Origin of the sequence: Aeromicrobium sp. Root236 (assembly GCF_001428805.1) — a bacterium.
GTDB lineage: Bacteria > Actinomycetota > Actinomycetes > Propionibacteriales > Nocardioidaceae > Aeromicrobium.
In genome coordinates this window covers 2,788,881-2,846,551 of sequence record NZ_LMIS01000001.1, presented here as the reverse complement: position 1 = coordinate 2,846,551, position 57,671 = coordinate 2,788,881, and the positions used below count along the sequence as shown (strand labels likewise).

The 57,671-nt window shown below is 64.3% G+C and carries 51 protein-coding genes, 1 tRNA gene and 2 pseudogenes (2 of these 54 cut by a window edge); 18 read left to right on the top strand and 36 right to left on the bottom strand.

The features are described from left to right. The 3 genes from ASE12_RS14305 to ASE12_RS14295 form a co-directional block, all read right to left on the bottom strand. On the bottom strand, positions 1 to 281 hold the 5' portion of the coding sequence (locus ASE12_RS14305) for an ABC transporter ATP-binding protein (RefSeq protein ID WP_157412940.1). The gene continues 784 nt to the left of window position 1, outside the view; the window shows 281 of its 1,065 coding nt (coding positions 1-281); it begins with the start codon at positions 279 to 281; the stop codon falls past the left edge of the window. A gap of 5 nt (positions 282 to 286) precedes the next feature. Continuing rightward, positions 287 to 1,021 carry a GntR family transcriptional regulator gene (locus ASE12_RS14300; RefSeq protein ID WP_082582289.1) on the bottom strand — a complete coding sequence of 245 codons (735 nt, stop codon included), beginning with the start codon at positions 1,019 to 1,021 and terminating at the stop codon, positions 287 to 289. 104 nt (positions 1,022 to 1,125) lie between these two features. Further along, positions 1,126 to 3,963: a glycosyl hydrolase gene (locus ASE12_RS14295; protein ID WP_162255501.1), complete on the bottom strand. Its 2,838-nt coding sequence runs from the start codon at positions 3,961 to 3,963 to the stop codon at positions 1,126 to 1,128. A 276-nt stretch (positions 3,964 to 4,239) separates the two neighbouring features. Between ASE12_RS14295 and ASE12_RS14290 the strand changes: the two genes are divergently transcribed. Further along, entirely contained in the window at positions 4,240 to 4,818 is a 579-nt protein-coding gene (locus tag ASE12_RS14290; RefSeq protein WP_056401936.1) for a TetR family transcriptional regulator, read from the top strand. Positions 4,819 to 4,879: 61 nt separating this feature from the next. On the opposite strand, the gene ASE12_RS14285 is transcribed toward ASE12_RS14290, so the two are convergent. From ASE12_RS14285 to ASE12_RS14230, 11 genes are all read right to left on the bottom strand, one after another. Further along, complete coding sequence (locus tag ASE12_RS14285) at positions 4,880 to 5,911, bottom strand: LacI family DNA-binding transcriptional regulator (protein ID WP_056401933.1); 1,032 nt, start codon at positions 5,909 to 5,911, stop codon at positions 4,880 to 4,882. 18 nt (positions 5,912 to 5,929) lie between these two features. After that, positions 5,930 to 7,120 carry a cytochrome P450 gene (locus ASE12_RS14280; protein ID WP_056401931.1) on the bottom strand — a complete coding sequence of 397 codons (1,191 nt, stop codon included), beginning with the start codon at positions 7,118 to 7,120 and terminating at the stop codon, positions 5,930 to 5,932. Between the two features lie 15 nt (positions 7,121 to 7,135). Continuing rightward, positions 7,136 to 7,600, bottom strand: coding sequence for a flavodoxin family protein (locus ASE12_RS14275; RefSeq protein ID WP_056404862.1), 465 nt, complete (start codon positions 7,598 to 7,600; stop codon positions 7,136 to 7,138). A 14-nt stretch (positions 7,601 to 7,614) separates the two neighbouring features. Then, a complete protein-coding gene (locus ASE12_RS14270) occupies positions 7,615 to 8,844 on the bottom strand; it encodes an FAD-dependent oxidoreductase (RefSeq protein ID WP_162255500.1) in 1,230 nt (409 codons plus the stop codon). Between the two features lie 182 nt (positions 8,845 to 9,026). Beyond that, positions 9,027 to 9,998 (bottom strand): sugar ABC transporter substrate-binding protein, encoded by a 972-nt coding sequence (locus ASE12_RS14265; RefSeq protein ID WP_056401927.1) that lies wholly within the window; start codon positions 9,996 to 9,998, stop codon positions 9,027 to 9,029. A 61-nt stretch (positions 9,999 to 10,059) separates the two neighbouring features. Beyond that, positions 10,060 to 11,055: an ABC transporter permease gene (locus tag ASE12_RS14260; RefSeq protein WP_082582286.1), complete on the bottom strand. Its 996-nt coding sequence runs from the start codon at positions 11,053 to 11,055 to the stop codon at positions 10,060 to 10,062. Beyond that, complete coding sequence (locus tag ASE12_RS14255; protein WP_056401924.1) at positions 11,052 to 11,912, bottom strand: ATP-binding cassette domain-containing protein; 861 nt, start codon at positions 11,910 to 11,912, stop codon at positions 11,052 to 11,054. Before ASE12_RS14255 ends, ASE12_RS14260 begins: the two co-directional genes overlap by 4 nt. Positions 11,913 to 12,202: 290 nt before the next feature. Next, complete coding sequence (locus tag ASE12_RS19830) at positions 12,203 to 13,087, bottom strand: hypothetical protein (RefSeq protein WP_162255499.1); 885 nt, start codon at positions 13,085 to 13,087, stop codon at positions 12,203 to 12,205. A 166-nt stretch (positions 13,088 to 13,253) separates the two neighbouring features. Continuing rightward, complete coding sequence (locus ASE12_RS14240) at positions 13,254 to 14,141, bottom strand: helix-turn-helix domain-containing protein (protein WP_056401915.1); 888 nt, start codon at positions 14,139 to 14,141, stop codon at positions 13,254 to 13,256. Next, a complete protein-coding gene (gene iolC / locus ASE12_RS14235; RefSeq protein ID WP_056401912.1) occupies positions 14,141 to 15,085 on the bottom strand; it encodes a 5-dehydro-2-deoxygluconokinase in 945 nt (314 codons plus the stop codon). Before iolC ends, ASE12_RS14240 begins: the two co-directional genes overlap by 1 nt. A 1-nt stretch (position 15,086) precedes the next feature. Then, on the bottom strand, positions 15,087 to 16,058 hold the full coding sequence (locus ASE12_RS14230) for a cyclase family protein (protein WP_056401909.1): 972 nt from the start codon (positions 16,056 to 16,058) through the stop codon (positions 15,087 to 15,089). Between the two features lie 135 nt (positions 16,059 to 16,193). Between ASE12_RS14230 and ASE12_RS14225 the strand changes: the two genes are divergently transcribed. Beyond that, positions 16,194 to 16,994 carry a GntR family transcriptional regulator gene (locus ASE12_RS14225; RefSeq protein WP_056401907.1) on the top strand — a complete coding sequence of 267 codons (801 nt, stop codon included), beginning with the start codon at positions 16,194 to 16,196 and terminating at the stop codon, positions 16,992 to 16,994. Positions 16,995 to 17,061: 67 nt separating this feature from the next. On the opposite strand, the gene ASE12_RS14220 is transcribed toward ASE12_RS14225, so the two are convergent. Beyond that, a complete protein-coding gene (locus ASE12_RS14220) occupies positions 17,062 to 17,943 on the bottom strand; it encodes a Gfo/Idh/MocA family protein (protein WP_056401904.1) in 882 nt (293 codons plus the stop codon). A gap of 272 nt (positions 17,944 to 18,215) precedes the next feature. On the opposite strand from ASE12_RS14220, the gene ASE12_RS14215 reads away from it, so the two are divergent. Genes ASE12_RS14215 through ASE12_RS14205 form a run of 3 tightly spaced genes read left to right on the top strand, consistent with a single transcriptional unit; the run spans position 18,216 to position 20,736 of the window. Beyond that, positions 18,216 to 19,358 carry a Gfo/Idh/MocA family protein gene (locus ASE12_RS14215; protein WP_056401900.1) on the top strand — a complete coding sequence of 381 codons (1,143 nt, stop codon included), beginning with the start codon at positions 18,216 to 18,218 and terminating at the stop codon, positions 19,356 to 19,358. Next, positions 19,355 to 20,359 carry a sugar phosphate isomerase/epimerase gene (locus ASE12_RS14210; protein ID WP_056401897.1) on the top strand — a complete coding sequence of 335 codons (1,005 nt, stop codon included), beginning with the start codon at positions 19,355 to 19,357 and terminating at the stop codon, positions 20,357 to 20,359. The genes ASE12_RS14215 and ASE12_RS14210 overlap by 4 nt, the downstream gene beginning before the upstream one ends. 59 nt (positions 20,360 to 20,418) lie before the next feature. Next, a complete protein-coding gene (locus tag ASE12_RS14205; protein WP_056401894.1) occupies positions 20,419 to 20,736 on the top strand; it encodes a putative quinol monooxygenase in 318 nt (105 codons plus the stop codon). Here ASE12_RS14205 and ASE12_RS14200 read toward each other — a convergent pair. The 5 genes from ASE12_RS14200 to ASE12_RS14180 form a co-directional block, all read right to left on the bottom strand. Next, positions 20,733 to 21,383 carry a TetR/AcrR family transcriptional regulator gene (locus ASE12_RS14200; RefSeq protein ID WP_056401891.1) on the bottom strand — a complete coding sequence of 217 codons (651 nt, stop codon included), beginning with the start codon at positions 21,381 to 21,383 and terminating at the stop codon, positions 20,733 to 20,735. The two genes, ASE12_RS14205 and ASE12_RS14200, sit on opposite strands and share 4 nt — an antisense overlap. 252 nt (positions 21,384 to 21,635) lie before the next feature. After that, the gene (locus ASE12_RS14195; protein WP_056401888.1) at positions 21,636 to 22,523 is read right to left on the bottom strand and encodes a fumarylacetoacetate hydrolase family protein; all 888 of its coding nucleotides are present in this window, start codon (positions 22,521 to 22,523) and stop codon (positions 21,636 to 21,638) included. A gap of 33 nt (positions 22,524 to 22,556) precedes the next feature. Further along, entirely contained in the window at positions 22,557 to 23,924 is a 1,368-nt protein-coding gene (locus tag ASE12_RS14190) for an NAD-dependent succinate-semialdehyde dehydrogenase (protein ID WP_056401885.1), read from the bottom strand. A gap of 31 nt (positions 23,925 to 23,955) precedes the next feature. Then, a complete protein-coding gene (locus ASE12_RS14185; protein WP_056401882.1) occupies positions 23,956 to 25,578 on the bottom strand; it encodes an NAD(P)/FAD-dependent oxidoreductase in 1,623 nt (540 codons plus the stop codon). A 103-nt stretch (positions 25,579 to 25,681) separates the two neighbouring features. Further along, positions 25,682 to 26,632, bottom strand: a complete 951-nt coding sequence (locus tag ASE12_RS14180; RefSeq protein ID WP_056401879.1) for a LysR substrate-binding domain-containing protein — start codon at positions 26,630 to 26,632, stop codon at positions 25,682 to 25,684. A 334-nt stretch (positions 26,633 to 26,966) separates the two neighbouring features. Here ASE12_RS14180 and ASE12_RS14175 point away from each other — a divergent pair, with 334 nt between their 5' ends. The 4 genes from ASE12_RS14175 (at position 26,967) to ASE12_RS14160 (ending at position 31,244) form a co-directional block, all read left to right on the top strand. Next, positions 26,967 to 27,947: a C-terminal binding protein gene (locus tag ASE12_RS14175; protein ID WP_056401877.1), complete on the top strand. Its 981-nt coding sequence runs from the start codon at positions 26,967 to 26,969 to the stop codon at positions 27,945 to 27,947. Positions 27,948 to 28,379: 432 nt separating this feature from the next. Then, on the top strand, positions 28,380 to 29,237 hold the full coding sequence (locus ASE12_RS14170; protein ID WP_082582283.1) for an ATP-binding cassette domain-containing protein: 858 nt from the start codon (positions 28,380 to 28,382) through the stop codon (positions 29,235 to 29,237). Continuing rightward, positions 29,230 to 30,216, top strand: coding sequence for an ABC transporter permease (locus tag ASE12_RS14165; RefSeq protein WP_056401874.1), 987 nt, complete (start codon positions 29,230 to 29,232; stop codon positions 30,214 to 30,216). Before ASE12_RS14170 ends, ASE12_RS14165 begins: the two co-directional genes overlap by 8 nt. Positions 30,217 to 30,290: 74 nt before the next feature. Next, positions 30,291 to 31,244, top strand: a complete 954-nt coding sequence (locus ASE12_RS14160; RefSeq protein ID WP_056401872.1) for a sugar ABC transporter substrate-binding protein — start codon at positions 30,291 to 30,293, stop codon at positions 31,242 to 31,244. 432 nt (positions 31,245 to 31,676) lie between these two features. Here ASE12_RS14160 and ASE12_RS14155 read toward each other — a convergent pair whose 3' ends face one another. The 10 genes from ASE12_RS14155 to ASE12_RS14110 all read right to left on the bottom strand — a co-directional run bounded on the left by ASE12_RS14155 (position 31,677) and on the right by ASE12_RS14110 (position 44,023). Beyond that, positions 31,677 to 33,155, bottom strand: coding sequence for an APC family permease (locus tag ASE12_RS14155; RefSeq protein WP_056401869.1), 1,479 nt, complete (start codon positions 33,153 to 33,155; stop codon positions 31,677 to 31,679). Between the two features lie 316 nt (positions 33,156 to 33,471). Beyond that, positions 33,472 to 33,831, bottom strand: a complete 360-nt coding sequence (locus tag ASE12_RS14150; protein ID WP_056401867.1) for a cupin domain-containing protein — start codon at positions 33,829 to 33,831, stop codon at positions 33,472 to 33,474. Then, the gene (locus ASE12_RS14145; protein ID WP_056401864.1) at positions 33,828 to 35,243 is read right to left on the bottom strand and encodes an FAD-binding oxidoreductase; all 1,416 of its coding nucleotides are present in this window, start codon (positions 35,241 to 35,243) and stop codon (positions 33,828 to 33,830) included. Before ASE12_RS14145 ends, ASE12_RS14150 begins: the two co-directional genes overlap by 4 nt. Before the next feature lie 36 nt (positions 35,244 to 35,279). Beyond that, complete coding sequence (locus ASE12_RS14140) at positions 35,280 to 36,797, bottom strand: long-chain fatty acid--CoA ligase (protein WP_056401861.1); 1,518 nt, start codon at positions 36,795 to 36,797, stop codon at positions 35,280 to 35,282. 34 nt (positions 36,798 to 36,831) lie between these two features. After that, on the bottom strand, positions 36,832 to 37,659 hold the full coding sequence (locus tag ASE12_RS14135) for an ABC transporter ATP-binding protein (protein WP_200955030.1): 828 nt from the start codon (positions 37,657 to 37,659) through the stop codon (positions 36,832 to 36,834). A 17-nt stretch (positions 37,660 to 37,676) separates the two neighbouring features. After that, positions 37,677 to 38,693 carry an ABC transporter ATP-binding protein gene (locus tag ASE12_RS14130; RefSeq protein WP_235508979.1) on the bottom strand — a complete coding sequence of 339 codons (1,017 nt, stop codon included), beginning with the start codon at positions 38,691 to 38,693 and terminating at the stop codon, positions 37,677 to 37,679. Then, positions 38,693 to 39,556: an ABC transporter permease gene (locus tag ASE12_RS14125; protein ID WP_200955028.1), complete on the bottom strand. Its 864-nt coding sequence runs from the start codon at positions 39,554 to 39,556 to the stop codon at positions 38,693 to 38,695. Before ASE12_RS14125 ends, ASE12_RS14130 begins: the two co-directional genes overlap by 1 nt. Continuing rightward, positions 39,553 to 40,500 (bottom strand): ABC transporter permease, encoded by a 948-nt coding sequence (locus ASE12_RS14120; RefSeq protein WP_056401856.1) that lies wholly within the window; start codon positions 40,498 to 40,500, stop codon positions 39,553 to 39,555. The genes ASE12_RS14125 and ASE12_RS14120 overlap by 4 nt, the downstream gene beginning before the upstream one ends. An 80-nt stretch (positions 40,501 to 40,580) precedes the next feature. Next, positions 40,581 to 42,209 (bottom strand): ABC transporter substrate-binding protein, encoded by a 1,629-nt coding sequence (locus ASE12_RS14115; protein WP_162255498.1) that lies wholly within the window; start codon positions 42,207 to 42,209, stop codon positions 40,581 to 40,583. A gap of 155 nt (positions 42,210 to 42,364) precedes the next feature. After that, positions 42,365 to 44,023 (bottom strand): CocE/NonD family hydrolase, encoded by a 1,659-nt coding sequence (locus tag ASE12_RS14110; protein WP_056401850.1) that lies wholly within the window; start codon positions 44,021 to 44,023, stop codon positions 42,365 to 42,367. 133 nt (positions 44,024 to 44,156) lie between these two features. On the opposite strand from ASE12_RS14110, the gene ASE12_RS14105 reads away from it, so the two are divergent. After that, positions 44,157 to 44,744, top strand: a complete 588-nt coding sequence (locus tag ASE12_RS14105) for a TetR/AcrR family transcriptional regulator (protein WP_162255497.1) — start codon at positions 44,157 to 44,159, stop codon at positions 44,742 to 44,744. A gap of 33 nt (positions 44,745 to 44,777) precedes the next feature. Here the strand turns inward: ASE12_RS14105 and ASE12_RS14100 are convergent, their stop codons facing one another. After that, positions 44,778 to 46,169 carry an FAD-dependent oxidoreductase gene (locus ASE12_RS14100; protein ID WP_056401844.1) on the bottom strand — a complete coding sequence of 464 codons (1,392 nt, stop codon included), beginning with the start codon at positions 46,167 to 46,169 and terminating at the stop codon, positions 44,778 to 44,780. Between the two features lie 117 nt (positions 46,170 to 46,286). Between ASE12_RS14100 and ASE12_RS14095 the strand changes: the two genes are divergently transcribed. The 4 genes and pseudogenes from ASE12_RS14095 to ASE12_RS14080 all read left to right on the top strand — a co-directional run bounded on the left by ASE12_RS14095 (position 46,287) and on the right by ASE12_RS14080 (position 50,608). Beyond that, complete coding sequence (locus ASE12_RS14095) at positions 46,287 to 47,666, top strand: FAD-binding oxidoreductase (protein ID WP_056401841.1); 1,380 nt, start codon at positions 46,287 to 46,289, stop codon at positions 47,664 to 47,666. 132 nt (positions 47,667 to 47,798) lie between these two features. Then, positions 47,799 to 48,461, top strand: a complete 663-nt coding sequence (locus ASE12_RS14090; RefSeq protein WP_056401839.1) for a TetR/AcrR family transcriptional regulator — start codon at positions 47,799 to 47,801, stop codon at positions 48,459 to 48,461. A 443-nt stretch (positions 48,462 to 48,904) separates the two neighbouring features. Beyond that, a pseudogene (locus tag ASE12_RS20790) lies at positions 48,905 to 49,477 on the top strand (transposase); the annotation flags it as partial. Positions 49,478 to 49,520: 43 nt separating this feature from the next. Next, a pseudogene (locus ASE12_RS14080) lies at positions 49,521 to 50,608 on the top strand (IS110 family transposase). Positions 50,609 to 51,240: 632 nt separating this feature from the next. Here ASE12_RS14080 and ASE12_RS14070 read toward each other — a convergent pair. Next, on the bottom strand, positions 51,241 to 51,843 hold the full coding sequence (locus ASE12_RS14070) for a mobile mystery protein B (protein WP_056404855.1): 603 nt from the start codon (positions 51,841 to 51,843) through the stop codon (positions 51,241 to 51,243). Positions 51,844 to 51,951: 108 nt separating this feature from the next. Further along, positions 51,952 to 52,476, bottom strand: a complete 525-nt coding sequence (locus tag ASE12_RS20785) for a mobile mystery protein A (RefSeq protein ID WP_200955027.1) — start codon at positions 52,474 to 52,476, stop codon at positions 51,952 to 51,954. Positions 52,477 to 53,014: 538 nt separating this feature from the next. On the opposite strand from ASE12_RS20785, the gene ASE12_RS20780 reads away from it, so the two are divergent. Next, on the top strand, positions 53,015 to 53,194 hold the full coding sequence (locus tag ASE12_RS20780) for an AlpA family transcriptional regulator (protein WP_056210020.1): 180 nt from the start codon (positions 53,015 to 53,017) through the stop codon (positions 53,192 to 53,194). Beyond that, entirely contained in the window at positions 53,194 to 54,270 is a 1,077-nt protein-coding gene (locus ASE12_RS14060) for a tyrosine-type recombinase/integrase (protein WP_056401825.1), read from the top strand. The genes ASE12_RS20780 and ASE12_RS14060 overlap by 1 nt, the downstream gene beginning before the upstream one ends. 7 nt (positions 54,271 to 54,277) lie before the next feature. Here the strand turns inward: ASE12_RS14060 and ASE12_RS14055 are convergent. Beyond that, positions 54,278 to 54,350 (bottom strand) — tRNA-Thr (locus ASE12_RS14055). Between the two features lie 96 nt (positions 54,351 to 54,446). On the opposite strand from ASE12_RS14055, the gene ASE12_RS14050 reads away from it, so the two are divergent. Together ASE12_RS14050 and ASE12_RS14045 are read left to right on the top strand one after the other, a co-directional pair. Further along, positions 54,447 to 54,737, top strand: a complete 291-nt coding sequence (locus ASE12_RS14050) for a chorismate mutase (RefSeq protein WP_082582276.1) — start codon at positions 54,447 to 54,449, stop codon at positions 54,735 to 54,737. Positions 54,738 to 54,770: 33 nt separating this feature from the next. Further along, the gene (locus ASE12_RS14045) at positions 54,771 to 55,289 is read left to right on the top strand and encodes a DUF937 domain-containing protein (RefSeq protein WP_056401821.1); all 519 of its coding nucleotides are present in this window, start codon (positions 54,771 to 54,773) and stop codon (positions 55,287 to 55,289) included. Here ASE12_RS14045 and ASE12_RS14040 read toward each other — a convergent pair. Both ASE12_RS14040 and ASE12_RS14035 read right to left on the bottom strand, forming a co-directional pair. Beyond that, a complete protein-coding gene (locus tag ASE12_RS14040; protein WP_162255494.1) occupies positions 55,286 to 56,839 on the bottom strand; it encodes an alpha/beta hydrolase in 1,554 nt (517 codons plus the stop codon). The genes ASE12_RS14045 and ASE12_RS14040 overlap by 4 nt on opposite strands. Then, positions 56,836 to 57,671, bottom strand: partial view of a DNA polymerase III subunit delta' gene (locus ASE12_RS14035; protein ID WP_056404852.1) — the 3' portion only. The gene runs 307 nt beyond the window's last position; the window shows 836 of its 1,143 coding nt (coding positions 308-1,143); the start codon falls outside the window, past its right edge; it ends in the stop codon at positions 56,836 to 56,838. The genes ASE12_RS14040 and ASE12_RS14035 overlap by 4 nt, the downstream gene beginning before the upstream one ends.

Here is a 57,671-nt window from a genome sequence, read left to right as displayed (position 1 = left end):
TGCCCACCGGTCACGCGCGCCGGCGGGGTGTCGAGGATGCCCATGATCGCTTGAGCCGTCACGCTCTTGCCCGACCCGGACTCGCCGAGGATGGCCAGGGTCTGGCCGCGGGCCACACCCCAGCTCACGCCGTTGAGCGCTTTGGCGACGCCCGAACGGGTGGAGAACTCGACATGCAGGTCGCGCACCTCCAGCAGGGTGGCGGTGTCGACCTTCTCGCCGAGCTCGGACGCCGACGATGCGGCTCTTGACCGGCGAACGTTTCGGGAGGACTCGGACATCGTGATCATGCTTTGTTGTGACGCAGCAGTCTGAAGGAAGCGATGTCGCTTCGGTGGTACGACTCGGACGTCACCAGCTGCTCCTCGTCCGGCCCGATGTTCATGAGCGTCTGGTGCAGCACCGGCGCGCCTTCAGCCAGTCCGAGTCGCTCAGCCACCAGCTCGGACGCCGCGACGGCGTCGATCACGCCTTCAGAGCTCGCGATGTAGGTTCCGGCCTCGCGCCGCAGGAACGTCATCATGTCGAGGTTGACGTCCTTCAACGGCGTCGGGTCGATCTCGACTCCGTTGATCACAGGTGCCAGGTGGTCGACGATCAACACGGCAGGTGCGCCGTCGATGGCGAACACACGCTCGACCCGCCAGACCTGCGTCGCGGAGTCGAGTCCCAGTGACTCCCTGACGGCCTCGTCCGCCCCGCCCAACGTGATGTCGGCGTAGCTCAAGGTCGGCTCGTGCCCGGCGGACCGGATCACCTCGCGGGTGGTGGAGACGTGTGACAGGTCGAACGTCACCGGCTCGCCGCGTTCGCGCACGAACGTCCCCGCACCCCACCGGCGGTCGACGAGCCCTTCGGCGTAGAGCTGCTTCAGGGCCTCACGCATGCTGGCTCGGCTGACGTTGAGCTCCTCAGCGAGAACCGTCTCCGGCGGGAGTTTTTCGCCGGGCTCGTAGGAGTCAGCGATCCTGGCTCGGAGCAGCGCCGCCACACGATCTGACAACCGGCTGTGCAGTTCCATAGGTCACCCTTTCGTCTGAGGTCCGAAGGTCTGACCAATATAAGTGACGCCCATCACTCTGTCAATGGTTTGTCATGACATGAGGTGAGGGACTGCCGGCCACATCAGCGAAGGGCGGCCTGGCCATACGGCGTCACCGTGACGGGCCCGATCAGCCCGTAGTCCTGGCGTGCTTCTGACGCCTGCCCGGGGAACCCGGGCGTCACGCGCAGCCGATTGCGCAGCGTCGTCGCAACCCGCACCTCGATCGTGTTGCTTCCGCCCTTGAGGTAACGCGAGATGTCGACCGACCCCGTGACCTGGTCAACCGCGGGTATCGGCTCGCCGTTGACCTTGACCCGGAACGTGTCGAACACGTCGCCCAGCGAGAGTCGAGCGTGTCGTCCGCCCGTCCAGCCTTGAGGCGCGTGCATCGTCGTGGTGTAGGTGCCCACACCCGAGACGTCCTGGAGCTCTGGGATCTGCGACCACGGCTCGAGCCTGCTGACTTCCAGTTCGTGATCGGTCTTCTCCAGCGCCCCGTCGGCGCCGCGGTGCCAGTCGCTGACAGCAAGGTGCCACCGATCCAGTGTCCGCGCCGCCGGGACCTTGGGTAGCACGGTCTTCACCGTTCTCCCCGTGCTGAGAACCGTACGGAACGTACCGCTGGCATTCGAACGAATTACCAATCGACCACCGTCGACGGCGACCTCCGCCTCCGAGCTCAGGGCGTGGTTGACCGGAGCGTGGGCGAAGTTCCCTACTCCGATGACACGGGTCTGATGTGGAGCAACGGCGATGGACACGATCGTGCGTCCCGCGCGCCTGTTCCATTCACCGATGGCGGCGATGTCGCCGGTCCAGGGGTTCAGCTCTGCAGGACTGCCATCGCCTTCGAGTGCCACGTCGGTGGAGACCTCGTCGTCACTGGGGTTGTAGATGACGTAAACGTCGCCATCCCTCGTGCTTCGCCGCGTCGAGAGCAGGCCGGTGGGCTCCGCAGACTCCAGCGCGGGACGTGCGCCAAGCTTGGCCAGCATCGCCGGCACCTTCGACTCGTCGCCCACCGTACGCACCGAACGTTGCGTGAGCACCGAGTCCATGAGCCGGGTGACTTCGCGATCGGAGACCCCCCTTTCGAGCGCGCCGGACGTACGGGACGGGGCGTCGCCGACCACGACCACCGGCAGGCCGGCCTTGGCGAACGACAACACCCGTCGAGCGGCGTTCACCGAGATCGCACGCTGGTTGTCGAGCACCAGCGCTCGGTAGCCAGGCCCGGACGGGTCCAGCCGACGATCCTTCACCACGCTCGTGGGCAGGTCGATCAGCGAGGATGAGACATAGTCGGAGCTGTAGCCGGCACGGGACAGATTCGGGTCCTTGAAGATCGCGTCGGACAAGCTGCGATCCATGCTCTGGCGATAGATCGCGACATCGACACGTGGACGTCCTTGGCGCAGCACATACTGCATGCGGCTCAGCCAATCTGTGATCTGCGGGGTGTCCGCCCAGGTTGCCTGGCGTGGGCCGAATGCCTCGGAGAACCCGTTTCCGCCGCCGAGCGTGAACGGCGAGAAGCCGGGCCAAGCACCCATCCCGAGACCGTTCTCGTAGGCGAAGCCGTGGAGCACCACCTGGTTGACACCGCCCACGAAGCTGGCAGAGAAGCGACCCAGCAGGTCCTCCCAGGTCTGTCCGTAGGCTCCGCCCAGGACGGCGCAGCACTCGGTGGAGTAGATCGGCTTGTGGCCGAGGTGGGCGGCTCCCGCTTGGATCCGGTACTGCTGCAGCCGTTCGGTGGAGGCGGCACTGAGTGAGGTGACGAGGCCTTCCGTCTCCGGCACGTCGATCGCCAGACCGACCTGGCCGATCTCGGTCGTCTCGGCGTACGGCTGTGCGCGGTACTGCAAGCCCAGCTGGTGGGCGAATCGCTTCAGTGGCTCGACGTGATTCGCCACGTAGAGGTCGGTGAGGGTCTGGTAGTAGTCCTCTCGCACTCGTCGATCTGTGTTGGCACTGAAGACGTAGTCCGCGAGGTCCTCGACAGACACCGGGCTGTACTGGCGGTGCAGGCGATCGATCGTGAGCACCGGCAGGAATGGGCGAAGATCATACCCGCGGCGGTGCTTGAACTCAGCGAGGAAGTCGGGCGTCCAGTGCAGGGCCGAGTCGAGCTCGAGGGAGTCCTCGAACAGGTCTCCACCGGCTTTCCGCAACGACGCCTTCATTTGCGATGTCAGCACCGACTTCTGCCAGAAGTCGATCGCCGCGTCGGCTCCTGACTTCGCGAAGTGGTCGACCACGTACGCCGGCTTCCCAGATGCCCCGTCGGCGCCGACGACCGTGGCCTGTCCGGTGCCGCGGCGCCAGAAACCGAAGACCTGCCACTCGCCACCCTCCGGGGCAGTCCAGCTGATCGACCCGTCGGCGGCGTCGGCGGTCAGGTCGACCGATGAATCCTTGAGGGCGATCGAGCCGGATCCTGCTTTGCAAGTGCTCGCGCACTTCACCGCCTGCGCAGCCACCAGCGTCTGCTTGGTGACGCCAGATGCCGCTTCGGGAGCCGCCGGAGCCGCTCCCGTGTACGCCTTGCCGCCGGCAACCGTTGCGGTCCCGACCGCGAGCTCCTGCGCTGCATCGGGACTGTCCGGCGTGACACCAGGCACTGCGAGTGGCCAGGCCGGTCCGACCGTGAAATCGACATCGAGACCGAGCCTCTTGCCGGTGTCCAGCGCGACCTGCATGCGATCTTGCATCGCCGCCGATCCCCAGCCTTGCGTCGCGGGATCCGCCGCGAACATGCAGAGGATCTCCACGCCCCCGAACCCGGCAGCGGCGATCGAGGCCATCTCCTTCTTGATCTCGCCAGCGGTGATCTCTCCGCACGTCCACCACCAACGCGTCTTGGGTCGATAGCTGTCGTCTGGATGACTGAACCCCTTGGCCGTCTGGGTCGTCATCGTCAGACCCGTGGACACCGCCGTACCCGCGAAATTCTGGCCGCCCGCATAGACCGGCACGGCTGAGCCGACTACGCCAACCACCACCGCTGCGACGGCGCCCAGCACAGCAACACGGCGAATCTGGCGGCGGGGCCGAGCAGACATACGAACTCCTTGAATCGTTTTAATCCAGTGTCGAGTCGATCCTGCCCCGTCCAGTGTGACCGGCGCAACAATTTGGCTAAATAATTTTGACCGGCGGTCAGATTTCTCGCGTTGACCTATATTTTCGGCATGCCGACATACCGCGTAGGGCGCGAGACCCGTCAGCTGGTGCTGGACGCCGCCGCGTCTTTGTTCACCGCTCGGGGCTACGACGCCGTGGCGTTGAGCGACATTGCCTCAGCCGCCGGTTGCTCGAAGGGCACAGTGCTCTACCACTTCAAGACCAAGGTCGACATCCTCGGGGAGCTGATGTCCCCAGTCGTGGACGATTACAACGCCATCCGCAGCCGCATCGCAGATCTGGAACCATCCGAAGCGCAGTCAGTGGTCGTTGCCGAGTACGTCGATCTGCTCGTGCGTCGACGACGCTTGGCAGGCATCCTTCGGCTCGACCTGCCCAGACTCATGGAAGAGGAGGCGATGGCACCCCTCGTCCGAGCCGGCGCCTTCCTGCCTGCGGCGCTGACCGCCGGTCGTGTCGATCCCGCTGCACAGATCACCGCCATGCTGGCGATCTTCGGCGCCCTGGGCGCCGTGCTGCAAGACTTCTCCGACGTTCCTGACGAAGACCTGCGCGAGCATGTGGTCCTTGGGCTCAGCACCCTGCTGCGGCCCTATGCCGAGGAGCATCCTGCGATCACTAGTTGAACTTTCGGCCCTCGGGGATGGGCGCGAGCCTCCACGACTGCTGGACAGCCGATGCACGCGGTCACGAGGTATCTCGCACGACAAGTTCTACGGGCAGAACGATCTGAATCGGTGGAATGCCCGGCTCGTCGATGAGGCGGATGATCGAGCTGGCCATGCACCACCCCATGTCTCGAGCGGGCTGGCGAATGGTCGTCAGCCGAGGAACGGCTGTGGCTGCCTCACGTGAGTCGTCGAAGCCCACAACAGCAATGTCGCCCCCAACTGTGCGCTCACTCTCGCGAATCGCCCTGATCGCGCCAAGGGCCATCATGTCGCTCGCTGCGAACACCGCGACGGTGTCAGGCCGGCGGTCCAGCAGGGCGAGCATACCTCGATAGCCCGAGCCTTCGGTGAAGTCACCCTCCACGATCAAGGACTGGTCCGGCCGGATCGAAGACGCCTCCAGCACCTCAACGAATCCGGCCAAACGCTCCCGGCCGGACCGCATGTCGCGCGGTCCTGTGATTGAAGCGATGACTCCGCGCCCGCGGTCGATCAGGTGGCTCGCTGCCAAACGACCGCCCGCGCGGTTGTCGACATCGACCCATGACCCGTCGAGTGAGGCTGACGACCGACCGCCTCCCACGACCGGGACTCCACGTTCTGCCACGGCCGTCGGGAGGTCGTCACCTTCTCGCAGCGACATGGTCAGCACGCCATCCACCTGGTTGCTGCCGAGGAAGTCGAGGATGTTCGCCGTTCGAGTTCTGGCCGGCGCCAAGTGCAGCACAAGGTGTCGAGACGCCTGGCTGAGACCCTCGGAGATTCCTTTCACCACAGCGCCGAAGAACGGCTCGTTGAAGATGCGCTCCTCAGACTCCGAAATGACGAGGGCCACCGCCCCCGTTCGTCCCGCGACCAGGGACCGAGCAGCCTGATTGGGCATGTAGCTCAGAGACTTGACGGCAGCCAGCACGGCTTCTTTCGTGGACTCCGAAACCTGTGGTGATCCGTTCAGCACTCGAGAGGCTGTGCCGCGCCCGACGTTGGCAAGCGCAGCGACGTCGTCAAGCGTCGGACGCCTTCCCCGCTCGCCTTGTTTCCTTGCCATTCGGGCACCTCCGCGTGCTTACGACAGGGACACAGGAAGGGACTCATATGCGGCCAGCCGATCCGTGCGGACCTGCTTCGGAGTGCCGGCAAGCGACACCGACGAGTACCGCTCGGCCACGATCGACAGGATCATCTCGGTCTCGGACCGGGAGATCAGTTGCCCAGCGCACGCGTGCGTCCCAAGGCCGAACGTCAGATTTCGACTGGCGTCAATCGGCCGGTCATAGTCAAACTCGTCGGGGTTGGAGAACACGGCGGGATCCCGGTTGGCCGCGCCGATCGGGAATTGCACGCGCGACCCGGCCGGGATGTGGACGCCGCTGATCTCCACGTCCTCGGTGGGGAAACGGGTGATGATGAGCTCGACCGGGTTGAGACGAGCGACCTCGTTGATGATCCGGTCCCGATATTCTGGCTTGTCACGGAAGTCCGTCATGACGTACGGGTGCTCGGCGAAGACCTCGAAGGCCGACCCGATCAGGTAGGCGGGATTGGGGGCTCCGGACATGTAGAAGAGCACGACATTCTCCAGCACGTCCCGCCAGGAGATCTCGCCCTTCTGATGAAGAGCAATGAGCTCGTCGGCCAGACCGTTGCCCGGGTTCGCCAACTTCTCGTCGAGCAGGGCAGCCGTCGTGTTGAACATGTAGTCGAGTCCTGCGATCGACTTCTCGCGCGTGCCCGGCACAGGGTCACTGGCCTGGATCAGCATCGCGTCCCAAAGCGCCCAGAACAGTGGCTCCACATCTCCGAACGGCAGGTCCAGGACGTGTGACATCGTGAAATGGGTCGGGACCACACCCAGGTCGAAATGCGCGTCGATGGTGTCACCCGGCGAGTAGGCGTCGAGCACGCTCAGAGTCGACTCACGGGTCAGCTCGACCCATTGCTTCATCAGCTTTGGAGTGAACCAACGCGAGAACAGCCGCCGCTTGGCGGTGTGTATCGGCGGGTCCTGCGAGAGGACGGTGTTCTCGAACGCCGCCCATGGGCCCGGGCTGACCCAGTCGGCCTCACGGATGCTCATGATGGGCAGCTTGGCAAAGTGCATCGCGTCCGAGTATCCCGTGACCACAAAGCTGTGTTCGTCGGTCTGGTGAACCGGCGCCAAATCCCTCGCTCGCGCATACCAAGGATAAGGGTTGGTGCGGAACTCCTCGCTGTTCCAAGGGAACAGCTCTTTGCTCGTGTAAGCCGTGGACGACATGGTGCTCCTTCTGGGTCAGACGTTGATTGACGGCTGGAGGTCGGCGACAAGCTCGTTCGCCCAATCGACCGCGACGTCAACTGGAGACGTCCCGCTCGTGGCGTCATGGCGCCCGGTCATCCCGATCTGTTCCGCGCCCAGCTCGACCAACAGCGCACTCAACGTGTCGATGGCGCGGTTGTAGTTCTCATACGAGCTGTCTCCCAGACCGAATGCTGCGAAGCGGAGCCCGTCCAGCGCGGGGCGATCGTCGGCGAGTGCTTCATAGAATGGCTCGGCCGATGCGGACAGGCCGCCTTCGCCGTACGTCGAGGAGATCAGAACCACTACGTCTCCAGAACCGAGATCCGGAATGTCAACATCCGTCAGCTCGGTCACCACAGCGCCTAGCCCAGCGGTGGTCATCACCTCGGCGATCTCGTCGGCGACCATCTCGGCATTTCCCGACTCCGTCCCGAAAAGGACGTTCACCTCTGTCATATCCATCTCCTCTCTCACAAGCTCAGTTGCTGCCTGGTCGCATCCGAACCGGCGCGGGAATGTGCCGCTCGGCGGTGCGCGTCCACGACGACATGCATCTCCGGAAGCGACGAAATCTTCTGCCGACACCGGCCCGGGCCGGCCCGGCGAACTTCCTCGGCATCGACGGCGAGCCAGTCGTCGTATGACAAGACGGCCGCGTCCATCAGAGGACGGATTCCATCGGCACCTGCACGCCGCGTCTTCTGGTCGACAAGGGTCACCACTTCGGCCGCTGCAGCTTTCGCCAGCGCGCGATTCTCGGCCAAATTCCCGAGGACACCGGACGAGCATCCGCCGATGCGGACGACAGGGAGCGAACCGTCGAAGGACGTATGGGGCCCCTGCGGATCGGCTGCCACGAACCCCGTGGCGGTGACGATGCTGTCGACGACATAGACGTGCTCGGCTCCGGATCCCGCCGAGTCGGCAGCCACGAGCACACTCCGCTCGTCCACATGATCAACCCGCAAGGGCGTTCGAGTGAACTCGATCTCGATCGTGGTCGGGGTCTCTTGATCGCTCGCAGTTACCCGCTCTCCGTCGATCCACACCTCCGTGGAAGGCAGCGCGCACAACTCGGTGAGCATCACGGCGTCCCAGCGCGCCTTCTCACGGGGGCCTCTTCCCAGGATTCGGATCGATTCAATGCGCGGGATCTCGAGGGACGCTCGCGCCGTGTCGTCGATGTCGGAACCGATCAACTCCTCGTCGGTCTTGGCGAGGAGCCGAGCGACGTCCAGGGCGACGTTGCCCGCACCGATGATGAGGACATCCTGGCCCAGTCGGCGCGAGGGATCGTCGGACCAGGCACGCAGGCGCTCGTCAGGGTCTGAGTTGAGGTATCGCATGACTTCTCCGGCACCGAAGAGCGCCGCGTAGGGGTCGACCGGGATGCCCAGAGGTCGGTCCTGCGCGAGCCCCGTTGCCATCACGACGACGTGGTAGTTGTCGGTGAGCTCCTCCAGAGAGAGGTCTGCGCCCACCGTCACGCCTCCGAAGAACTCCGTGCCACCGGACGCGAAGAGGCGTTCGAACTGCCGCGCCACGTTCTTCATCCCCTGGTGGTCTGGGGCGACGCCATATCGGATCAGTCCGAAGGGCGCAGGGCGCGAGTCGAAGACACTGATCTGGACGCCGGGAAGCACCTTGCGCAGAGCCGCCGCGGTGTAGCAACCCGACGGTCCCCCTCCGACGACGGCCACGTGCACTGGTCCATCGGACTCAATCGTCCGTTCCGCTCTCATCGGATCACCTCCCGCGAACCCTAACTAACGTTTGTAAGGTACAACCATATATGACTTTGACTCGCATACGAATCAGAGACGCGATCCCCGAAGGCACGCCATGTGGGGCGGGCCGAAGGCGACCCACCCCACGTGACGAGCTACTTGAGGTACTCAGCCACGTTGTCCTTCGTGACCAACGTGAAGGGCAAGTTGTAGGCCGCGTCAACCTTCTTGCCGTCCAAGAATGACTTGACCACGTCAACGGCCTTGATCCCCTGCTCGGCAGAGTTCTGTTTGACGGTAGCGGTCATCAGGCCGTCCGAGATGGCTTTCATACCGGTTGGTGTGCCATCGACACCGACGATGACCTTGAACTCGTCCATTCGCCCGGCTTCCTTGATGGCCGAAGCGGCACCGAGGGCCATCTCGTCATTGTGCGTGACGAGTCCGGAGATCTCGCCCTTCTTCGAGTACCGACGGAGCAGGTCCTCCATGACCCGCTTCGCCTCGTCACGAGAACCGTTCGCCTGGATCTCCGTGGCAACCTTCAGATTGGCATCCTTCTTCTCCTCGAAGCCGGCTTTGCGCCTATCCGTCCACGAAGCGCCGTATGTGCCGACGATGTAGATCAGCTTGCCGCCGTCCGGCAGCATTTTGTTGACGTACTCAGCCTGGATCCGTCCGGCCTCGGTGTCGTCGACACCGATGTAGCTCGCCTCCTTGACGCTGCTGCCCTTCTCGAACGCGGTGCTCAGGATGAACAACGGGATGTCAGCGCTGTTGGCGAGCTTGGCGGCACTCTGACTCGTCTTGCCGTCGATCGGCATCATGATGATGGCGTCGACCTTGCGAGTTGTCAGGTCCTCGACCTGGTTCAGCTCTGTGGCCACATCTCCCTTGGCGTCCACAGTGACCAAGTTGATGCCGGACGATTTTGCCTGCTTCTTCATGGCCGCGCTCATCGCCGCAAGATCGGGATCACGCAGATTGAGCATGGACACACCGACCGTGAAGGAGTCGCCGTCCGATCCGCCGCTGCCCGACCCACTGGCACAAGCGGTTGTCGTGAGGGCCACGGCCGTGACGGCCGCCGCGATGCCGAAGACTCGGCGTCTAACAAAGTGCTGCATGGAAGTTACTCCTTCGAGGTGGGGGTGTGGTGCTGCTGGCCGAGGGGCAAGCCGTCGGCGATCATGGGGTCTTCCAGCGGTTGAGAAGCACAGCAAGGACCAAGATCAGTCCCTGCACTCCCTGCTGGTAGTACGACGAGACGTTGAGCAGATTGAGACCGTTCAGGACGACGCCCAACAGCAGCACACCCATCACGGTCCCGCGGATCGTGCCGATGCCGCCGAACAAACTGGTTCCCCCGATGACCACTGCAGCGATCGCCTGCAGCTCATATCCCGTGCCGTTGAGCGGCGCAGCCCCGTCCAGGCGAGCCGTCAAAACCATGCCCGCAATGGCAGCGAACAGTGCCGAGATCATGTAGACGGCGATCAGAACGCGTCGTGAGGAGATGCCGACCTTGCGAGCAGACTCCTCGCTGCCACCCACCGCGTACACGTGGTAACCGAACTTGGTACGCGAGAGCACGAAGTCGGAAATGAGAGCGAATCCGAAGAAGAGCAACACCGGCACCGGGATCGGCCCGATGTAGCCGCTGCCCAACCATTGGATCGGGTCGCTCACGTCCGACACCACCTCGCCGTCGGTCAGGACCAGTGCGGCGCTGCGCGCGACTGCCATCATTGCCAGCGTGGCGAGGAACGGCATGATCGCGCCCCAGGTGACCATCGCCGCGCTGATGTAGCCGACCGCCGCCCCCACAGCGAGACCTATGAGGATCGGAACGATGAACGCCGAACCACTCCCGGGCGCTGCCATCGCCATGCCGATACCGGACAACCCGAGGACCGATCCCACAGACAGATCGATGCCGGCCGTGATCATGACGAAGGTCATGCCGAGCGCGACGAGTCCAACCACCGAGGACTGCCGAACCACGTTGACCAAGTTGTCGACCGTGAGAAAGTTCGGAGCTGTGACGCTCAGATAGACGACGACCACGGTGAAGATCAATCCGATGCCGTAGTCACCAGTGAAGTATCTGAGCTTGGTGGTGATCGAGAGCGAATCCTCGGTGCCGAGCCTGCTCGGGGCCGCCGCCTGCAATGTGCTGCTCATGATTCGAGAACCTCCTGTGCTGCAAACGTGACTGGCTGCGCCGCTGCTTTTGCCGCGGGCGATGACGTGCTGCCGATGAGCCGGCGTTCCTTCGACGGATGACTGGGCTCGCAGAGCTCACCGGTTGAGATCAGGTGGGCGACCTGCGACTCCGAGACCTCGCCGTTGGCGAACCGCCCGACGACCTCGCCCTGACGCATCACGGCGAACCGGTCGGCCACGGCGAACGCCTCATCCAGTCGGTGAGTGATGATGATGACCGCGATCCCGAGGTCCTTCAGGCGCTGGGTGACCTCGATCAGCTTGTCGACCTTCGCGACGGACAGGTTCGCGGTCGGCTCATCCATGATGACCAGTCGTGCGTCGAAGGCGAGCGCGCGTCCGATGGCCACGGCCTGGCGCTGTCCGCCGGACAGTCGGCGAACCTTGAGCCGCGGGTTGATCGGAATGTCCAGCGTGTCGAGCACTCTTTGCGTCTCGCGCTCCATCGTCTTGGTGTCGACGATCCGGACCAGCGGCCCCAAGAGATTCTTGCGAGGTTCACGGCCCAAGAAGATGTTCGAGCGGACGTCGAGGTTGTCTGCCAGCGCGAAGTCCTGGTAGATCATCTCGATCCCCTTGCTCCGGGAGACCGACGGACTGGGGAACGCGATCGGCTTCCCGTCGAATTCGATGGTGCCGGCGTCCGGCTGGTAGACACCCGTGAGCACTTTCATCAACGTCGACTTGCCCGCTGCATTGTCCCCCAGGAGCGCGAACGTCTCGCCAGGCATGACGTCGATGCTCACTCCCTTGAGTGACACGACAGCGCCAAAGGACTTCCGGATGCCGTTGAGCGAAACCAGCGGGGTGGTCACGAGGCCGCACCATCATTGAGTCGGTCGCCGAAACCCGGTGTCGGCGTCACCCGAGGCGGGTTGCTCCCGTCGTTCGTGAAGAGTCGGTTCGTCATGGGGTGCTGCCTTTCAGTCGGGGTGACTTGCGCCACACCTTAACCTAACGTGCGTTCGTAAGGAAGAGGTTGCGTAAATGTTGCCAATGCAGAAACTTGTGCGGTTGCAGAAAGAAACAGTCGGCTTCGGTGAATCCTGTTGTGTTTGCTACCCGCCGAGAATCGCTCGGTGGTGCTGGGGAATTTCGGACTCGGTCAGGTGCGTGGCGCCGCCTCTGCGGGAACACGAGCGGCCAATGTCGCCAGTCGACTGCTCGACGTGGTGCGCAGGAATGCCGCTGCATCCGCGGCTCCACAAGCGTCCGCCCAGAGTGCGCGTCCGGCCAGGAAGCCCTGAGCACCTCCGGCGACAGCGGCCGACAGCGCATCGCCGAAGTACTCGCCCGGCACTCCGGACGACAAAATGACCCAAGGAACGGACAGCGCCTCCGTGATTCCCTTCGAAGCCTCCGTCGCGAGCTCGTGATGCTCAGGGGAGGTATAGACGACCTCGGCCTTGTACAGGTCAGGGGCCGTGGCGGCGAGGTCCTGGGCAGCCGCAATCAACGCCTCGTTGCGCCGTGGAATCGACCAGCTCGCGAAGTCGGGGGGTCGGACCACACCTTCCACGATTCCGGGCAAGCCCATCCCCCTCGCGACGCCCATGAACTCGTGGGCCAGATCGACGGCTTCCGATCGAATGTCGTAGCTCCACGGCACGAGCATCTTCAGTGCCTGCGCGTTGAACTCGTAGGCGATCTCCGGAGTCAGGCCTTGATCGATCGTCGCTTGGTCCACCGGGCCACCCGGGACGGAAGCGGTCAAGACGTCAGCAGCAAGGATGACTGGACAAAGAGAAGCGGCGGCGGCGCGGAACCCGAAATCGCGATCAAGCAGCAGACCACTGGCACCAGGCGCCAGCTCTGTAGCGACATCAACCTTGAACTGGACGAGGTCCTCATCGCTGACGTCCTGTCCACCTGCCTGCTCCGCGAGCATGGCTCTCAGTGATCCCCGTTGGTCCACTGCGACCATGGAGAAGAACCCGTTTTCGTCACGCAGGTGGTCGACCGGTGCGGCGGAGTTCGTCGTGGAAGCCAAGGGATGCCCTTCAAGTCGTACGCGCTCGTGCAGCGATTTGATGGATGATCTGAACCTGGCCCGGAAAGCTCGGCCAACTCGACGGTAGGACGAACACCGATACGGATGCTTGTCCGTCAAGGCCCACAATTTGCACCTGCACGCCGCACCACAACCTGTGCTGATGTCAGGCGGAAGCAGCGTTGGCGATGTCCTGGCGTGCGCTCTGCGCACGGTAGGCCCGAGGGGATGCCGCGTACTGGGTCTTGAACAGCTTGCTGAAGTGCGCCGCATCCCAGAATCCCCATCGCGCACCTATGACGCTAACGGAATCGTGGTCGAATCCCCGATCGGCCAGCTCCGAGCGGCAGTGCTCCAGGCGACGCCACCTGATCCATCCGGCGACCGACAAGGACTCGCGCTCGAAAGCTCGATGGAGCGTACGGATCGAGACGTTGAGACATCGTGCGACCTGGTTCGGCCCCAGCTCGAAGTCCCTGAGGTTGAGCTCGATGTATTCCTTGGCTCGGCCGATGTTCGGATCCCGTGAACGCCCGTCGACGTGTCCGTCCTCGCACGCCAGAGCGACGAAGCCGACCAGGTGACGAGCAAGCTGGCCGGGGTGCATCGGCGCGATGACGTCAAGGTCGGCGGCAAGACCGTCGAGCATCCGCGCCACGAGGTGGGGGGTTCCCTCCCGCGTATCGAACACGCGGCCGACCGCTGACTCCAGTGCGTGGCCGTACGGCCCGACCGCTCCGATCGGCACGTTCACGAGGAGCAGCGCGGCATTCTCGGCGCACTCGATGCGCAGTTCCTCCGTGTTCGAGAGGAGGACGATCTCCCCGGCGCGCAGATCGGTCGGCGTCGAGGTCTGCTCCACTCGGACCGGACCAACCATGACGTAGAGAACCAGGAAGGGCCACCGTTGCGCGTGCACCCGGGTTGGCTCAGCGATCACCCGGGTCGATGCCCCGAGCCAGCGCGAGATCAGCAGCTCGTCGAAGCGTCGGCGCACCTGCGGAGTCGGTACTGGGGCGGGATGGCGCGCGACATCGATCATGGCGGCAGACATCAGCTCGCCACTCCAGATGTACGAAGAAATTCCTCGACAGCAGCCGACGTCGGCATCGCCGTCGAGCACTCGAACTGAGTCGCGACAAGAGCGCCGGCGCCGTTGGCGAACTGGAGCGTTCGATCGAGACTCCAATTTTCGAGCAAGCCGTGGCAGAACGCTCCTCCGAACGCGTCCCCAGCTCCGAGTCCGTTGACGACGTCAATCGAGAGCGGCGCGACCTCGACTCGTTCCTCGCGTGTCCAGGCCAACACCCCCCGCGGCCCCATCTTCACCACAGCGATCTCCACCCCGCGGTCAAGCAGCGCCTCCGCCGCGCGGTCGGGCTCGGTCTCCCCAACGGCGACTCGGCACTCCTCAAGGTTGCCGATCGCGACCGTCACATGCGCCAACGCCTCGCTCACGGCGACCGAGGCCTCCTCCTCGCTGGCCCAGAAGCCCGGCCGGTAGTCGAGGTCGAGGATCGTGTTGGCCCGCCGGCCTCGGCTCGCCCAGGCCGCATGATGCGCCGACCGCGAAGGCTCCCGTGACAGCCCCGTAGCGGTCGCGAAGTAGACAGGCACGTCGGCCACCAGATCGAGTGGGATGTCATCAGTCGTCAGGAACATGTCCGGCGCGGTGGGATTGCGGAAGATGTGGAGAGGGAAATCATCCGGTGGGAACATCTCGCAGAACGTCAGCACCGAGTTCATCCCGTTCACAGGTGTGACCCAGGTCGTGTCGACTCCGAGCCCGCGGAGCTCTCGCTCTGCGTAGGCGCCGAAGGCATCCGCGCCGGTGCGCGTCAGGAGCGCGACATCGCGGCCGTGCCTGGCGACGGCTACAGCGACGTTCGCCGCGCTACCACCGATCGACTTGCTGAACGAGGTCACGTCCGCCAGGGAAACCCCAACCTGTTGCGGGTAGAGGTCGATGCAGACTCGGCCGGCGACCATGACATCCATGTCAGCGGATCACGACAGGGTTGACCGGCGCGCCGCTCGCCCCAGCCACCTTGAGCGGCGCGGCGGTATAGAGGAACGTCCAGCGGTTGTCCTCCGCGCACGCGTCAGCCAGGTCCTCGAGCAGGCACAGCTCTGTCATCGCGATACCCAGGTTTCGCATCAACGCCGAGTGAAGGGGAATCTCGATCTCGGTCCCCGGGTCGCGACTACGTTCGTTCGCCATCGTGTCGGTGACGAGGTTGGGGATCTCAAGGTTCTTGAACCACGACACAAGCTCCCGGCTGTAGACGAGCCCCGGCTCGGTCCAGTCTTGGTAGAAGTCCTCCCGAGTGCGCGAGTAGTAGGAGCCGATCCACCCCGTACGAATCATCAAGATGTCGTGCTTCTCGACGACGACGCCTTGAGCCGCCGCGGCCTCCAGCAGATCCTCGTGATCGAATGCCTCGCCACGATCAAGAACTGCCTTGCCGCGATGCCGCGCCATGTCGATCAGCACTCCACGGCCTGCAACGCCCCTCTGCCCGATCGGGAGGACCGACGCCTTTGACAGGCCTCCGATCGTGGTGTCTGCGGAGTACCCGTTCCAGATCTGATCGTCGTACCAGACATGCCCCAGCGCGTCGTACTGCGTCGAGCCTTGAAGGAACATTTCGATCTTGTCGTCGGCCCAGTGGTGCCCGCTGGACGGAGTCTCCTTGTCTCCGCGCACGAAGGACGACTCGTCGACAACCTGGGTACGAACGGCCCGGCTCCGGTCAGGCCAGACGGGCTCGCCCGCCTCGGCAGGGATGCCTACCGGAGTCTGGAGAGTGAAGACCTCACCGCTCACCACGCTCGCCACGCCACGGAGCACCTCGGACGGCGTGAGGTAGTTGAGGCTCCCGACTTCATCGTCAGGACCCCACTTGCCCCAATTGCTCAGGGGCGCCGAACCCAGCAAGTCAGCGATCGTGCGGGGACCCTGATCATTCACGAGTGGCTCCTCAGTACGTGGTGTCCAATGCTGCGGCGAACTCCATCGCTCCAGCCGTATGACCCAGGACACTAGGCAGACCTTTACAAGATGTCAAGATGTACGCACATGCTTCCCAGATGTTATTGTGTCCCGGTGAGTGCCCTGAACGCGCAAGCCGAGCTCCTGGCCCGGCTGGCTGACGTCCCCTTGACTCGATCGGGAGCGACGGCACTTCATTGGCAGTGCGGAGAAACCTTGCGACAGCTCATACAGGAGCTGCACTACCCGCCCGGCGTCCCCTTGCCGCCCGAGAACGACATGGCCAAGGCACTCGGCGTCAGCCGCCCCACCCTGCGTCAAGCCATGAAGCGCCTGTCCGCAGAGGGCGTCGTGCATTCGCAGCGCGGGGTCGGCGCCTTCGCGCTGCGCACCGGGATCACCCGCGGCGTTGGACTCAGCAGCTTGCATCGTGACCTTTTGAGCAGTGGGCGAAGCCCCTCGACCAAGGTGCTCCTCATCGAGACGCTCGCCGCCCAGTCGCCCATCACCGAGGAGCTCAATCTCGAGCCGGGCCGCAAGCTCTTTCATGTCAAACGGGTTCGCTACGCCGATGGCCAACCGCTCGTGATGATCTACACGTACCTGGCGCTGCCCGACGATGCCCATCTCACCCGCGAGCAGCTCGAGAAGGACGGCCTCTACAACCTTCTCCACCAAGTTTGCGGTGTCGAGCTTGTCGGCGGCCAGCAACGCGTGAGCGTTCGTCAAGCGACCGCCAGCGAGGCCACCCACCTGGGAATCGAGGCCGCAGCACCGGTCATGGTCGCTCACCGCGTCGCCTTCGACACTCAAGGACGAGGCGTGGAGTATGCCCACATCGTCTACCCGGAGGGCGTCGAGCTGCAATCAGATCTTCGCGGCACCTCGTTGCGAGCCGGAACGCTCCTCGCCTGAGTAGAGGGCGGCCCCGGACTCGGAGGCGACTGGTCCGTCGGCAAGACCTGCCGACGGACCAGTCAGCTCAGTTGGTCAACGAGCGGGCTGCCTGGTCAATGAGCCGCTGAAGGTAGAGCGCCCGGTTGACATCCAGCTCGTGCGGCGTGCCGGACGCAACGGCGGCCGCGAATTCCGAGCGAATCGTCCCGGGCGTGTTGGGCCCGGTGTCAGCCGCGACGAACGAGGTGCTGAGCTCGCCCTGCTCGGTGAAGAGTCGCACGTCGGTCACGTCCGATTGCACCGTGCTGTTCAGCGACAGGCCTGCCTGACTGACCGCACCGTTCTCGTGCTCGGCGGTGACCGCCACCCAGCGCCGCGGATCGCCCGCGGCCCTGATCTCGGCGATGGGACCAACCGCGGCATCGAGGAGATCGAAGACGTGAGGGCCGAGGTCGAGGATTGCACCGAGCTCGATTCGCCAAGGGGTTGCGAATGTGCCGCCCGGAAGACACGCTCCGTTGATGAAGTTGGCCATGGCACCGATCGGTGTCCTCGACGACGCTTCCGCCAAGAATGCACGAACGTGATCGGTGTAACGGTTCGTGAACATGATCTGGTTGACCACGCCGGAGGCGTTCACGGCGTCAGCAACCTCTTCAGCCCGCTTGAGGCTCAGACCCAGGGGCTTCTCCAGCAGTAGTGCCTTACCTGCCTCCGCTGCCTTGATCGCGTAGTCCGCCTGTGCATCTGGCGGCACCGCGAAGACCACGGCGTCAACCTGATCGAGCAGCTCGTCGTACGAGTCGACGGCTTTGGATCCGAGGTCCGAGGCGAGCTCTTGCGCCGCGTCGGCTCTCCTGGCCCACACCGCAACCAGCTCTGTCTCGGGGCCTCCAGTGACCATCGGGCCGTGAAACAACTTGGCCCACGGTCCAGCACCCACCAGTCCCACACGCAGCGCCACCATCAGAGCCAACCTCCGGTCATTCGCATCAGGATCAGATTCATGCCTCGAAGCGTAATATCGTTGCCTAACGTCCGCTAGTTCGTTCCTGCCCTCAACTTGCACCTGAGTGCCGAAGTGTCGAGGCACCGGCGATGGCGTGGACATTCAACTAACCGGGCTGAGAAGCACAAGAACCATCCGCGGCCCTTCACTACCGTCATGAAGGATCAGTGGCCACACAACCGTGGACACGTCGCATCGCGAGATCGACTCATCGTTGACACAGGAGAAAAATGACGAAAGAGCTGCGAGTCGCCATTGTCGGCGGCGCCGGATTCATGGGTTATGCCCACAGCCTCGGATGGGCATTGGCACCGATCGCCAACGACATCGGCGGCACCGTGCGCAAGAGCGTGCTGGTCGACGCGGATGAGGATCGCGCTGCCAGCTCGGCGGCCCGATTCGGTTGGGATAAGTGGAGCACGGACTGGCGCGAGGTCGTCACCCGAGATGACATCGACATCGTCGACATCACCACCCCACCCGACTCACACGCTGAGATCGCTCTCGCCGCCATCGCTGCCGGCAAGCATGTGATCGTTGAGAAGCCCATCACCAACGACACCGACGACGCCTTCGCGATGGTCCAGGCTGCCGAGAAGGCCGGAGTCGTTGCCCACGTGGGGTTCAACTACCGGCACACCCCAGCCGTGACCTTCATCAAGCGCCTCCTGGACGACGGCACTCTGGGCCTGCCTCTACAGTTCCGGGGCCACTACCTTCAGGACCAGCGCCTCGGTCGGGTTGAGCTCTCGGGTTGGCGGTCGAAGAAGAGCGCTGGCGGCTCCGGCGTCGTCGGCGATACCGGTTCGCACATCATCGACCTCGCGGAATACCTCGTCGGTGACGTGGTCCGAACGAATGCGCTGGCTCGAAGCAAGGCTCCCGGCACGGATGTGGGATGGGCGCCCGAGGCTGACCGTGTCGAGCAGGATCTGCTTGAAGATGCTGCTCTCTGGCTCGCGGAGTTCGACAACGGAGCCATCGGCTCGTTCGCAGCCAGCATGTATTCGGCCGGCCGAAAGAACCGCCTGTTCTTCGTTCTCGAGACGACCCTCGGAACAGTCGAGTTCGACTGGAACCATCGGGAGGAGGTCAAGATCAGCCTCAAGTCGGACCCCGCAGATCAAGAAGGCCTGAGAACGATCGTCCTGAGCGACCAGCACGAGGACATCTGGTGGCCGGTCGGCGGCATGGGCACCGGATACGTCGATGGCACCGCCATTCTCTTTCAGCGCTTCGTTCGGTCGATCCGCGGCGAGGACGTGCCCGCGGCTGACTTCGCTGACGCAACTCACGTGCAGCAGGTGATCGGCGCCGTCATGGAGTCGGCCCAGACCGGCAACTGGGTCGATGTCGAGCGGAGGACACGATGAGCAACATCCGCTGGGGAACCGACCTCGTCACTTTCTACGATCCAGCGTACTGGGGATTGCCCGCCGACATCGCCTACGTCGACTGGGAGGCCGAGTTCGCCCACGACCCGCGGCGCTTCTTCAACCGGATGCTCGATGAGGTCGCAGAGGTCGGGCTCGAAGCCATCGAGCTCGGCCCGTCGCCGGGTGGGTGGGTGAACGTTCTGCGCGCTTACGGCGATGCGGAAGGTGTCGCCGCTGCGCTCGCGTCACGCGGACTCTCCTTGTCGTCGAGCATCGCCCTCGGCGGTTGGCTCACCGACATCCTCGAGGCACCCGACGCCGACGCCGCAGCGGCCGCCCAGCGCACCGCAGACGAAGACATGGCGAGGCACGCCGCGTTGGTGAAGTCACTCGGGTGCGACACCATCGTGACCGGCACTCCCCCGCGCGGGGGGTTCCCTGACACCATCGGCGTCGAGGCCTCCCGGGCCGCGTTCGACGGCCCGATCGACGAGCAGCTGATGAAGCGGTCGGCAGAGCACTTCAACCGGATGGGCGAACTCGTCGGCCGAGAGGGCGTACGTCTCGCGATCCACACCGATGCATACTCTCTGTGCTCACGCACGGATGACGTCGATCAGTTCATGTCCTTGACGGACCCCGAGACCGTGCTCCTGTGCGTCGACGCCGGACACGTCGCACTCGACGGCGGCGACCCTGTGGAGATCCTTCGACGGCACGCTGACCGTGCTCCGGTCCTGCACTGGAAGGACTGCACCGGCACTCTTGCGCCGCACTCGCTGACCGGTCCGTACATGATCCGCCACGACACGATGCTCACCTACTTCAAGATCCTTGGTGGTGGAGTTGTCGACTGGACGGCATGGACGAACGCCCTGCGCGATACCGACTGGCACGGCTGGGGAATCGCGGAGATCGACATGTCGCCTGACCCTCGAGGTGAGATCCGCGCGTCGCTGGAGTACTTCCGCAAAGAACTCGCGCACATACACCGCTAGTCGAATGGGTGACCCGGCTTCCTCTGTCGGGTCACCCATCAACAAACCCCTGGAGCCCGATGTCTGTCGTCGTTGTCGCCACGATCGTCCCCAAGCCCGATCATCTCGCTGAAGTACGAGCGGCCCTGGTCTATTCGATCCCGGCGGTTCACGATGAAGTGAGGTGTGAGCTGTACGCCCTGTACCAGGCAGGTGCCGCCTTGTTCTTCGTCGAGCAGTGGGCCTCCCAAGATGCGCTGGACAACCACGCCAAGGGAAGCACAATACGTCGTGTGCAGGACGCCATCATGGGTAGCTTGATGGAGCCTCCGACACTGGTGATCGGCACCGCAATTGCCGCAGGCGCAGCTCAGCGGGGGCAGCTCGTCACGGGTTAGCCGGACTGGTCGCGCAGGATCGAGCGGGACAGCGCAATCGACCACTCCGCCTGCTTGGTCAGGTTCGCTTCGGTGCCGTCCCAGTCCGCCCATCGGGTGGCGCTCTCCAGCAGAGCAATCACCACCTTGACGGCATTGCCCGAGTCAGAGAATCCAAGATCACGGGCGGTCGTGCCATACATGTCTTCATAGAGGTCGATCCAGACGTAGACCTCGGCCCTGACGGGTGCTGGAAGGATCCCCACCATACGGTCGGTCGCGACGAGCAGGTCCCACAAATTGCTCTCGGGCAACGTGACCTGACGGGTGAAGTGGACACGAACCATCGCATCCCAGAACTGATCCGCATCCTCGGCCTCGTCCACCGCTTCGAACAGCGCGCACCCGAACTGGTAGAAGTACCAGCGCAGCGCCTCCCTGACGATCTCATCCTTCCCGTCCTCGTAGTGGCTGTAGATGCTGGGCGGCTTGATGTTGACCATCTTCGCGATCATCCGCATCGAGACAGCATCGAAACCGTGGGCAGTCGTCAGCTTGAGGAAGGCCTCGAGGATCCGAACCTTGGTGGGCGACTGGGAAGACCAGTCGAACGTGCTCAAATGTTCTTCGAGCGCGTCGCGCGCAGCGAACCTCTCATCAGATGGCATGTTGTCCGTCAGCGGTCGGCGGGTGGTCCATGAATTCCCGCAAGGGTCGGTAGGTGGAATCAACCCTACATCCGCTCCGTGCTTACGTTCGTGAGGCGCGGTGCCGACGGAGACGTGCGGAGCGAGCTCGCCGGCGCCGGCGAAACACCTCCACCAGAGTCGGCGACTCGGAGGTCTCGTCGACTTCGGCTTGATCGCGCGTCGACGCCAGCGCGAGTCCGATGCTGATCTCGCGCTCCCAGGCCACCGCGATCAGCCAACCCTGTTCGTGAGAACTCCGACGCGCTCGAGCTCGACCGTCACGACGTCCCCAACCTGCAGCCACTGGGGAGGCTGCCGCTTCGCGCCGATGCCCTCAGGTGTCCCAGTGGCGATGATGTCCCCCGGGCGCAGCGTCAGGAACTGGCTGACGTACGCAACGACGTTGGCGACCGAGAAGATCATGTTCTTGGTGTTGGAGCTCTGCACCTCCACGCCATTGACGGTGGTGCGGATGTCGAGCGTCTGCGGATCTCCGACCTCATCGAGGGTCACCAGGAAAGGACCGCACGGTGTGGCGTCGTCCAAGGCCTTCCCCGCGAGCCACTGGGTGCCCCGGTGTTGCAGATCTCTAGCGGTGATGTCGTTGAGGACAGTCAGGCCGGCCACGTAGCCCAGTGCTTCGGACTCATCCACGCGACTGCATACCCGCCCGATGACGATCGCCAGCTCCCCCTCGAAGTCGAGGTTCTCTGTGATGTCGGTCCCGGCGATCACGTCTGTCGGTCCGATCAGACTGGTGTCGAACTTGGAGAACACATCTGGATGGGACGGAAGCTGCCGCCCCGTCTCTCCCACGTGGTCGGCATAGTTCAGACCGATGCACAGGACTTTGCTGGGGTCAGGGACCGGCGGACCCAGGCGAACCGACGAGACCGACCCGACCACCGGAAGCGTGGAGTGGATTGCGGCCCGATCGATGGCGGTTGCCACGTCCTCGAGCCGACCACCTGCCGCCTCCAGGAACTCCCGGACCGACCCGAACGACTGACCGTGGAAATCGCCGGTGGCAGACAGTGCCTCATTCAAGTCGATGACGTCGTCCTCGAGGACGATGCCGGCTGACCACGATGCCTTGCTGCCGTAGCTGACGAGACGCAATGAACTCTCCTTCGGTGGGGGAAACGGATCGGCTCAGGCGATCCGGAGGAGCTTCTTGTTGGCGAACTCGTTGAGTCCGAGTGACCCGAGCTCGCGACCGATGCCCGACGCCTTCACGCCACCGAACGGCAGATTGGCCTGGCTGCGGACCAACATGTTCAGGCCCACCATCCCGACCTCAAGGCGGTCAGCCACGTCTGCTGCGACGTCAGCGTCTTGCGTGAAGACCGCCGATGACAGCCCGAAACGTGAGTCGTTGGCGAGCTTGAGCGCCTCTTCGACAGACTCCACGCGGTACAGGACCGCGACCGGCCCGAAGAGCTCCTCTGCATAGGCGCGCATGTCGGGTGTGACGCCCGAGATGACCGTCGCCGGATAGTAGGCGCCCGGCCGATCCGGAACGGCACCGCCCAGGTGCAGTGTCGCGCCCTTCGACAGGGCGTCGTCCACCTGCTCGACGATCTCCTGTCGACCGGACACCGACGCCATCGGGCCCAGCTTCGTGGCTTCGTCGAGAGGGTCCCCAACGGTCCAGGCCTTGGCTCTCGCGACAAAGGAGTCGAGGAACTCGTCCCAGATGTCAGCGTGAATGATCATTCGTTTGGAGGAGGTGCAGGACTGGCCAGCGTTGCCGAACCTGCCGTTCTCGGCAAAGGTCAGGGCCTCCTCCAGATCCGCATCTGGCAAGACGATGAATGGGTCTGAGCCGCCGAGCTCGAGGACGCACTTCTTGAGGTGCTGGCCGGCCTGTGCCGCGACCGTGCGCCCCGCTTCCTCCGATCCGGTCAAAGACACGCCGTGCAGGCGCGGATCCGCGATCAGCGCACCCGTCTGGCCGCCCGAGATGATGAGGTTCTCGTAGACGCCATCCGGGACATCGGCGTCGCGGAGGATCGACTCGATGAGGATGGAGGTGCGCGTGCAGGCGCGGGCGTGCTTGAGAAGGATCGTGTTGCCCAGGATGAGGTTGGGGGCGACGAAGCGAGCCACTTGGTAGAGCGGGAAGTTCCACGGCATGATGCCGAGCACCGGGCCCGTGGGACTCGTGCGCACGATCGCCCGCCCACCGGGCACCTCTAGCTCTTCATCAGCCAGAAGGCTCGCCCCCTCCTTGGCGTAGTAGTCGAAGATCGACGCGGATAGCTCGATCTCGCCGGCCGCTTGTGCCACCGGCTTGCCCATCTCGGCCGCCATGGTCCTGGCCAGTTCATCCCGACGCTCGCGGTGCAGCTCGGCCACCCGGGTCAGGTAGGCAGCGCGCTCCTCGATCGGCCTGCGGCTCCATGCGCGGTAGCCATCGGCGACTCGGGCCAACGCCGCCTCGGCCTCGGCATCGCTCATCAAGGTGAACTCCTCGATGGCATCGCCGGTTCGAGGGTTGGTCGTCGTGAATGTCGGCATAGTGGTGCTCCTGCGAGTCGAGGGATGGTCTTCAGACAGCAGACGTGACGCGAACGACGTAGCTGGGGAAACCGCCGTCCGCCTCAGCTCCAGAGATCTGGAGGTACTTGTCCAGGCCGCCGACGTAGAAGTTGGCGGTCCGAGGCTTCCGCTTGCCGGGGATGTTGGAGCCGAAGATCCAGGATCCGGTCTCAAGGAACAACGACCCGTCGAGCTCGTAGAGACACTCATCGAGCCACGCTTCCTCTGCCTCTGGGCGCAGCTCGATCGAACCATCGGGCGTCTCCACGACAGCCGCGATCGCCTTGGTGATCCACTTTGCCTGCACGCCGATGGCCGTTGGATTGTTCACGAAGGGACCGTTCGGGCCGAGGATCATGAACATGTTCGGAAACCCGCTGACCGCGATCCCGAGATGACTCCTGGGCGCGTCACCCCAGTGCTCCTTGAGAGTCTCGCCGCCGCGGCCGTGTATGTCGAAGGCACGGTAGCTGCCCTCGACGGCATCGAAACCGGTCGCCATCACGAGTACGTCGATCTTGTGGAGGGCGCCATCGTCAGTGACGATGCCCTCGGCAACGAACTCCTTGATTGGGTTCTCGCGTGTGCTCACCAGCTCGACGTTCGACCGATTGAACATCTCGTAATAACCGGAATCGCAGATGGGCCGGCGAGCATAGATCTCCGACGGAATGAGCTTGCGGGCCGTCTCCGGGTCATTGACGATCTGCCTGATCTTGCCGCGGATGAAGTCCGCCGCATGCTGGTTCGACTCATGGTTTGCGGTCACGTCGGCGAAGGTCTCGGTGGCGAACGTGTAGTTGCCACCCTTCTGCCAGGCCCACTCGAAGATGGCTTCACGCTCCTCAGCCGTCACGTCCGACATGAGCCGCGTGGTCTCGTCGACGCCGAACCCGATCTTCGAGGTCTTGAACTCCTCCCATCGGTCTTCGATCGTGTCCTTGAAGTGCTGCAGCTCGGCGTCGGTCCACTCACGGTTGCCTGCGGGGACCGTGTACTGCGGCGTGCGCTGGAAGGACGTCAGGTGCTCGACGGTCTTCGCGGCCTCGGTCATGAACTGCACACCGGTCGAGCCGTTGCCGATCACACCGAGGCGCATGCCCGCGATGTCCAGGTCATCCGGCCATGCGCCGGTGTGGACGATCCTGCCTCCGAATTGATCGATGCCCGGAAATTTCGGAACATTGATCTGTGAGAGCAGTCCAACGGAGGTGATGAGGAAGCGGACGCGGAAGTGCCCCTGATCGGTCTCGACGTCCCACCGTGCGGCTGCTTCGTCGAAATCGGCGCGGAGCAGCGCCGTCTCGAGCTGGATTCGCCCTCGAAGCGCCCAGAAGTCGACGGCCTGCTCCAGATATTTCCGGATCTCGGGACCCTGGACGTACCTGGTCTTCCAGTCGACCTGCTGGTACAACTCCTTGTCGAACGGAAGCTGGTACATGAAGCTCTGCGTGTCGGACAGGGCGCCGGGATAGCGGTTCCAGAACCAGGTGCCCCCGATGCCAGGTGCCTTGTCGATGAGAATCGCGTCGAGGCCCAGCTCGTTGGTGAGCTCGCGCAGGGCCATGATCCCGCCCATGCCGGCACCGACGACGAGCGCGTCAACCTCGCGCATTTGATCTCTTTCAACCATGTTTTATCTCCTGCTCCGGAACCCGTCTGCGGCCAATTCGACGCTACGGGCGCCGGCGGAAGAGAGCCATAGATCATTGATGCGAAGAGCCTCGGCGACTGTTTCAGTTTTCGGGATAGTCCTGCGCGACGAGCGCCGCGGAGACCACGACGTCTGGCTCAGCGAGTTTCACCAGGTGAGCGAGCGCGGCCTGGACAGCAAGCGTTGCGCCATTGGCTCGCCACGCCGTGCGCAGATGGACATCGGGAACCCGCTCGCTGTCGGCAGGGTCGAGGGGAACGAACACGACGTCATCATTGGAGGTCCATCGACCGACGGAGCCGAGGGCGAGGTGGCAGCCGACCTCGGCACTGACCAAGGCGATGCACGACTGGGTGTCGGGGGCGAACTGCACATTGTTGATCTTGACGCCGTGCGCGTAGCCCAGCCGCCACAAGCGGTCGGTGGTCACGGAGCCGCCCACGTACGGGAGCGAGACGAACGGTTCGTCTGCGACCTGTCGAAACGACAGGAACTCGGCCGCGGCCAGACGGTGACCCCGTGGGAGGACGATTGCCAGAGAGTCGTTCTGCAAGATTTGTGTCGACACTCCAGGCGGGACCTGGTCCCACCGGCCAAGAGCGATGTCGATCTTCTCCACGACGAGCCGCTGCATGGACGGTCGTGACAGCGGCAGCGATGACAGCTCGAGCTTGATGCCGGCATGGTCCGAACGCATTCTCCGAGCCAGTTCGGCGACGATGGGACGGGAAGCGAGCCCGCTGAACTCGATGCGAACGGATCCGATCTCACCCGTGACAGCCGCCTGGACGATCTCCTCGGCGCGCTGCACCGCATCTATTACCTCGCGTGCGGGATGGATGAGTGCATAACCCGCAGGGGTCAGGACAACGGTGCGAGTGTTGCGGATGAACAACTTGGCGCCAAGGTCCTTCTCGAGGCTTTGGATCGTCCGGCTGAGTGGAGCCGGCGCCATGAAGAGCTGCTCCGCAGCGTGTCCGAAATGGAGATGCTCTGCCACCGCGAGGAACGCTTCGAGCTGACGTACGTCCACCCGCACTCTCCTGTCCTAATGACCCTCGAGCGTACAGCATACGAGCGTTAGTTAGGCTCTTTGACCGAAGATTTTCTCCTGCAGGAGCAACCAGAATGAGCCGCGCGGCCGTTCAAGCCAGGCGTCGGCCCGCTCGAGGATTGATCCATATCCAGCACCGCTGTGCTCCTGTTTGCGACATGGCCTCACCCCGCACCTCCAAACCGTTGACGCCCTCGGAAGCGCGCGGTTACGTTCCGGTTGAGGTTCCGATGTGCAATCTGCCCGGAATGAGAACACGTGAGCCGGCGCGCCGCCGCGGCGCCGCTGGTTCGCCCCCAGACCAGAAGGTGACATGTCCATCAGCACAGCCGCACCCACCGCACAGGGCATTCGCGAGACCGCAGGAACGATCCTCGTCGCCCCTCACCAGTTCCCCGAGGTCGAGCGCGAAAGGCGCCTCGCCGAAGAGTTCGGTGTGGAGCTGCTCGTCGCTCCCGACGTCGAGTCGTTCCGGGCAGCCATTCCCGATGCGAAGCTGATTCTCGTCACGCCGTACGCACGCGTGGAAGAGCAGGACTTTGCGGCGATGAAGCGGTGCGTCGCCGTGATCCGTTACGGGATCGGCTACGACAACATCGACGTCACAGCCGCGCGCCGGGCGGGCATCCCGGTGTCGATCGTGCCCGGCGCTGCGACCGAGGAAGTCGCGTCGCACGCTTTCACGATGGGCCTGGCCCTGGCCCGCCGGATACCAGCTGGTCAGGCTTCAATAGCTTCCAGCGGCTGGGCGGGCAGCATCGGGCTGGACGCGCCTCGGTTCTCGGCCCTACAGGTGGGGGTCGTCGGGATGGGGCGCATCGGCCGTCAGGTGGCCGAGTGGTATCACGCGGTCGGCTGCCATGTGCACGCCTACGACCCGTTCATCACCTTCGAGGACTTCGCCGCCGCCCCCTTGGAGGAAGTCCTGGAGCAGTCTGACGTCGTTTCGCTTCACATCCCCTTGACCGACGAGACGCGCAACTTCATCTCTGCCGACACCCTCAGCCGTATGCGGCGCGGAGCGGTGGTCGTCAACGTCTCCCGTGGCGGGCTCATCGACGAGGCTGCCCTCGCAGGTGCCCTCGCATCGGGCCATCTCGCCGGCGCCGGCCTGGACACGTTCACGGGCGAGCCGTTGGCGGGGAATTCACCCTTGCGTGACGCTCCCAACACCATCCTGACGCCCCACGTCGCGTGGCGTTCCGATCGTGCCCTCGAGACCCTGCAAGAGGCCGTCGTCCTACGGGCCCGTCAAGCACTCACCGGGCAGCCGCTGTCTGATCTCGTCACCTGATCATGAGACCTCGCGGCGTGTCCGGTGACTCGTTGTTCTGAGGCGTCGGGCAGGTTGCCGGTGTCGTTCGTGGGCGGCGGGAATGTCGCCCTGTCTGAACGCATCGATCACCGACGCGACATCTCCCGTCCCGTGCGGGCTGGTTGGCGAACCCGCCGTAGGTGGGGGCGACTGCCCGAGCCCGCGACGGCGGATCCCCATCGCCATCGAACGTCGCCGAGAGCCAGGCCGTCGTCGCGTGATTATTCCGATCCCGACATGACTGTGATGCCAATTGATTCGCAATACGGCTTGGTCATGGACGCTTCGCCGGTATCCAAACTAGGTTTCCAACGCCGCCAGACCGGCGAACCCACCCCAGTACGTGTGAACGTTTTCCCTCTCACATTCCAGGGCTGCGAAACGCAGCCAAGCACGGAAAGGTGCCTACCCATGACGGCTACGCCGCTGGTCGAAATGCGGAACATCCACAAGACATTCGGGGCCGTGAAGTCTTTACGCGGCGTCAGCATCGATGTCATGCCCGGAGAGACGTTCGCGCTGCTCGGCGACAACGCCGCTGGAAAGTCCACATTGATGAAAGTGCTCACGGGCGTGCATCGACCCGATCGCGGAACGATCGAGCTGGACGGTACTCCAACGCATTTTCACACGCCCGGTGACTCGCGTGCGCAAGGAATCGAGATGATCTACCAAGACTTCGCGCTGGCAGACAACCTCGATGTCAGGTCGAACATTTTCCTCGGGCGGGAGCTGAAGCGAAGTGTGCTCGGCCCCCTGTTCCGAGTCCTGGACAACAAGAAGATGGAGCGCGAGACGCGGCGAGTTCTCGAATCCCTGGAGATCAAGGTCAACCCGCGGCTGAAGGTACGCCGACTGTCCGGTGGACAACGGCAAGCCGTCGCAATCGGTCGAGCCCTGGCGTTCGATGCGCGCCTCATCATCATGGATGAGCCCACGGCAAATCTGTCCGTCGCGAAGGTCGACAAGTTGCTGGAGGTCACCGAGCGACTCAAGCAGCTTGGGATCGCCGTCATCATCATTACCCACCGGCTCGATGAGGCATTCGCCGTGGCCGACCGTATGGCAGTGATGCGCCACGGCGAGGTGGTCGGCCGGTTCCATACCTCCGAAGTCACCGAGACACAGGTCGCACACCTCATTTCCACGGGTCTGCTGGAGCCCAGCTTGGCTGAGCAGGAGCGACGTGCCATCGGGAGCACAAGGCGAAAGGCCCGCTTGGCAAAGGCAGCTGGGACTGCAACGGATTTGGAGCGTGACGATGCTTGATTCAATGAAGCTCCGCCTTCACGATCCCGATGTTCACGGCAGCAGGTCAGTCAGAGCCAAGAACATCATCGGGGACTACGGGATCGTGATCGTCCTGATAGCGGTGATGGCCTACTTCAGTGTCGCCACCTCGACGTTCCTGTCGGCGGACAACCTCATCAATGTGATCCGCCAGTCCTCAATCGTCGGATTCGTCGCTCTTGGAATGACCTTCGTCATGATCACGGCAGGCATCGATCTGTCAGTCGGTTCTGTGGTCGGTTTGGCGTCGATAACGGCAGCCTCGCTCGCCGACGGAGGATCGACGGCCTTCATTCTCCCGATCGTGATCGGACTCGCCGCCGGAGCACTGGTCGGGCTGGTCAACGCGAACCTCATCATCCGTGCCGGCATCCTGCCGTTTCTGGCGACCTTGGCAACCATGGCCGTCGTACGCAGCGCCTGCCTCATCTACACCAACGGACAGCCCCTGTTCGATCTCAACACGACCTTCGCATGGCTGGGCACGGGGATGCTGGGACCCATTCCAGTTCCCGTGGCCTTGTTCGGTCTGGCTGCCCTCCTGATGGAGGTGGTCCTCAGCAAGACGCAATTCGGGAAGCATGTGTACGCGGTCGGCGGGGACGTAGAGTCCGCGCAAATGGTGGGTATCCGGGTCAAACGGGTTGTCATCGTGGTCTACCTCATCGCCGGCGTGATGGCGGCGATCGGAGGGGTCGTCTTGGCGGCGCGTGTGAATGGCGCGGACCCTCTGGTCGGAACCGGGTATGAGCTGCAGGCCATCGCCGCGGTCGTCATCGGAGGCACGAGCCTCTTCGGCGGCAAAGGGTCGATCCGCGGAACCGTGCTCGGCGTGTTGCTCCTCGGGATCATGCTCAACGGACTCAACCTGCTGAACGTCTCAGGCTACTACCAGCAGGGCGTCCAGGGGCTCATTCTCATCTTTGCCGTGATCTTGAATGGTTGGCGCTCGGACTGACGACCGCGTCCCGAAATTCCACGTTGCAACTAAACGAAGGAGCAGTGAATGTTCACGAACGAAGGAGTAGAGGCATGACTTTCCATCCCACGCGGAAGGTGATCTGCGGTCTCGCCGGTTCGCTTTTGGTGATCTCTCTCGCCGCCTGCGGCAGTTCTGGAGGCGGCGACGGCAGTGGCGGGACAGTAGGGCAGACGACGTTCAGCCTCGAGTACCCCTTCCAGGTCAAGATCAAGGATGCTGCCCAGAAGACGGCCAAGAAGCTTGGCCTGAAGTACGTCAGCACCGATCCTCGCGGGAGCGTTGCTACTGAACTTGCGCAGGTTGAGGACCTGATCACGAGGAACGTCGATGCCATCGTGATGATCCCGGTGGATCCGAAGAACAGCCAGGCGGCGATGAGGAAGATCAACGATGCCAAGATTCCGCTGATCATCGTCAATCAGAGCCTACCTGCGGATGCCGCCATGAAGTATGACGCCTATGTCGGATCCGATGACACCAACGCTGGCGAGATCCAGGCTGACTATGTGAACAAGACACTCCCGGACGGGGGCAAGCTCATCTACCTCGTCGGGGTCTACGGGACCTCGTGGACGGACCTTCGAAAGAAGGGGTTCATGGGGAACCTGCACGACAACTTCAAGATCGTGTCAGAGGTACAGGCCAAGGGCGACCGGGCCCAGGGCAAGAACGTCATGGAGGACCTTCTTCGCAAGTACAAGTCGGGTGAGGTCGAAGGTGTCGTAGCCCAGAATGACGAGATGGCCATCGGCGCAGCCGCTGCGATCAAGGAAGCGGGGCGCCAGGACGAGTTCAAGATCGTCGTCGGAGTTGACGGCTCAGAGGCCGGGCTCAACGGTGTGCAGGACGGAGCTCTCACAGCAACAGTTTTTCAGGACGCAATCGGTCAGGGAACCCAGGCGATTGAGACGGCAGCAAAGATCCTGAAGGGCGAGACCGTGGCGAAGCAGAACATCATCCCGTTCAAGCTCGTGACAAAGGAGAACCTCGCCGACTTCCAGTAGTCAGGCGATATGACGGCCGCTCCGACCCAGCGCAGACAACGCTGGGTCGGAGTCTCCGAGATGGCGACGTCGCACCCACCAGTACGCCGACCGGTTGTCGGGCTACGTGCACCGTAGGGGGCGCCGACGGATAGAGATTCCGGGACGCTGCCTTAGCGACGCTCCCATATTGAGTGACCGCGACATCCCTCCGACGTCGACATCGACATCGACATCGACATCGACGACTCTCCTCACGGAGCCGGCCGTGGCCCAGCCGGCGCACGGCCTCGCCGGCCGATGATTCAGGGAACACTGACCCTGGACTACCGTCTGCGGCTCACCCTGAGGCACGGCACTTTCGAGACACCGGCCTCCGCGGCGAGGTTGCCTGCCACGACTGCAGACGGCCCGCCCCGATAGTGGGGGCGGGCCGTTCAGATTGGATCGCGGCTAGAGACCTTGCCGGCCGATGCGTTCGTAGACTTCCGGCTTCGTACGTCTCAGGATGTCGCCGAGCACGAGTCCGACAACGAAGAGCCCGAAGGTCACACCGAGCAGTATCGTGGCGATTGGTCCATCTTCTCCAAGCAGGTCCGAGTAATTCGCGAAAGCCAGCCACGCCACTCCGCCGAGGCCGGCAACGGACACCGCGGGCGCAAGGATCGTCTTCCATGGCGCGATCGCAATCGAGGACTGTCCTCTCGCGAAGTACGCCAGGACGGCGATGCTGGCCGCGAACATGAGGAGGAGAATCGCGAAGGTGCCCGCGCCACTGGCTTTCGCGTACAGGGGCTCCGGCGCCATACCGCCGACCGCAAAGAGCACAACGGACATCGCCCACACGAAGCCAACCGTCGACGCCGCGACTGATGGTGAGCCGTGTTTGGGATGCACCTTGCCGAGCACCTCGGGCAGCACCCGATCGCCGCCCAGCGAGAACAGGTAGCGGGCGGACACATTCTGTATGGAGAGCATGCACGCCAACGTCGAAGTGATCAACAGGATCGTCACGACGTCGACCACGGTCTTCCCGAAGAGCTCTGAAATCGCAGAGTTGAACAACCCGGCGGTATCTGCTCCTGCATCTGCTTGAGCTGAAGCGGCCCCGAAAAAGGCCAGGTACGCCCACGCGGCAATGGCATAGAAGACGCCGATTCCGGCGACGGCGAGATACGTGGCCCGCGGAATGGTCTTCTTCGGGTCCCTCACCTCGTCCCGATAGATCACGGTCGCCTCAAAGCCCAAGAAATTGCCGACGACGAAGAGCACCGCGAGGCCGACGTTGCTGTCTGTCACCCGCGGCAGCGTGAAACCTGCCCCGCCCCCACCGGCGGGCCCCCCGTGAGCGAAGGCGAACACGTCAAAGGCGATCACCACAACGACCTCAAGGAGCATGACCAAGGTCAGGACCTTCGCCGACAGGTCGATACGACGATACGCCAAGGACGTTGTCACCGTGATGATCCCGAGGGCAAACCAATACCAAGCGATGTGCGGGCCGTTCAGGGTATCGGTGATGAATCTCTGGATGGTGATAGCAAAGAAGGGCGGGGCGAAGAGGCCGATGACCATGTAGCCAAAGGTCGCCAGGAAGGCGCCGCCAAGGCCGGCGGGACGGCCCAGACCCGCAGTGACGAATGAGTAGAAGCCACCGGGGTTCAACACAACTCGACCCATCGCAGTGAATCCGATGGAAAATGCGATGAGCAATCCCGTCACAGCCAGGTAGATCGCCGGGGCCGTGCTCCCGCTGAACGACAGCAGCACCGGGATGAAGCCGGCAACGGTCGTCAGCGGAGCAGAAAACGCGAGAACGCTCATCACCAGCTCGCCGACACCCATGTCCCCATGCAGTCGAGAAGATTGCGCCTGGCCGACCTCTGAATCCAGCTCGTGGCCCGTCGATCGGTCAATGTTTTCAGCGGTCATGGCCAGTCTTCCTGTGACAACAACGGAGATTTCGGGTGAGTCCGCCCCCCGCACCTGACCACGTCACCTAACTGGTGAGCGGTGCCCGAACAGGCTCAGACGCTACCCGCGGCACAACCTGTCGACCTAGGGATCGTTGGTGCGATTGCGACGAGTAATTGTTGCTGCATTCGCGTCAATGCTGCGGCTCCGTTCAGGACGCCCTACGCGAGGGACAGACGGGTGGGTGGAGCGGCATCGGAATCGAGAGTCATCTCGGCCGAGAGCAGGGGTCCGTGCCTCGCCTCGATCTCAACCGCGCGGCCCCTGTTGAGGATCAGTGTGGAAGCAGGACGTAGACCTTCCGCAAGGTCTCGTAGATGACCCACGTCGTACGGTCACCAGCTTGAAGTCGAACCGCACTCCCGGCTGACAGCGCGATACTGTCGCCGTTCTCGAACTCGACCCGGCCGCGACCGGACAGGACGATGAAGACCTCGTCGGCCTCGATGTCGGTCACCACCCCCGAGGTGATCTCCCAGATCCCGACCTCGACGTCCCCTCGGGAGATGAGAGTTTCCGCTCCTGCAGTCGGAGCGCCGCCGACGACGTCTGCTGCATCGATCGGGGCGTGCCTCAGCGGCAGCGTCCGCACGTCACCGACCACAAGCGCCGACGGTTGCTGATGCTCGTTCATGAGTCGAACCCCAGTCCCATACGGTCCAGGGCGCGGAGCAGCAGGTTCCTGCGACCTTCCCGGTGGTCCGCACGGTCCAGAGACCACTTGGCCGCCTCGATCCCCAGCTTGGCGAAGGGCTCCGGCGGGAACGGCAAGGGCTTCTTGCGGACCATTTCGAAGCGTGTCCTCTCTGTCGCGACACCCGCGAGCCGATCCAACATGACATCAGCGGCGAACCGCGTCGCACCGACACCCAGTCCGGTGAAACCACTGGCGTAGGCAACCCGCCCCCGCCGGGCGAGCCCGTGAAATGCGCAGAACTGGGTCGAGGTGTCGATCGCACCGGCCCAGCGATGGCTGAAACGCATGCCCGCCAGCTGCGGGAACGTCGTGAGAAAGTGCGAAGCCAGCCTCGCGAACGTCTCCGGGCGATCCTCGTAGTCGGCACGCACCTTGCGCCCTGCGTGATAGATCGCGTCGTACCCGCCGTAGAGGATGCGGTTGTCAGCCGTGAGGCGTGAGTAGTGGAACTGGTTGGCCAGGTCTGACACGCCCTGACGGTTGCGCCACCCGATCGACGCCATCTGCTCGTCCGTCAGCGGCTCGGTCATCAGGACGTAGTCATAGACGGGAACCGTCATGAGCCGCGTACGGCGTAGCAGCGGGCGGAAGACGTTCGTGCACAGCGCCACCTGATCGCTGACGACGACGCCCTGCGGTGTGCGGACCTCGACGCTGCCTCCGCGCGAATCGACGCCGGTCACGGTGGAGTTCTCGTGCATCTCGACACCGAGCTCAGCTGCAGCCCGGCCCAGCTCCTTGGCAAGCTTGCCTGGATGGACCAGGAGGCACTCGTCGCTCCGCCAGCGGCCAGCGCGGAAGATGGGGCTGTCGATCTCAGCCCTGACAGCATCCTCGTCGAGCCACGTTCCACCCTCCATCTCCCTGAGCCAGCCCACTTGGTGCGGCTCGTAAGCCACGGCGAGGACGCCCGTGCGCTCCAGCTCGGCATCGAGACCCAGGTCGGTGATGTCGCGCTCGAATCCACCGAGATTCTCATGACCAAGACGTTCCAGGGTGTCGTACTCCTCAGGCCAACGGGAGCGTCCGTTCTCTTCACCGTGCGTCAGACTGGCCTCGGCGAACCCGCCGTTGCGGCCTGATGCCGCCCAGCCGATCGCCTGCGCCTCGAGCAGCACGACACGCCGCGCGGGATCCCTCCGCTTGGCCTGCACGGCGGTCCAGAGACCCGTGTACCCGCCGCCCACAATCGTGAGGTCAGCATGGGTACGCCCCACCAACGGGGCGTACATATCCGAGTCGAGTCCGTCGAGCCAGAAGACCTTGTGCTGCGATGCCTTCAACGCCTGCGCGACAGCGGCTGGGTCGGCAGCTTCCCGTTCAAAGACGGTCTGGTGAGCGTGTGTCATACGTCTTCTTTCGCAAAGGGGGCCTGGCCGGGCGGTTCAGGAGAGCTCGCGCTTGAGGATCTTGCCGGTGCCGGTCATCGGCAGCTCGTCGCGGAACTCCAGGACGCGTGGGTACTTGTAGGCCGCGAATTGTTCCTTGCCCCACGCCACCAGATCGTCCTCGGAGACGTCGTCGTGGTCCTTGTTCTTGACCACAACGGCCTTGATCTCCTCACCGTGCGACTCGTGCGGCACCCCGATCACCGCGACCAGCGACACCGCGGGATGCCCCATCAGGATCTCCTCGATCTCGCGCGGATAGACGTTGAAGCCGCCGCGGATGATCATGTCCTTGGACCGGTCGACGATGTAGTAGAAACCGTCGTGGTCCTTCTTGGCCAGGTCACCAGAGCGGAACCAACCATCCTGGATCGCCTCAGCCGTCGCTTCAGGACGGTTGTAGTAGCCCTTCATGACGTTGTGACCCTTGATCGCGATCTCGCCGACCGCATCCGGACCCGGCTCGACGTCGGACCAGTCATCATTTATGAGCTTCATCTCCACGTCCGGGATCGGCACCCCGATAGAACCCACCCGAGGCTCCTCACCGAACCGCGAGAACGACGCCACCGGCGACGTCTCCGACAGGCCATAACCCTCCAGGATCGTCACCCCGAACCGCTCCTTGAACTGCCGGTGAATGTCGACCGGCAAGGCCGCGCCGCCGGCGACGGCGACCCGCAAGTTCGCCGCCAGTGCCTCGACGTCGGTCGTCTCGTCGAGCGCGCCGAGCAGTCCCCAATACATCGTCGGCACACCGCCAAAGAAGGTGACTCCGTGCCTCAGCATGAGATCGAGTGCCGGCTTGGCCTCGAATCTCGGCAGCATCACGACGGTGCCGCCGAAGGCGAAGGCGCCGTTCTGGATCACGACCTGGCCGAACGAGTGGAACAACGGCAGCACACACAGATAGGTGTCCGGGGTTGTCTCATCGGAATTGAAGAGGTCCGAGCCTGCGAGCGCGTTGTCCAGCACGTTGCGGTGCCGCAGCTCCGCACCCTTCGGCTGACCCGTCGTGCCCGACGTGTACAGAATCACCGCGGTGTCGTCGTCATCCATGTCGACCGAGTCAAACGTCGGCAGCTGCTCCGCCCATGGTGCGGCTCCTGCAGCGGCGACCTCGATCAGGTCCACACCACCCACGTCGACGACGGCTTCGCGTGCTGCGTCGCCGATCGGCAGATCCGGTGTGCCCTCGAAGGCGAAGTACGCCTTGGCCTCGGAGTCGGCCAGGTGATAGGCCACCTCGCGACCCTTGAGCAGCACGTTGAGCGGCACGACGGTGGCGCCGGCCTTGAGGATGCCGAAGTAGATGATCGTGAAGTACGGCAGGTTGGGGCACGACAGGGCGACCTTGTCGCCCGGCTGCACTCCGCGCGACACCAGGAGGTTCGCGACCTGGTTCGCAGCGCCGTTGACCTGCGCATACGTCAACCGGGTGTCACCGAACACGATGGCCGTGCGGTCGCCGTACTTCTCGGTCGAGTGCTCCAACAGGCCTGCGAGATTCGACATCAGGGGCTCCTCGGTGTGCGGTTGAGATCAGGGACTACTGGGCGAGGAGTGACTCGAGGTCGCGACGGGACTGCGCGAGACGGTCGAGATCCCACCCCCGGCGGGGAATCGATTCCAACAGCAAACGTGTGTAGGGATGTTCAGGTGACGAAAGAATCGATCGGGTCTGTCCCGACTCGACGACCTTCCCGAGCCGCATCACGAGGACCGAATCGGTCATGTGCTGGACGACTGCCAAGTCGTGGCTGACGAAGATGTATGCCACCCCGGTCTGCTCTCGGATCTCGTTCAGCAACATCAGGATCTGCGCCTGGATCGATACGTCCAGAGCAGCAACAGCCTCGTCGAGGACCAGGACTTTGGGCTCGATGCCCAAAGCCCTGGCGATCGCGGCTCGCTGCCTCTGCCCGCCGGACAGCTGTGACGGCAAGGCGAGTCCTTGCCGGGCGGACAGCCCGACCTGGTCGAGGAGGACCGCAACCTTCAGTGCGCGCTGAGCTCTCGTGAGCTCGGTGTGAAGGCGCAGAGGCTCTTCGATGGCCGCGCCGATGGGCATCTTGGGGTCGAACGACTGGTACGGATCCTGGAAGATCATCTGCACGGCCCTGGCTCGAGCGCGGCGAGCTTCTGCGCGACCCCGTGCCGCCTCCGTCTCGATCGAGATCTCACCGGCAGTCTTGGTCTCGAGCCCCACCAGGATGCGCGCCGTCGTGGACTTGCCAGAGCCCGACTCGCCCACGATGCCCAGGGACTCGCCGCGACAGAGGTCGAAAGAGACATCGTCGACGGCGACCTTGGTTCCGAAGGTCTTGCACAGCCCACTGACGGCGAGGATGGGGTTCCGTGCGTCGGCGGGCTGCAACCCCTCGTTCAGCCGAGTCATGAGGCTTGCACCTCCTCAGCGCGGATGCAGGCCACCTGCGTCCCCTTCACGTCTCGAAGTTTCGGCACGGACACGGCGCACTCGCCGATCGCCCAAGAGCATCGGTCCCTGAAGGCACACCCACCAGGTGCGTCCGCGAGGGCAAGGGGCCGCCCCGCGATCGGGATCAGCGTGCGCGCAGGATCCAATGACGGGCTCGAGCCGAGAAGACCGACCGTGTAGGGATGCGCAGGCTGGGAGAACAGGGACTCGCTGGTGGCCGTCTCCACGATGCGACCGGCATACATGACGTAGATGCGATCGGCGATGGCGGCGGCCAGGTCGAGCTGATGGGTGACGAACAGCAGTCCCGTACGGTGCTGGGCCTGGAGCCGCTTCAGGAGCATCACGACTTCTGCCTGCGTGGTGACGTCGAGTGCCGTGGTCGCCTCGTCCGCGAGAAGGAGACTCGGCTCGATGGACAGCGCGGCGGCGATCATGACCCTCTGCAGCATGCCCCCCGAGAACTCGTGGGGATGGCTTTTCAGCGCTGCTTCTGGATCCCTGATGCCCACTTCCTGGAGCAGGCGAAGCGACGTCTGCTTGGCTTCGCGGACCGATTGCCCTCCTGCTCGCAGCCCCTCGGTGAGAAAGTCGCCGATCGTGCGAACGGGATTGATGGACGCTCGCGCATCCTGGAAGATCATGGCCGCATCGTGGCGTCGCAAAGCCCTCAACGCTGCTGGTACCGCACCTACGACCTCCGTGGCGCCGACCGTGACGCTGCCGGAGACACGTGCGCCCGCGGGAACCATGCCGAGCACGGCGCGGGAGGTCAGCGACTTGCCCGAGCCGGACTCGCCCACCAACCCGACCGTCTCGCCGTGGCCAACGCGGATCTGCACGTCGTCGAGCAAGGGGTGGCGGCCTCCCTCGCCGTCGCCGATGTCCATGCTCAGCGACTCGATGAGTAGCGCCTGATCACGTGGGGCCTCGACGCCGGTGGTCGCGAGGCGAGGATTCGTCATCTTCATCACGAGGCAGCCTTTTCGACTCGGCGCGTCGACCCGCCAAGGTGCTCACCGATGATGTTGACGCACACGACGGTGACCATCACTGCGAGGCCGGGAACGATCCCGCTCCACGGGCTGCCTTGAAGGATGGAGTCCTGGCTGGAGTTGATCATCACTCCCCAGTCGGCCGACGGAGGCTGAACTCCGAGCCCCAGGTACGACAGGGAGGCCAGGTCCACCATCGCGTAACCGAAGGAGAGTGCACACTGCGCGATCAGTACGGGAAGAACGTTGGGAAGCACGTGCCTCAGGGCGATGAAGGCCGACCCGAACCCCATGACCTCGTAGCTACCCACATAGGGACGCGCCTCTTCCTGCATGGCGACGCTTCGAATGACGCGGCCGATGAACGGCGTGTATGCCAGGGCCAGGGCAAGGATAGGGGCCATCAGACCCGGGCCGAAGACCGCGACCGAGAGCATCGCCAACAGCAGCGCAGGAAACGCGAAGATCATGTCCATGGTGCGGGAGATGAGCGCATCGGCCCAGCCCCGACGCCGCGCAGCCACCAAGGCAAGTGCGGTGCCGAGCGCTCCGGAGATCAGGACGACGAACAACGGCGCCAGCAGGCTCAGCCTGGCCCCGTACAACAGCCTTGCGAGGGTGTCTCGCCCGGTGGAGTCGGTGCCCAGCAGGTGCCCCGGGCTGCCGGGGCCGGCGTTGGACGCAAGGAGATCCGTGGTGTCAGGTTGGTGCGGAGCCAGCAGCGGCGCAGCTGCAGCTGCGACGACGACGAGCGCGAAGATCCCCAACGCCACGTAGAACGAGACTCCTCGGCGCCGCGAGCGGGCGCGACCGCGACGACCAGCGAACAGCAGGCTCACGATGTGACCTTCCGGATCTTGACTCTCGGGTCGATCAGCGGCATGAGAAGGTCCACGACGGTGCTGGTGACCACGAACAGCGCGACGGCAACCAGCGCGATGGCCTGCACCACAGGAAGGTCACGACGTGCCACGGATTGGACGAGGAGCGCTCCGATGCCATTCAGCCCGAACGCCGTCTCAGCCACTGCGGTCCCGACGAACAGGCTCGACAGCAGCAGCGCGATGAGCGTCGCCAACGGTCCGAGCGAGTTGCGGAAGACATGCCTGCGGAGGATCTGCGACTCCTTGACCCCACGGCTCCTGGCCACCTCGACGTGCTCACGCGTGAGTTCTTCCAAAAAAGTGGCGCGCCCGATTCGTGCCAGGACTCCGAAGCTTCCGATAGCCAGTGCCACTGCGGGGAGTGTGAGGTGGTAGATCCGATCCACCGCCCCCTCACCTCCGCCAACTGCCGGGAACCAGCCGAGCTTGACGGAGAAGACCGAGAGCAACACCACAGCCGACACGAACGGCGGCATCGCGGAGGTGATGCTGCTGACGTACAGGCCGATGCGATCCGCGACTCCACCACGGGCGGCACTGATCAGAGCAACCGCCAGGCCGATGACGACAGTCAACGTCGCCGAGTAGGCGATCAGGACGGCCGACACGGCCAACCTGCTGGACAGCAGTGAAGTGACGCTCGACCCGTACTGCAGGGAGTTGCCGAAATCGAAGTGCAACGCTCCGCCGAGCCAGTGGAGATACCCGCCCACGAACGAGCGGTTCAACCCGAACTCCTCGCGAAGGGTCTCGATCTGGTCCGGGGTGAGTCGGCGGCCGCCCGAGAGCGCGATGACCGGATCACCAGGAACCAGCTGTAGCGCGCCGTAGATGACGAGGGACGCGACGAACAGCGTCACCGCGGCCCCGCCGATGCGGTATGCCAACCATCGAGCCACCAGCCCAGCTCCCTTCTGCTCTCGTCTTGGATCGTGGGGCCCAGATGCCCTCAGGCTGCTGGACCCCACACGTGCTCGGACTACTTGCCGCCCAGTTTCGCCGCCCACGGCTTGTACAGGAAGGACTGGTGCGGAGCCAGGCCGGCCAAGCCCTTGCCGTAGTAGAGCGAGAGGTCGCGGGTCGCGATGGGGATCACCGGCTTCTCCTCGGAAAGGATGCTTTGCGCCTTCACCACGGCGGCCGCCTTGCCGTCCGGATCCTCGGTCGCGAAGGCTTGAGCGATCGCCTTGTCGTAATCGGGGTTCGAGTAGCCGGCAAAGTTGTAGTAGCTCGTCGTGGTGAAGTACTCGTAGTACTCGGCCGGGTCGGCGAAGTCGAGATAGCCCGTGATCATCATGAGGTCGATGCCTTTCCGAGCCTCGGCCGAGGAGAACACCGCAGCCCCCTGCTCAGCGGTCAGCGGCTTGAGCTTGATGTTCAGTCCCGCCTGTTTGGCACCGTCGGCAACGACGGTCGCGATGCTCACCTCTTCGGCCGACGACGTGTTGTAGGCCAGAACGATCCGCTGCTCCGCCTCTGGCGCTGCGGCCACGAGCTTCTTGGCCATGGCCAGCTTCTGCTCAGGTGCTGGCAGCGCGTCCCATGCGTCCTGGTACACCTTCTTGCCGTAACCCCACGCTTCCGGCGGCACGAGCGCCCGGAGCGGTGCACCCGTTCCCAGGTACACGGACTTTTGGATTCCGTCGTAGTTGATCGAGGCCTGGAGTGCCTCTCGTACCTTCAGGTTCGAGAGCGCACCCTTGTCATTGAGCACACCCAGGAAGGTTGGAGCGAGGCTCCGGGCAAAGAGCAGGCTCCCACCCGTCTTGTCCAGCTGCTTCAACGAGGACGTGGGCAAGCTCCACTGGCCCTGTACGTCGCCGCTTGCGAGTGCGGCGATCTGGGCTGCCGGATCCACCGTAAAACTGAACTTGACGGACCCCACCTTTGGCTTGTTGTCGGTGTTCCACCAAGCATCGTTACGTTCGATCGTGACGGACGAACCCGGCTTCCAGGACCCGAACTTGTATGGTCCGGTGCACATGACGCCCTTGGCGGACGTCCCGAACGCCTTGCCGGCCTGCTCGGTGAAGTCCTTCTCGATGACCTCGAAGGCTGGGGTGGCGAAGTAGTTGGCGAGCATCGAGTCAGGCTTCTTCAGCTTGACCGTGACCTCGAGAGGACCGGTCGCCTCGATCGTCGGCTCAGCGGTGGCCGCCCAGCTGGCCCACGATGAGGCCAGCTTCGGGTCGAGGATCCGGTTGATGCTGTAGGCGACGTCCTCGCTGGTCATGGGTTTGCCGTCCCAGAACGTGACTCCTTCACGAAGCGTGAAGACATACGTGAGCGCATCAGGGTGGTCGACGCGGGTGGCGAGAGCCGGCTGCTGCTGGTAGTTGTCGTCCCAAGTGAAGAGGCTCTCGCACAGGTTGCTCACAACGGTGGAGTTGGACTCGACGGCAGACGCAGCGGGGTCGAGAGAGTTGGGCTCGCCTGACGGCAAGTTCCAGGTGACTTGTTTGAGCTCCTTCGTCGCCGCCGGGACTGACGTCGTGATCTTGGGCTTGAAGCCTTCGGGATCGCTGCTCCCCCCGCTGCACCCAGCAAGCAGTGCCAGTGACGTTGTCGCGGCGAGCGCCGTCTTGAGTCCAACACTGAGTCTGTCCACGGACCAGCCTCTTTCCTGGTTTCGCTTCTCACAAGAAGCGTCCTGCCTCGCAGCGGTGGACAACCCACCCCACGTTTCGTGCTTTCAGCTGAGACCAGGACGAGTCACGTTGGCTCGCTGATCTCCGTATGCATCCAGTTGTGATCGAGTGACGACTACAGGCAGGTCAGAGCCAGTCGAGCCGGTGCCGTCCCGTCGGTGACGAGACGCTGAGTGCTGCGGTGCCGCTCTGCAGCGGTCCACCTGTTGGAGCCATCTCCGGAGTTCGGTGCGTACTCCGGGTAGTCCGAGCTGCGGATGACGAGACGCAGGCTGTGGCCTTCACGTACGCGGTAACCCGTGTGCCCCATCTCGATGCGCACGGCCTCAGTGCCAGAAGGGTTGAGCAGGATGCCTTGGCCCCTGGCAATCAGATGGGCTTCGCCTGACGGAGCTACGTCGAGGAGCCGCGCGAAGACGTCGGTCGTTGGAGCGCTCGAGTCGACGCAGACGTGTAGGTCGATGGGTCCCGCCAGGTCCAAGGGTGTCTCCACAGGGGCCTGGTCGAAGACCACGGTCGTCTCGTCGTTGCGAGCGCTCTGTTCATCCGGGTACTCGAAGATGAATGCGAACGAGTTCTCGACAGGCGAGGCAGCCAGATGCTCCGGGTCGTAGAGCCACTCGACTTCGGCTTTGCCACTCGGCCTTTCCCAGGTCAGAACGTGATCAACCGATCCGTCACTCGCCGGATTCAAGAACATGTCTCGGACGTGAGCGTCGGCGGGAGGCCAGCTTGCACTCGTTCGGTAGTCGTCGTGGCCCAGGTGCCACTGCACCTTCGGGAGGCTCTCGACCGGACGACTTCCCGCGAGGAACACATCGAAGAAATCGAGCGCCGGGAGCAGATAGGTGGACATGAGTCGATCGAGAGAGGCCGGCGACGCGCTGTGGTCATCCTCAACCCCGATCGGCGCCAGGTGAAGGTGATAGTTCTCGTGATCGATCGAGTCTGCGTGAAGGTACTGCAACGGCGCCCAGTTGGGCCGAGAGACCAATTCCATGTAGTCACGCATGGAGGGGATGAGGAGGTTGTCGTACCACCCGACACAGTGCAGGACCGGGATGGGCTTCTGGGCGAACGGGTGGCCATTTGTGTAGATGCTCAGCGGCACCTGCCGCGGGACCGACACGTCGAACCACGGTGACGTGCTATCGACGTCGCCGAAAAACTGCTCGAAAGCTTCGGTCAAGGGCGCGGCGTCCCAGTTGATCGGGTGCTCGCGGATCAGGTTTCCTGACCACACCTGCGCCGTGTACTGCGCTCCGCAGAGCCAGTCGACATCCTCGACCGGACCTTCTCCACCCGACCACATACTGGGAATCGTCGTGGTGGTCACGCGAGGCACGATGGCCCGAAGCGCTGGATGTCCCGAGCTGAGCGCAGCCCATTGTGTGAAACCGTAGTATGAATCGCCGAACATCCCGACTCGGCCGTCAGACCATTCCTGTCCGACGATCCAGTCGATCGTGTCGTAGCCATCGTTGACCTCGCTCACGGGGCCGACAGCCACTCCTTCGGAGCGAAACTTCCCGCGAACATCCTGGACCACGGCCACGTATCCGCGAGCGTTGAGCCGGGCCGCCACCTCTGCCATGAAGACGTACGGACTGTTCTTGTCGTACGGCAGTCGGACCAAGACGACTGGCAACGGTGCCAGCACTCCGACTGGTCGATAGACGTCGGTGGCCAGGCGAATGCCATCACGCATCGGCACGAGGTGTTGCGTCGCGTCAGGAGACAACGGTGCTGGAGGGGCTTCAACCGGGCCTGGCATTCGAGGTTCCTTTCGGCAATGGAGTGACCAAGATGACATCGCTTCCGGTAGATTGTCAATACCGACAAACAAACTAACTTGTCGTAATCTGACCTCGTCATGAGAGGGGATGGAGATGGGCAGACGGAGCCTGGTGGACGAGCGCCGAGCGCAGATCATCGAGGAAGCGGCCAAGACCATCGGTAGGTACGGGCTCGAGGGCGCGACCCAGGAACGGATTGCCGAAGATTGCGGATTGAGCCGCAGTCACATTCGGCACTACGTCGGGAACCGCGACAGCCTCATCGAGGCCGTTTGGGACTACGTCATCACCCCGTACGTCCAAGCAGCTGAGGACTTTCGCGACCGAGCAGACCCGACGGCCACCCTGGCGGAAATGATCGACTACCTGTTCGGGCCCGAGATGGAGCACAACGATGACGACGCAGTCATCAATGCGCTGACCACCGGCGCCATGAAGGATGCATCGCTTCGAGATCGCCTATACGGCACCCAGGTGCGCATCGAGGAAGCCATGGCCCAAACACTTCGCAAGGCCGCGCCCGATGCCACTCTGGAGCGCGCGACGGACGTCGCATACACGCTTCTCAGCGTGGCGATCGGTTCGTCCAGCCTGAGCGCCCTCCCGTTCCCCGCATCGCGCCGGCTGGCAGCTCGCCGCTACGCAGAGATACTGATCGACACATTCGTCCAAGAGTCCGGCGCCGTCGTCTCGACCTGACGGGCGAGCCGATCAGCAGGTTGTCACCCCCGCTCAGGGTCGCAAACCGGTCGACGCGTCGCGAAGGTCCAGCAGGACCTCGTCGGCCATCCGGCGACCCACCCGGATTCCCCCGTCCACGTGAAGATAGCCGGGCCCCACCACATCGCTGCTTCCGAACCTGATCGGGCCCACCGGCTCGTTGACCAGATGACCGAAGCGAGACAGGGAGCCCACGCCGAACGTCGTGCCGTAGGCGCCCCCCGTCCACTCCTCGCCAAGCCATGGGCTCTCGGAATAGCCAACGGGGTCCAGCGCCTGCGGTCCGAAGTACGACGCCAAGGACGCGAGGACCGCTGCCTGGCGATCGGCCGGTGACAGGTCGACGACGCTGTCGACGTTCACGTCTGAGATGAATCCGACGATGATTCCGTGCGAGTCACCGATGTCGTCGTTCGTGTTGTCGTACGCCTCGTGGACCAGCTCGTAAGGGCTCTGGGCAGTTCCCGACAGGCCAGCGGCTCGCCAGAACGGCGTCGCATACACCGCATTGATCTTGATGACCGAGCCGATCGACTGGTGGTCCCGGAGCTGCAGATGAAGCGGCGGGAGGCTGGGGACGAACCGCATCGCTCGGACCACGTGGGGTGGCGTGGCGACGATGACCCGCCGCGCCATATAAGTCTGATCCCCCGCCACGACCGTGGCACCCTCGGATGTCCACTCGATCCTTGCGACCGGCGCCGAGCAGACGACAGCATCGCCCAACTCCTCCGCGAGGCGGGACGGTATCTGCGCCAGACCGCCGGAAACCCGGAAGTCGAGGACCACGTTCTCATCGGCCAGCGCGCTGAAGCTCCCCACGCTTGCCGCCAGGGTCACGGCGGAGAGGGCGGAGAACGAGTAGGCCGGCTTGGTGAGCATGGCCGGACCAGCGCACGCGGCGATGTTGTCGTGCGCCTCCCTGTCAGTGGTGTGATCCGCGATCCAGGCGTCGAACGTGATCTGATCCAGGGCCGCAGCGTGCGGGCTCTCCCACGGCGCCGCCGGGTCGATCGATGCTGCCAACTGGTCCAGGACGTCGATCAACCGGTCGATCTCGATGGCCGTGGTGCTCGAGACCGGCAGCGCGACCCCGTCATAGGTGTTCCGATCACCGTCCCGGTCGACGTACACGCTGGAGCCGTGCCTGTAGCGGGAGAAGGTCTCGATGCCGAGCTCGTCCAGCAGTCCGAGAACCTGGTCCTGGTCCGCCGACACCCACTGCCCCCCGAGCTCCACTCTCACATCGTCGATGGTGGTCGTTCTCAGCCGTCCTCCGACGGTCTCGCGAGCCTCGAGGACGAGCACCGACGCCCCGCCCGCCCGGAGCCGCACAGCAGAGGACAGCCCGGTCACTCCCGCGCCGACCACGATCACGTCCACGTCCTGCTCGATGTCGCTCATTGTTTCTCCGCATCCTTTGGTATGGCCGTACTAGTATGGCGATACCATACAGACATTCGCTCGTGCGCGACCCGAGCGAGGCATCATCCCGCGAGCAACCATGGACAAGGAACGACGATGACTCGATCGCACGACGAAGCCGTCTCCCATTGGTGGCAGGACCTGGGCACGATGGTCGACCGACCGCGACTCGAGGAGCGCATCGATGCTGACGTGTGCATCGTGGGTGCCGGGCTCACCGGTTTGTGGACGGCCTACTACCTGAAGGAACGCGATCCTTCACTTCGAGTCGTCGTGGTCGAGGCCGAGTTCGCCGGGTTCGGGGCGTCCGGACGCAACGGTGGATGGCTGACCAACTCGGTGACTGGCGGCGTCGATCAATACGTCGCACGTCACGGACGTGCTGCCGCTGCCCGACAGCAGGCCGCCATGAACCAGAGCGTCGACGAAGTCATTCGTGTGGCCGCGACCGAAGGGATCTCCGCCGACATCAGGAAGGGGGGCGAGCTGATCGTGGCACGCAACGCCGCCCAGCTCGCTCGAGTCGAGGCCGATCTCGCGCACGCCACCTCCTGGCCCGGCACCGACTGGCAGGCCTGGAGTGCCGACGAGGTGCGCGACAAGATCCAGGTTCGAGGCGCACTCGGCGGGATGTGGCACCCTCACTGCGCCACGCTCCACCCGGCAAAGCTGGTCAGTGGGCTGGCGCGGGTGGTCGAACGACGGGGCGTGACGATCTACGAGAACAGTCCGGCCGAAGACATCTCTCCGGGAATCGTGCGGACGACTACCGGCGCGGTGAGGGCACGATCGATCATCCGTGCGACCGAGGGCTTCACCTCGCAGATCTCCGGACACCGTCGGACGTGGCTGCCGATGAACTCGTCGATGATCGCCACCGCTCCCTTGGATGCCCACAACTGGGAGACCATCGGATGGAAGGCCGGCGAGGCGCTGGCCGACTCAGCCCACATGTACATCTACGCTCAACGCACCGCGGACGACCGCATCGCCATCGGCGGTCGTGGCGTTCCCTACAAGTTCGGGTCTCGCTTCGACGCTGCCGGAGCCACACCGCGATCGACGATCGAGACGCTGACCAAGGTCCTTCACGACCTCTTCCCGACGACGAAGGGAATCCCCGTCGATCGAGCCTGGTCCGGAGTCCTCGGCGTCCCGCGAGACTGGTCGGCCACGGTTACGTACGATCCGGTCACCGGTCTGGGTCACGCCGGCGGATATGTCGGAACCGGCGTGTCGACCACGAACCTGTCGGGTCGAACCTTGAGTGACCTGGTGCTGGGGCGGCAGACAGAGCTGACCTCTCTGCCATGGGTGGGACACACAGCCCGCCGGTGGGAGCCCGAGCCGCTTCGGTGGCTCGGGGTCTCGTCGATATACGGCGCATACAAGGCGGCTGACCGCGCTGAGTGGGGTGGGCGTCCGGGTACATCCCGGTGGGCGAGGATCGCGAACTCGGTGTCGGGTCGCCAGTAGCTGCTTTGCCGGTCGATGCTTCCTGATGGTCGAATCCCATCGGGGCACGGTCGACCATCCTCATCGCTTGTACTCTCGGCACAGCCGCAGCACATACGTGGCGCTCGTGTCTCAGCGAAGGAGGAGCCGACGATGTCCGAGGCCGCCCGCGATCCGCAGCCTGCCGAGACGAGCCGGTCACGCAGGCGGCGCGCCGGGGTCAACCAGGACTCGGTGCTCGATGCTGTCTGCGAGGTCATCGCCGAACGAGGTTGGGAAGGCACGAGATACACTGACGTGGCCCAGCGTGCGAACATCGCCATCGGCAGCCTCCAGTACCAGTTCGGCAACCGTGAACGCATGATGGCAGCAGCGCTCGGGCACCGGACGCGTCAGATTCTCGACGAGGTCAGCCGCGAGGCCGAGGCGATCGAGGATCCTGTGGATCGGCTCGCCTGGATCGCATCCTGCCTGGTCTCGGGCGTTGCCTCCGATGAAGCTGCCGGAACCGAGTGGTTCATCTGGACCGAGTACTGGCGCGCGGCCCTACGCGACGACAACCTCCGTGCCGAGGCCGCGAGAAACTACCGCGAGTGGGTCGCCCTCGTCGCCAGAGGAATCGAGGACTGCGTGACCGCGGGCCTCGTCACCTCAGACCTGGACGCGGCCGAGGTCGCGACCAGCCTCGTCGCTCTTGGCGACGGCCTCGGCGTGCAGGTGTCGTTGGACGCTTCAGGGCTGACCTGGGCGCAGGCTGGCGCCGTCGTCCGCAACTCGCTGGCGAGAGCGCTTGGCCACCCCGACCTCTTCGGTTGAGGGCGCAGGCTTCGGGATCACCGAATGCTCACTCGCAGCACCGGCGGCCGCTCCTTGGTCGAGATCAGGGTTAGCGCGGTCCGCGGTTTCGGACACGCTCAACGCCGGCTGGGCCTCATGGCGTGCATCGCTTGAGGGAGCAACCGGACAAGGTCGTCGTAGTCGTACTTGCGTCTCTCTTCGTGGGTCGAGCCGGGGTGAGTGCCGTTGCCGTAGAACCAGACCCGCACGGGGATGTCGTGCTTGCGCAGGGCCACGAGGAAGTTCGCAGCGCTCTGACCCACATCGGCGTGGTCTCCACCGCCCGCCTCGCCGGCGACGAAAGCGGACGCAAGGCCTTCGAAGCCGAACTCCGCCGCCTACACCCCAACATAAGGACGCCACATCAACGCTTTCAACTTGACCGCGATCACTTCTCGACCTGCCGTTGAAGACCTGTGTCGATGCGATTCGCGAGCTGCGCTGCTCTGCGCCCAGACACCGAACCAACATCCACACACCTCTTGCATTTCTGGGAGGGTCGTTTCGTCCGTACGTATCTGTGCGGGCCCGCGACGTCGTCGGGAAGGCCCCACCTCTTGCTGCCCACCGGGCTGGTGTGGCTCTCAGAATGGTTGCCTCCCGGCGGCGGACAGTGGTCGGGGGTGACGCTCAATAGAGGCTTGGAACGTCCCGAGAAATGCCTGCGCACTCCGTCCTCAGCGGACCATTCCCGAGATGGAGGAACATCGTTGTTCGCAGGAATCGACACCCACAAAGACACCCTCGCGCTGGCGATCATCGACGACTGCGGACGGCCCAGAGTCGTTGATGAAGTGCCCAACACCAACAGCGGCTTCGCCCGACTTGAGCACCTGCTCGCCCATCACGACGTGGTTCGTGTTGGCATCGAAGGGTCCGGAAGCTACGGCCGCGCGATCGCGATCCACCTGGCCATCGCCAGCCCGAAGCTGACCGTTGTCGAGGTCCCCACGCGAATGACAGCGCGTGAGCGCGGCACGCAACCGGGCAAGGGCNACTCCGTCCTCAGCGGACCATTCCCGAGATGGAGGAACATCGTTGTTCGCAGGAATCGACACCCACAAAGACACCCTCGCGCTGGCGATCATCGACGACGGCGGACGGCCCAGAGTCGTTGATGAAGTGCCCAACACCAACAGCGGTTTCGCCCGACTTGAGCACCTGCTCGAGCATCACGACGTGGTTCGTGTTGGCATCGAAGGGTCCGGGAGTTACGGACGCGCTATCGCGATCCACCTGGCCATCGCCAGCCCGAAGCTGACCGTTGTCGAGGTCCCCACGCGAATGACAGCGCGTGAGCGCGGCACGCAACCGGGCAAGGGCAAGACCGACCCGGTCGACGCGGTTGCGATCGCCCGGATCACCGCCCGCGAGCACAACCTGCCACCGGTCCGTCTCACCGTCGGCCCGGCCGCTGACCTGCGCGCGCTGATGGCCTACCGCGACCAGCTGGTCACCGAACGCACWGCCACCACCAACCGCGTCCACGCCGACCTGCTCGGCCTGCGGCCCGGATTCCAAGCCAAGATCCCCGCCCTCGGGCTCAAGTGGCAGGTCAACGCAGCCCTGGCGCTGTTGGACGAAGATGACTCGGTCCGGGCCATTCTCTGCGTCCGCCGGCTGCAGCGCGTCCAGCAAATCGACGCCGAGATCCTCGACATCACCAAGCAGATCACCGCCCTGGTCGAAGCGTCCGGATCCACTCTCACTGACCTCTACGGGGTCGGGCCGCTGGTCGCCGCCAGGTTCCTGGCCGAAGTCGTCGATGTCCGCCGCTACCCCAACCGCAACACCTTCGCCTCAGCGAACGGCACCGCTCCCTGCCAGCATCGTCGGGACGAACGGTGCGGCACCGATTGAACCGCGGCGGGAACCGGCAACTCAACCGCGCCCTCTACACGATCGCGATCACCCAGATCCGAGCCGACACCGAGGGCCGGGCCTACTACGACCGCAAACGAGCCGCCGGCAAGACCAGCCGCGAGGCCGTCCGTTGCCTCAAACGACGACTGTCCGACCAAGTCTTCAAAACCATGCGACGCGACCTCGAGACGGTCGCCGACTTGGTGGTGGATGCGGCCGACGCAAACGAGGCACGACTGAATGCCCAGAGGCAAGCTGCGTGACAGGGCTCCCAGCCTCAACCCTGCTCTTCGCTGAAGCGATCGGGCCGCACCCACCAGTCAGCACGATAGTTCGAGCACGCCTCTTTACATAGAGGCCCATTCTCGGTGTCCCCTTGCGTCCGTACGAAAGGCCTTAGGGATCATGGATACAGACAGCGAGCGCGAAACGCGCCGAGAGAATGGACAAAAAGTTGCGGGGGGAACGTGTCCTCGGTGCGGTAGAGATGTGGAGCGAAAGGCGACCGGGAGACCGCCAATCTGGTGCTCGCAGGCATGCCGGAGAGCCGCGTACGAGGAACGCCGCGCGGCCGCTCGAGGCGCTATCGCCATCGAAGTGGTCGACCGCGTGGAGACTCGGGAGCATCCTCTCAGCACCTGCGTCGACCGCACCTTGGCGTCACCTGCGGGATGCCGTCGTGTGGTCTACGAGTTGGCGCGTCTCGGCCGCGAACGAGTTCTGCAGTCTGATCCCAAATGGGAGTCGACCTACAACGCCATACGCAACGGACTCATGGACGCCATATACACGCCGTTCGACAGACGTCAGCAGCCCGGCGTCTGAAGCGGAGCAGCCCGCCCGCTTGGGCGCAGCCGCACAGCGCTCTGAATAGGGACGCGCTATTGGCCTAGCGTCAGGAACGCACAAAGGAGAGCAGCAGCTCGTATTCGCCTCTATCGCCTGCGCGCAACGCCGTTAGGTACGCGGCCCGCACCTCAGTTTCGGTGCTTAGAGCGTTACGGTGGCCGCTTCCCCAAGTGAACTCGGAAGCTCCACGTTCTCTCAGGATGAGGTCGGTCATGAACCGGGAATGGCGTCCGTTACCGTTCGCGAACGGGTGGATGGCGACGAGCCTGTGGTGGAACCTGACGGCTGCCGCATCGAGGGTCGAGTCTGATTCATCGGCGAACCAGTATTTGGCGTCCTCGACCAAGTTCCGGACTTCGACGCTGATATAGATCGGGTCGATGCCAATGGACTTTTCGGTGCGCCGGTAGGTGCCGGCCCAACTCCAAACCTGGCCGAAGAGGTCCTTGTGAAGGTCACGGACAGTTTTGTCGTCGAGTAGCTGATCGAGTTTGTTCCGCCGCTTGGTCCACTTGCTCTGCCCGGACAGAATGTTGTCCGCTTCAGCTTCGTTTAGGTCGCCCCGAGTGGTGACCCACGACTGTTTTAGGCCCGCAAGCTCCTCTTCCTCGAGCGGGGTCGCGCCGGGTGGCTCCTCGCCCAGGTCCATGATCACCACTGAACCGCTAAGTATCGGAGCTCGCCGACAACGACGGCGTGCATCTCGGTCGGGTCGTGAACAGGATGATGATGAACACGAGGATGAGCAGCATGATGCTCATGCTCCTGTTCCAGCCCTCGTTCGTTCAGCGGAGGTTGAGTGGGCGTCGGCGTGAACGCTCCATAGCCCTGGCATCGTCAGGTACATGCTTGCGAGGTCCCTGACTCGCTTTTCAAGCTGCTCGTTGTTGAGCGCCTGGTCCTCAAGAGCCATCGTGTGAGCAACCCGACCCATTCGCTCAAGAGCACGGGTGCGCGCCTGTTCGTTGACCATCTCTCCCAGTGACCGTCGAGGCACTAGCGCGTAAACCACGTCACACTCCAACGCATCAGCGGCCCGCTGCAGTGTGTCGAGTCGGACGCTGCCCCTTCGTTCATTGCTCTCGAGCCTGGTAAGAGTCGGCTGAGAGACACCCATGCGGTTAGCCAGGTCCTCCGCGCGCATCCCGAGCGCCTCACGGATCGCACGCACCCAGCCACCGTGTGGCCTTGCGCCCTTCGCCGGGAGCTGGCGCCACGCCTCGAATCTTTCGTCAAGGGTCGCGCGGGCACGAGCCTGAGTTCGAAATCGATCAGTCACCATGCGAGACACTCCCAGATGCGTTACAACGTATGAAAAAGGTAGTTTTCCATGCATTAGAGTACATGAAGATTCGGCTTTCACATACGTTTGCGCGTATGAATTTCCGAATTCTTCATACGCTCCTGACTATCTGCTGACAGGTGCTAGACCGTTCATCCCAGAGCCCGATGGCCGCCAGCCTGGGTCATTTTCGCCGCGATTGCTTGGTCTATAACATCCCGGTTATCTGATTCGCAACGACACCTGCGGTCCTAACCCTGCGACATCGACCCTCGTCGGAGTCCTGATCGATCAAACGGCGCGACGGGCCGGGGGGAACGTTCCCCCCGGAACGTCCCCCCGAAAGTTGAACGTTCCCTGGCCACTGGACCCGAGGAACGCGGCCTTGTGGTGTTAGCGCTATTCCACAGGGCGCAGGCATGCAACGGGTACTCCACAGATCGTGATCGAGCAGGTTCGTTCCCACCGCGACCGCTCGAGACTGGAGGGTCGAGCAGGTCGTAGAACTCACCGACAGTGGGAGAAAGGAACGATCGCCATGACAGAACTCAAACTGCTGTCGCCCACCGAGGTTTCGAAGATCCTCGGCGTCGCGACATCGACGTTGTGCCGGATGAGGCAGAACGGCACGGGACCGCGATGCGTGTGGGTCACCGACCACGCGCCTCGCTATCGCGAGGACGACTTGCTCGCCTACGTTGAATCACGAGCGTCCTGATGGGAATCCGACAGGATCGATCTGGCCGGTGGCGTGCTGAGCTCAAGTCTGGGCGCGAGTACGTCGCCGGCCGGACGTTCGACACCAAGCGGGAGGCCGAAGCTTGGCTGTCGCGTGAACGCGCGTCACTGGCCGGTGGTGTCGATCCTCGGGCTGGCAAGGTCTTGGTGAGGAAGGCGTTCGCAACGTGGCTGGTGGATCGCGAGGGCACCGTCGCGATCAAGACGACGAAGGCGGATCGATCAGTTCTCAAGGCCCTGCCGCCCGGCGTGGCCAATCTTCACGTCAACCGAGTGACCGACCGCGAGGTCCAGCGGTGCATCAACGACTGGTCCCGGCGCTATGCCGAGTCCACGGTCAAGCGATACCGAGCGACGCTGATGGCGTTCTTCGCGTCCTGCATCCATGAACGGATGGTCACGGTCAACCCGGTGTCGCGCACCCGAGTGCCAGCGCAGCTGACTCCGGCGGCGGAGATGATGCCGTTCTCGCGCCAAGAGCTGGAGGCCGTTCGCGACGAGATCGCCGTTCTGAATCCAGCCTTGGCCGATGCGGTCTGGCTCGCCGGGTGGACCGGCCTGCGGTGGTCGGAACTGCGCGAGGTGCGCGTCGCCGACTTCGTCGAGGTCCCCGTACCTCGGCTGGTGATCCGCCGCGCTCAGCCGGAGGGCATTGGCACAAAGCGGCCGAAGTCGGGGCGCACTCGTCACGTCCCCCTCGTCGACGCCGTCCTGCCACTGGTGAAGTCGATGACCGCTGGCAAGGGACCGAACGATCTGCTGGTGACCACCGAGAACGGTGCTCGCCTCTATGCCACCGCGTTCAAGAACTCGACGCATTGGGCGGAGACGGGACGAGGCCGGCGACTCCACGACCTGCGGCACACCGCCGCATGCCTGTGGCTCGAGGCCGGGGTCTCCCCCACGACTGTCCAGGCATGGATGGGACACGCGGATCTGACGACTACACAGCGATATCTTCACTACCTCGGGACAAGCGCCGACGAGACGGGATTGAACCGGTTGAACCAGTGGGGGCGCGCCGGGGGCGCGCGGCCTGCGGGGGAACATCAATAATTCGTTGAGCCGCTTGTCAGAATCGAACTGACGACCTTTTCATTACGAGTGAAACGCTCTACCGACTGAGCTAAAGCGGCCGAGGTTCGCCGGGGATCGCCCGCCGAACCGATCACTGAGTCTACCGGGTGATCGCTGCGACATCACATCGGCCTCTCCCCCGTAGAATCGCACTCGTGACCGACACCACGCAGGCCGAGCTCGAGGAGATCCGGGCGAGCATCGACAACATCGATGCTGCCCTCATCCATGTCCTGGCCGAGCGCTTCAAGTACACCAAGCGCGTCGGCAAGCTCAAGGCCGAGCACGACCTGCCGCCTGCGGATCCCGAGCGCGAGGCGCGCCAGATCACCCGGTTGCGAGCACTGGCGATCGAGGCGGACCTCGATCCGGCCTTCGCGGAGAAGTTCCTCAACTTCATCATCGACGAAGTGATTCATCACCACGAAGCCGTCCGGCAGCCCTAGCCTCCGGCCGAACGGCGGGTCTAGGGTGCGGTCATGGCTCTCGCAGACGACATCCTGGCCGACATCGACTCCAACACCCTCAACGACATCGCCCAGCAGGTCGGCGTCGAGCCCGACAAGCTCCAGGGCATCATCCGCGACAGCCTTCCGGCGCTGCTCGGCGGCATGGAGAAGAACGTGCAAAGCGGCGAGGGCGCAGCCTCGCTAGCGAACGCGCTCGGCCAGCATGCTGACGCCAACCCACTCGGCGACATGGGCTCGCTGATCAACGGGGTGCTGGGCAGCGGGATCCTGGAGAAGGTCCTCGGAGGTGCCGCCCCGGACGTCTCGGAAGCCATCGGCAACAAGGCCGGCGCGTCAGGCGTCGACGTCGAGAAGGTCCTCAAGATCGTCGCGCCGATCGTCATGGCCTACCTCGCCAAACGGCTCACGAGTGGCGGCAAAGCCGACCCCGACGTCGTGCAGAAAGAGGTCCAGAACGCGAGCACCGAGGCGAAGGCCCAGTCGCCGGACCTCGGATCGATCCTGGGCTCGATCCTCGGCAGCCGCTAGCTCTCCTTGCAGGTCAGGCCCTTCTGGGGCACGGTGCCCTTGGTGAAGAAGGCGTCGACCGCTCGGGTGATGCACTTGTTGCCGGACGTGTAGGCGGTGTGGCCGTCGCCCTCGCGGGTGACCAGCACGCCGGACGACAGCTGCTTGGCGAGCGACTCGGCCCACTCGTAGGGCGTCGCCGGATCGCGGGTCGTGCCCAGCACGAGGATCGGCGGAGCACCCTTGGCCTCGATCTTGGGCAGCGGGTTGGTCACCTTGATCGGCCAGTCGGCGCAGCCGAGCGCACCCCAACCTAGCGCCCGGCCGAAGACCGGCGAGACCTGCTCGAAGCGCGGGAGCGCGGCCTCGGTCTGCTGCACGGTCAGCCGATCGGGCGCGTCGAGGCAGTTGACGGCATAGATGACCTGGCCGAGGTTGCCACCGTAGGAGCCGTCCTGCTCGCGGTTGAAGTAGACGTCGGACAGCCGCAGGAGGATGCTGCCGTCGCCCTTGAACGCCGCCTCGAGCGCCTGGGTGAGGTAGGTCCACGTGGTCCGGTCGTAGAGCGTGACGGCGATGCCGTAGAACGCCTGGCCCTCGGTCAGCGGGCGGCCGGGCAGGGCCGACATCGGCTTGCCGTCGAGCTGCTTCATGAGGTCGGCGATCTTGCCGAGTCCCGCCTGCGCGTCGGAGCCGAGCGGGCACTTGGACTGCTTGACGCAGTCCTTGGCGTACGCGTCGAGGGCCCGCTGGAAGCCGGTGGTCTGGCCGAGGCTCGAGTCGACGGGCCCCAGCGCAGGATCGACGGCGCCGTCGAGCACCATGCGGCCGACCTTGGTCGGGAACAGCTGGGCGTAGACCGCGCCGAGCTCGGTGCCGTAGGAGGCGCCGAACCAGTCGAGCTTGGGCCGGCCGAGCAGCGCGCGTACGACGTCCATGTCCTTGGCGACCTCGACGGTGGAGACGTGCGCCGCGAGCTCGCCGGAGTTCTTCTCGCAGGCCTCGCCGAGGTCCTTGATGCTCTGGCGCAGCGCGGTGATCTCCGCGGGATCGTCGGGGTCGGGATCGGTCTCGGTGAACGCGTCGAACGCCTTGTCGGGCAGGCACTTGAGCGGCGAGCTCTCGGCGACGCCGCGGGGGTCGACGCCGACGATGTCGTACATCCTGCGGACGTCGTCGCCGAAGCTGGACTCCATGGTCTTGGCGAAGTCGACGGCCGACCCGCCCGGTCCGCCGGGGTTGACCAGGATGCTGCGCTTGGCCTTGCCGGAGGTGGCGGGATGGACGACGGCGCGCAGCCGGGTCGTCGCTCCGTCGGGCTTGGCGTAGTCGATAGGCACCTTGATCCAGGCGCACCTCGTGGAGTCGCCGCACCCGGACCAGGAGACCTTCTGGTTGTAGAACTTCGCGAGCCCGGACGGGGCTGATGCGGACGCGGTCGGCTTGGGCGCCGTCCAGTCGTCGCCGTCGTCGTTGTCGCGGGTCAGCGCCACTGCGACGAGCACGACGCCGGCGATCAGAGCGATGACGGCCACGACCGTGACCACGATGAATGTCCTGGAGCGAGTCACCGGCGAAGTCCCATCATCATGCGTTCGAGAGCGAGCAGTGGTGCGGCGTTGGCCGTCAAGGCGTTGCGACACTCGACGATGGCATCGATCGTGTGGATCGTCGACTCAGGCGTCCACACCCGGGCCAGGTCGTGGATGTCGTCGGCGACGTCGGCGTTGACGAGGTCGACGCCGGTCGCGCACTGCACGGCGAGGACGTCGCGGCAGAAGGACAGCAGGTCGAGCAGCACGCCGTCGATCGAGTCGCGGGCCATGCGCTTGCGCCGCCGGTCCTGGTCCTTCTGCAGTGTCGAGAGGGCGCCGGCGTAGCCGGGGGGACGCCGGCCTCGCTCCTCGACGCCCCACGTCGTCCGGAGGTCGTCGAGCTCACGCTCGTCGGCGGGGTCGCAGTAGTCCTTGGCCCGCGCCGTCGCCTCCTCATTGACCTGGTGCGCGGCGCGGAGGCAGTCACCGAGGTCGTGCAGGGAGACGGGGATCGACAGGATCGCCCGGCGACGCTCGCGTGCGCCGGCATCGCGGGCCAGGCCGCGAGCGCGGCCGATGTGTCCCTGGGATGCGGCGGCGACCGCGTGCGCCAGCTCCGGCTCGACCCCGTCACGGGTGACCAGGAGGCCGGTGATGGCCTCGGTCGACGGAGTCCTGAGCAGCACGCTGCGGGCCCGCGACCGGATGGTGACCGACACGTCGTCGACCGCAGGCGCGCACAGCATCCACACGGTCTGGCGCGACGGCTCCTCGATGGCCTTGAGCAGCGCGTTGGCCGCCTCGTCGGTGAGCCGGTCGGCGTCCTCGATGATGAGGATCTGCCAGCGTCCGAGCGCGGGCCGCAGCG

Coding starts and splice junctions, on each gene's coding strand:
- ASE12_RS14300 (WP_082582289.1), bottom strand. CDS start 1,021: ATGGAACTGCACAGCCGGTTGTCAGATCGTGTGGCGGCGCTGCTCCGA.
- ASE12_RS14295 (WP_162255501.1), bottom strand. CDS start 3,963: ATGACGACCCAGACGGCCAAGGGGTTCAGTCATCCAGACGACAGCTAT.
- ASE12_RS14290 (WP_056401936.1), top strand. CDS start 4,240: ATGCCGACATACCGCGTAGGGCGCGAGACCCGTCAGCTGGTGCTGGAC.
- ASE12_RS14285 (WP_056401933.1), bottom strand. CDS start 5,911: ATGGCAAGGAAACAAGGCGAGCGGGGAAGGCGTCCGACGCTTGACGAC.
- ASE12_RS14280 (WP_056401931.1), bottom strand. CDS start 7,120: ATGTCGTCCACGGCTTACACGAGCAAAGAGCTGTTCCCTTGGAACAGC.
- ASE12_RS14275 (WP_056404862.1), bottom strand. CDS start 7,600: ATGACAGAGGTGAACGTCCTTTTCGGGACGGAGTCGGGAAATGCCGAG.
- ASE12_RS14265 (WP_056401927.1), bottom strand. CDS start 9,998: ATGCAGCACTTTGTTAGACGCCGAGTCTTCGGCATCGCGGCGGCCGTC.
- ASE12_RS14260 (WP_082582286.1), bottom strand. CDS start 11,055: ATGAGCAGCACATTGCAGGCGGCGGCCCCGAGCAGGCTCGGCACCGAG.
- ASE12_RS14240 (WP_056401915.1), bottom strand. CDS start 14,141: ATGTCTGCCGCCATGATCGATGTCGCGCGCCATCCCGCCCCAGTACCG.
- iolC (WP_056401912.1), bottom strand. CDS start 15,085: ATGGATGTCATGGTCGCCGGCCGAGTCTGCATCGACCTCTACCCGCAA.
- ASE12_RS14220 (WP_056401904.1), bottom strand. CDS start 17,943: ATGGTGGCGCTGCGTGTGGGACTGGTGGGTGCTGGACCGTGGGCCAAG.
- ASE12_RS14215 (WP_056401900.1), top strand. CDS start 18,216: ATGACGAAAGAGCTGCGAGTCGCCATTGTCGGCGGCGCCGGATTCATG.
- ASE12_RS14210 (WP_056401897.1), top strand. CDS start 19,355: ATGAGCAACATCCGCTGGGGAACCGACCTCGTCACTTTCTACGATCCA.
- ASE12_RS14205 (WP_056401894.1), top strand. CDS start 20,419: ATGTCTGTCGTCGTTGTCGCCACGATCGTCCCCAAGCCCGATCATCTC.
- ASE12_RS14200 (WP_056401891.1), bottom strand. CDS start 21,383: ATGCCATCTGATGAGAGGTTCGCTGCGCGCGACGCGCTCGAAGAACAT.
- ASE12_RS14190 (WP_056401885.1), bottom strand. CDS start 23,924: ATGCCGACATTCACGACGACCAACCCTCGAACCGGCGATGCCATCGAG.
- ASE12_RS14185 (WP_056401882.1), bottom strand. CDS start 25,578: ATGGTTGAAAGAGATCAAATGCGCGAGGTTGACGCGCTCGTCGTCGGT.
- ASE12_RS14175 (WP_056401877.1), top strand. CDS start 26,967: ATGTCCATCAGCACAGCCGCACCCACCGCACAGGGCATTCGCGAGACC.
- ASE12_RS14170 (WP_082582283.1), top strand. CDS start 28,380: ATGACGGCTACGCCGCTGGTCGAAATGCGGAACATCCACAAGACATTC.
- ASE12_RS14165 (WP_056401874.1), top strand. CDS start 29,230: ATGCTTGATTCAATGAAGCTCCGCCTTCACGATCCCGATGTTCACGGC.
- ASE12_RS14160 (WP_056401872.1), top strand. CDS start 30,291: ATGACTTTCCATCCCACGCGGAAGGTGATCTGCGGTCTCGCCGGTTCG.
- ASE12_RS14155 (WP_056401869.1), bottom strand. CDS start 33,155: ATGACCGCTGAAAACATTGACCGATCGACGGGCCACGAGCTGGATTCA.
- ASE12_RS14150 (WP_056401867.1), bottom strand. CDS start 33,831: ATGAACGAGCATCAGCAACCGTCGGCGCTTGTGGTCGGTGACGTGCGG.
- ASE12_RS14145 (WP_056401864.1), bottom strand. CDS start 35,243: ATGACACACGCTCACCAGACCGTCTTTGAACGGGAAGCTGCCGACCCA.
- ASE12_RS14140 (WP_056401861.1), bottom strand. CDS start 36,797: ATGTCGAATCTCGCAGGCCTGTTGGAGCACTCGACCGAGAAGTACGGC.
- ASE12_RS14130 (WP_235508979.1), bottom strand. CDS start 38,693: ATGAAGATGACGAATCCTCGCCTCGCGACCACCGGCGTCGAGGCCCCA.
- ASE12_RS14110 (WP_056401850.1), bottom strand. CDS start 44,023: ATGCCAGGCCCGGTTGAAGCCCCTCCAGCACCGTTGTCTCCTGACGCG.
- ASE12_RS14100 (WP_056401844.1), bottom strand. CDS start 46,169: ATGAGCGACATCGAGCAGGACGTGGACGTGATCGTGGTCGGCGCGGGA.
- ASE12_RS14095 (WP_056401841.1), top strand. CDS start 46,287: ATGACTCGATCGCACGACGAAGCCGTCTCCCATTGGTGGCAGGACCTG.
- ASE12_RS14090 (WP_056401839.1), top strand. CDS start 47,799: ATGTCCGAGGCCGCCCGCGATCCGCAGCCTGCCGAGACGAGCCGGTCA.
- ASE12_RS14070 (WP_056404855.1), bottom strand. CDS start 51,843: ATGGACCTGGGCGAGGAGCCACCCGGCGCGACCCCGCTCGAGGAAGAG.
- ASE12_RS20785 (WP_200955027.1), bottom strand. CDS start 52,476: ATGGTGACTGATCGATTTCGAACTCAGGCTCGTGCCCGCGCGACCCTT.
- ASE12_RS20780 (WP_056210020.1), top strand. CDS start 53,015: ATGACAGAACTCAAACTGCTGTCGCCCACCGAGGTTTCGAAGATCCTC.
- ASE12_RS14060 (WP_056401825.1), top strand. CDS start 53,194: ATGGGAATCCGACAGGATCGATCTGGCCGGTGGCGTGCTGAGCTCAAG.
- ASE12_RS14045 (WP_056401821.1), top strand. CDS start 54,771: ATGGCTCTCGCAGACGACATCCTGGCCGACATCGACTCCAACACCCTC.